The sequence below is a fragment of the Pseudomonas sp. NBRC 111140 genome (assembly GCF_001320885.1).
Classification (GTDB): Bacteria; Pseudomonadota; Gammaproteobacteria; order Pseudomonadales; family Pseudomonadaceae; genus Aquipseudomonas; species Aquipseudomonas putida_P.
Window position 1 is genome coordinate 1 of record NZ_BCBQ01000044.1, and the last position, 45,752, is coordinate 45,752.

Consider the following 45,752-nt stretch of genomic DNA (forward strand, 5'->3'; position numbering starts at 1 on the left):
CCGGTGGGGCGGTTTGAAGTCTTCGACCCAGGTTTGCAGGGCGCTGACCGGCAGCACATGGGGCTGGGTGGACGGCGCTTGGTTGCCGCTCACCAGTTCGGCCATGTCCAACTGGCGCATGTGCCGTTTGCGCAGGGCAGGCGAGCCGGTGATGCGGGCGGTCATGGCGTTGGTCCACAGGTGTGGGCTGTAGCCGATCCAGACTTCCTTGGCGGTATCGGGGCAGGTATCGGCCCACACCCAGCCCAGGGTGCGGCTGGAGAGGTAGCGTTCACGCAGATGGTAGTTCTCCAGCCCTTGGTAGCGCAGTTCCTTGTAAAGGCCTGCGCCGACGTACTCATGAATGACCAGCTTTTCGCCCAGCGGGCCTTTCATGAACACGTAGACATAGCCCTGACGCAGGGCGCGGAGGGTGTAGGCGGAGTGCTGCAGCGGGGCAAAGCCTTGTTCGAGGTTGAAGCCTGCGTCGGCATAGCGGTAGGCGGGGGAGTCGCCGGTGCGCGGCACGATGGCATAGCGCACTGGCAGGACGGGGATGCGTGCGCTACAGGCAGGGCCGGAGGTGGCGCTGCTGACACTGGCGTCATTCATAAGTGGGATCCTTGCTTTCGATCAGTGCGCGCAGTTCGCGGAGGCGGCCCTGGGGTGACTCCTCAAGGTTGGTGTAGATCCTCCCGGCCTGGTCATCTGTCATGAGCCACATGTGCCTGGCAATCAGCCTGATGAATTGCCCAGCGACTTCCTCATCGCGAAAATTGAGGGCTTTCAGTTGCGGCAGCAGGCGTTCGATCCATTGCCTGATGTCGGCCAGCGTGTGGGTGACATGCTGTGGCAGCGCCAACACTTCGTGTGCCAGCGTGAGCACGAAGTGTTCGTGCATGCCTGCTTGAAACCGCTCAAGTTCAAGTTTGCGAAGGGGAAGTGGGGCTTGGCTGAAGGGGCGCGCAAGCGTCGGGCTGCGCTGTAGCGTTTTCCACTCGTGAGCTGGCCCCCAGTTGACTCGCCAGGCCAGCGAAGTGACAGGCCCGAGCCACGTAGCTCGATGGTCGTCATCCAATGCATCCAGCCACGCCGCGAGGTGGTCCGGTTTGAACTGGAAAGTGGCCAGCCCCTGATCCGGTAGCGAGATCTGTACGAGGCTGGTGAAGTGGTCCGCCAGCTCGGCAAGGCCAACATCGGCATCCAGCGCGATGGCACCACCAATGGGCATCCAGGTCGAGATTGCATGGGTAAGCAGTTCTGGCGCGTCTGACACGTCTACCAGCAATGGCCCAAAGTCATAGCGCTCGTCCAGGGCACTGCGCCTCCACAGCCACGCATACTGGGTGTTTGGGCTGACTGCATGGACAAGATCAATTACCCAAGGGGCATAGGCCGGGATCAGCTCACCATTCGGGAGTATTTGGGATATTGGCCGGTAGGCCCAGTACTCGAGCACGTTAGTCATTAGCAGTAGGAAACGTGCGTTGTTGCCGAAGTACGTGCTTGGAAGCGTGTCCGAGGGTGCGGTGTTCATCGACCTGCCCCCCCGATGCAACGGCAGTCGGGCAAGGGACAGACGCCATCGGGGCGACGCCCACACTGACGTTCCAGAGGTTTGCCAGTGACTGGCGCGCTGCTGATTGAAAAGGGGTTGGTTGCCCCATCGGGCGATTTGAGGATTTGGCCGTTGATGCGTATTGTCGGGCTGTTCAGGGTGATGCCGGTCTCATCGATCTGGATAGAGCCCCCGGGGCCCTGGATGATCACTGCTTCTGCCGTACGAAGCTCATAGCGGCGGGTACGCCTGTGGATTGCTCCTCGGGCTTCCAGCTCGGCGAGCCCTTCGATCTGCTGCTTGAGGTTGCCTCCAATAGTGATGTGGTGATTGGCGGCGATGTGGTCGTGGCGGTGATTGCCGATGGTTTCAACACGGTCATTGGCTATCTTGATGGTTTGGTTGCGCCCTATATCGAGCGCGGCGTCTTGGCCAATGGTGACGTGTTCGTCATTGCCAACCGTTTCAGTACGGTCATGGCCAATCAAAATCGACTCGTCGTTATTGACCTGTTCCGTGCGGTCATTGCCGACCTGGGTACTTTCGTCATGCTTGACCACGATGTTGTGGTCTTTCTGGGCATGGATGAACACTTCCTCCTGGCCCAGTTCATCCTCGAAGCGCAGCTCATTGAAGCCATCGCCCTTGTGGGTCCGGCTCTTGATGGTCATACGGGTCTTGTGCTGAGGCAGGTCATACGGAGGCAGTTGGTTACCGCAGTAGGTGCGGCCGGTGATCATCGGCTGATCGGGGTCGCCGTTGACGTAGTGGATGATCACGTCCTGGCCTATGCGCGGGATGGCCATGGCGCCCCAACTCCCACCGGCCCAGCCCTGCGACACGCGCACCCAACAGGAGCTGAATTCATTGTTTTCACTTTCACGGTCCCAGGGGAAGCTGACTTTGACTCGGCCCCATTGGTCGCAGTAGATCTCCTCGCCCTGTGGTCCAACCACGGTTGCCATGTGCGGGCCGTCAACCCGTGGCTTGGACAAGGGCGCAGGGCGCCACTCGATTCGGCCCGGAACCAGCACAGCTTTTTGTTCGTAACGTGTGCTTTGCTCAGCGCCGAACGCCTCTTCCTGCAGGCTGGTGAACTGGCTGCCTTCGTGGCTGACCGCGCTTACCCGCCAATGCACATTCAGGTTTTCCCGTGGGTGACCGGTCAGGTTGAAGCTCAGACCCGGTTGCAGGCGTACATCGTCACCCTCGACCTCGGCAACGCGCGCATCGTGTCGTAAGGCAGTGATGCGATTTTCGGTGAACGGTTTACCAACGGCATCGCGTTTGTAACGGCCCGGGTAGTCGAAGCACTCGTAATCCTTGGACTGGTGCTCCAGGTAACGGCCGGACGCCCTGTGCTCCTGGCGATAGGCCGGGTGGGTGAAGGTGTAGTCGCGTTGGACTTGTCGTGCGGTACGCACCTGTTCGCTGTAGCGCAGGCGCCGCAGGCAGGATTTAGGCTGGTCACCGCCGCTGCTGGAAAGGTACAGCACGGTGTCGGGGGCCAAGGGCGCGTCGTCTTCGTCGAAGCCTTCGTCGTTGTCCTCGCGCTTGATGGCACCATGACTGATCAGGCCAAGTGATTGCAGCCTGTCGGTGATGATCAATCCATGGCGTTCATCGTTGTGCTCGAAGCGGTAGACGATGCCTTCCTCTGCTGCCAGGCGGGCGATGAAGTCGAGGTCGGTCTCGCCGGCCTGTACGCAGAACTCGCGTACCTGATGGTCCATGCTAGTGCGCATGTCGAACTGGACGATGCCTTGGCGCTTGAGCATGAGCTCGAGAATTTGCGGAACGGTCTTGTGCTGGAAGATGCGCCAGTTCGAGCGAAGCCTGGCACGGGCCAATTGGGGTTCGACCAAGGCATGGTAGTAAGTGCGGGAGAAACCACTCTCGCCCTGGCTGAAGCTGCTGATCAGGCCGTGTATGTAACGTACGGGGTGGGCACCGTCCCAGATGGTGAACAGCGCGGGTTTGTCGAGCAAGTGGCCAAAGTCGACATCGTGCTCGAAGCTGATCAGCTCCAGGGTTAATGTGAACGGTTGGCTGAGCTCCTCCTTGAGCTTGAACGACACCACTTCGAATTCAGCGTTTCCCACCTGGGGCTGGAAGCTGTATCGCAAACTAGATCGGCTGGGCATATGCAGTCCTTGTTCGCCGTTTAAGACTTCGAAGTGCCCAGGCAGATCATGGCTGCCCAGGCTTTTCGTTAGATCAGGCGATCGGTTTGCGCCAGTCGTCGGAGCCTTCCGTACCCGCCGTCACGTGGGCCCAGGAAATCTTGCGGTATGACATTGCCACTTCGATCAACTGCGTATAGTTAGCGTTTGTCTGGTCTTGGGCATGCGGCAAGGTGGTATTGATGTCCACGATGGTGGCGTCCTCCAGCTTGGTGGTGAAGAAATGCTCTTGCTTCCCCTCCACCGAGGTGCGGTACCAGTTCACTTCAACGACTGGCAGCATTTCGCCGCTGGCCAGCGCCTGGTACATCAATGGTGTGGCTTTGTTTAGTGAGCTGGTGAAAATGAAGGGCTTGTGCACCCTTTGGCCAGCAGGCTGGCCACTTTGCGGATCGGTGGGAACGGTCACCTGGTGCTTGATCTCCTGCACCAGAATCTCGTCTTCGTGGCCTTCGACGAATACATTGCCGACTGAGTCGGAGGTGAATGCGCCTGCGGTGATGTTGCCTTGGGTCTTGCCTTCGATCTTGATGTAAGCGGGGGTTGGCATGGCAGTTTCTCCTGCGTCCATGTGAATTGACACGCGCACCACAGGTGGCGTGGCCATCAGAAGCGATGGGCTTGTCAACAAGGCAGAAGCCTCGCTAAATCGTTAATTACGCGTGCGACCTACTGCTGCAAGATGCCGTTGAGCGACTCCACTACCTCGGTGGTAATCAGGTGCAGGCGATAGCTGTAGATGCCGTAGGCCACAGCCATTGCGATGGCCGAAATCACCAGGGGGCTCCACCAGGGCCACTGCCGGTCCATGCGGAAATTTCGTGGGGCCACGTTGGTGTAGGGGTCGCAGACTTCTTCTGGCGTGGGGCCGCGTAGTTCGCGAATGATCCCGTGCAGTTGGTGAATCAGTGCGTTGAGTGTTTCTTCGCCCTTGGGCGCAAGGGCGTACTTGCCCCTGAGCCCAAGGCACAGGGCGTAGTACATGAACTCCAGTACGTCCTGATAACGCTTGGGCTCCTGCATCAGACGGGAAATCACGGTGAAGATTTTTTCCCCACCCCAGGTTTCGTCGTGGAAGATGCTCAGCAGCGGCTCCTGGCTCCAGCAGCTGCTCTTACCCCAGGGCCGTTCCATGACGGCCTCGTCTATGAACAGGCACAGTCCATAGGAATACGCCAATAACTGAGCAGGCTCGTAACCGTGCTGGCGTATTTCTTCCTGAATGTTGTCGATCTGGTTGCGAACTTGTTGATGCACTTCTTTGATGTTTGGCAATTCATCAAGCGTACGCAGGCGGATAACCAGGCCGAACAACGGCGATGCGGCATCCAGCATCAGGTTGGCAAAACCACCTCGCAGTTGAAACTCCGGATCGGCGGGGTAGCCTTCAGTGATCGGTTCAGGCTCAGGTTTCTCCATGGGCGCTTGCGCATGGGGTGGTTTGACCTGGGCGTCTGCCATTGGCTGTTTGAGTGCTGAGGTGAGCTGGCTGCCTTCAGTGCTTTTTTCACCGGTTGGCGTGTTGTTCTGTCCTCCCATTTCACTCACTCCTGATCGCCCAGAACTGCAGCTCAAGTCCTGGGAACTCGCCCGCGATGTGGATACCGAAGCCATTTGCCTTGGCCATGCATGCCCAGGTCGGGTCACGCCGGTCCAACTCGAAGTAGCTGAAACCTGCATGGAAGGGCAGGTCACGCGGGGCCACCGGCAGTGGTCGCAAAGGGATGCCCGGCAGTTGTAGCGGCACCAGGTCGATCAATGACTCAAGTGAAGTAATCTTGGCTTTCTGGATGAACATCTGGCGCAAAGCCTGTGGCGGCAGGTCGGCGCGCACGGCGAGGATGAAGTCGGCTTCGTCGATTAGGCGACGGTCCTCTAGCGTGGTTGTCATCACGCCGAATGCTTCGCCCTCCAACGGTAGCGACACGGCGCGTGGCCGCAGGACCGTGCTCAGGGATCGGCGCAAGGTGTTTTCCAGCGGTTTGAAAGAGGTGTGCAGTGCAGTGTGGTGATACGCCGGGTACTCCTGCGGCAGTCTGTTTTCGTCGGTGAAAGTGACGAATTCGCCACAGGCCTGGCTCATGCTCAGGTACAGCTGCTCGGGGTGCGTTTGCGCTTGCCTGGCCAGGTGCTGAAAGCATGGCCACCAACGGTTCATGGCCTGCAGCAGGTTGAAGTCGCGGATATCGGCGATACCGGATTGGCCCGATGCGCCAATGCGTGTGGCAAGTCCCCGCGCGCGCTCGCGCAGTGTGTTGGTGATTTCGTCCAGGAACCGCTGCAGTGCCGGTATCGCCCGCACTGACACGCTGGTAGGGTAGAACGCTTCGTCCAGCTGTAGGCTGCCATCGGGGCGCCGTTCCAGGATGCGTGCCAGTGCCAGGCGAGTGTAGGCGCTACTGTCCTGGGCCTTGCGCTTGAGCTGCAGGTTGGGCACGGCAAGGTCTACGTTTACCAGGTCGCCATCGGCGGTGTGGGTATCCTTGATTTCCTGTGCCTGGGCGGTATAGCGGAAGTTAGCAGCATTGTCGGGCCAGCTCACTTCGCGCCCCCCATCGGTTCGCAGCGGCAGGCACAGATACACCTCGCTGTCCTTGCAAGCGTCGTCGCCGATTTCCAGTGGCGGTGGTGGTGGCAGGTCGGCGGGAATGTCGAATACCGTGCCGTCCGGCATGACGCCTCGCGCCCGAGTGATGGCTATCTTGCCAAGGCTCAGGTACTCGTCGTTCAACTGTATTTCGCTGAAGCCATAGAACGCTGCATTGAGGCTGGCGAGGCGCTGGTGCAGGGCTGCTTCACTGGCCCTGGCCGCCTGTTGGAAATGCTGTGGTTTTACGAACAGGCCTTCGGGCCAAAGGACGGGGTTGCGTGAACTCATGGGCGCTCCTTGTCAGCGAGAGTAGGCGGGAAGGGCAATGGGAGTGGAGGCGCCATCAGTCTTCTTCCTTGAGTACGATGTGCGTGTCGTTGACCAATACCGACAGCACGATCTGGTGGCCACGCGGCGGAATACGCAGCACTTGCCGCCAGCTGGCGTTCTCGTGGCCTCGGTAGTCGCCAATCACCGCCACGAAACGGGTTTCGGCGTGGATAGCTTCGAACGGGATGTATTTGAACTGGCCAGGGCTCAGCAAATAGTCATCAGCACGGATGTAGGTACTGCGCAGGGCTGCGGCCGGGTCCTGGTCCAGCAATTGGTAGACGGTGTTGCGCAGCAACGAATCGTCGCGCAGTTGCAGGATCTTGATGGCCATGGGCGTGGCGACCTGCTCCGAGGCCGCGGCTGCGCTGCGCGGTAAGGTCAGCACCACCGTTGGGTCGTCATAGCTGCCGGGGGCGCTTTCTTCCAGAGGGGAGCGAGCCTGGGGACTGTCGTTTTCCTCATCCATCTCGACGGGCGATATGGCCGGGAATTGTGCTTGCAGGTACTCGAACAAAGTCCCGATTTTTTCGGTCAACGCGTAGGGGTCATCAGCACTCAGGGTCACTGCGTAAGGGCTGGGCTCCAAGGCGCTATCCTGTTCGACCCCTACGTCAAGGCTGTTCGGGTTACCGTTGAGGGTAGGGCTGGCATTGATGCTGAACGCGAGCTGGGTTGGGTGGTCCTTGGGCGGCCCGATGGGTAGAGAAGGGTCCATGACCACTTGACTCACTCTGCTTAGAGACGTGCAGCCGGCCAACCCCACCAGCGCAATCAGCAGAGGCGCGAACAGCAATGGATGACTCGTCATGGACGTTCTCCTGCAATCAGGCGTTGCAGTGGGTTTTCTGGCGATGTTGCTACGCAGGCCACTGCCTCCAGCGCCGCCAGGGGATCATTTCCCATGTCAGTCCCAAAGACCGAGCAGATCTCGGCGACAGGTTGGCTGGGAGTAGGTTTGGCCTGCCATGGGCTGATAGGGGCTTCGGCTACCAAGCGGTCGAGTACCCTGCGATCTGGGTTGAACAGGTCCTCCAGGGCATGCGTGCATGCTGGATCCTGGGCGTACTGCACCTGTAGTCGATAAGCACCAATGCGAAGTTGGTCCCCTTCCATCAGGCGCCTGGGAGGGAGTGATCCCAGGCAGACGGAGCTGTCATTCATATAGGTGCGGTGGCAGTGATCGATCACGCAGAAGCTGCCTTCAATCCAGCGGATTTCGCAGTGGATAGGCGCCACGGTCTGATCACGGTCATTGAGCCGCCAGTTAGCCCGCCTGCTTCCGATGGTCCCGCCTTTGCAATCGAACCGATGCCGCGCTGTCATGTCATGCCGCAGTTGGCCGAGGTTGATGATGCTCAAGGTCAAAGTGCTCAAGAACGCCCCCTGAACTGCACGACAGGGCTGAGCTGGCCATGCTGGTCATCGAAGAAGCTGGTCCAGCCCAGGTAGGCGCCCTGGCTGCGGTGCAGGCAGAAAGGCGACAATGCGTTCTGCTTCAGGCGCAGTTCCAGGTCGTAGGCCAGCCCGTCACGCAGCAGAAAGCCGATCAGTGCACGCAAACGGCCGAAGTTGATGCCGCTGGGCAGCAAGTCCCGCATCTGCGCTTGGTCGAGTTCGCTGATCACGATGGTGAACTTGCTGCTGCGGGTGCGGGTGCGGCTGCCGACCATGAACGTGCTGCCCAGCTGGCCGTTAGAGCGGCCCAGGCTTACAAGCTGTCTGGCCGCTGTGGGTACCGAACGCGTCTCGAACTCGCGAATCTGTACGTGTTTGAGGTCGAAGCAGTGTCCTATGATGCCGGCCACGGTGCCCGGCGCACGGCTGCGGCTGGCGATAACGCCAGCAAAGCTGAGCAGCCGGCTCCACGGGAGTGCCGTGTCCCCTCGCAGCTGTTTGTCATTAAGCCCCAGCAGGGCAAACACGTATTGCGAAAACCCGTCACTGGCACCTGGCTGGAAACGGATGTAGTAGCGGTACTTGCGCCAGATCCGGTGTAACAGGCTGAGCAGGTAGTGGTTGAAAAAGTCGAAGAAGGCCGGTCGCACACCAATGCCCTGTGCATGTTCATAGGCCACTTGTTCCAGGTAATAGGTGGGCAGCGGTGAATCAGTACCGTGCAAACCCATGAACGTGGCAACGACTCGGTAGCGCTCCTCCTCAGTGTGCATCCGCTGGGCGTTGTACACGTCCGAAACGGGGAAGGTCAGCCGGGGGTCGCAGGCCAGGCGCACACGCAGCCGGGTTGCTTCATCCGGCCAACGGGGTTCCAGATCATCGCCATGCAAGCCATGCAGCCGTTCCAGCAACTGAAAGAAGTTGTACTGGTGCGCTTCCGAGAGCAGCTTGTCGGCTAGATCAGCGGTTGCTTGCCGGTCTGTATTGGCCATGTGTAGTGCTCATTATTGGTGGTGTTGATCACTTCCAACTGGTGGAAGGAGTTGATGCTGGCGTACAGGGCGAAGAAGTGGGCGAGCACACAACTGAACAAGTACAAGTCGCCTTCGCAAAGGAAGGCGGTCTGGTCCAGTTTCAGCCGGGTGTGCAGACCACGAATAGGTTGTCCCTTTATTAGCCAATCCATGGGTTGTGTATGAATATCGCGCATACCTTCCAGGCGTTTACGGGTGGTGCGGGCCTGCTGGATGTCGTGTAGGGCCATGAAGTCATAGGCTCGTATCACTGCTTTAAGCGGCTCTACCGAGAGCAGGGAGAGGTAGTTGAGCGACATGTTTGAAATCAATGCCCATTGCAACTGGCCGTCCAGCACCGGGCGGCAGGGACGGGTGGGTTTACAGAGGTTGGTGTAGGTGGCCAGCGGGGGCGTGAGTTCGGTCAGGACGTTGATGTCATCGATGCCCAGCGCCAGCGGTAGGTCCCGATTAGTGCAGGTCAGGTCGATGGACGCGGTTTCCAGCTCGCCTATGTAGCTATTGGCGTCGGCACGGACGAAGGCGATTCGATGCATGACGCCATCGCCGTGCAGGCACTCTTCCAGCTGGTAGCGGTAGTACAGCGCCGTGCGCCCCTGAATATGCTCGATTTCATGGGCAAACGACTCGAAGGGACGGAAGGTACGTAGGTGTTCACCGATTTTTCCGTCTGTTGTCGTTCGGGTGCTAATGACCTGGTCGACACTGAAGATTTCGTATCCGTGCGGCTCTGTGCCCTTGGGCTTCAGTGGAACCAAGGCGTCCTCGCCGGACAGATCGATAGGTTCGGCGCTGTGCTGGAACAGGTTCACCGCAGGTGCGCAGAACAGGTTGAAATCTGCTCTGCCGACACGCAACGAGTCGGGTAGCTGGCGCGTGAAGTGAAACTCTAGGCATATGCGCTCGCTGTCATGAGCTGGCCAGATTTTCTCCAGCCCAGTCACACTGAAGAAGTGGAAGCGCTGGGGGAAAGCGAAGTACTCCTGCAGGATCCGGTAACCATCAAAGACGTTTTGTGGGTAAGGCAGCATGGCGTCATCGGGGCTGAACCCTGGGAACGTAATGCTGTTTGCCGGCAGACGACGTGCCTCGCCATCGATGGCCACGCTGACATGCTTGAGGTATTGAGAAATCCACAGGTAAAGCGTGCGTGCCGTGCGGGTATCGCCGGAGAGGTAAAAGTCGATGCTGGTACAGCCCAAACTGTTCAACGGCCGCTCGACCAGTATTTGAAGGCCGATACTGACCACAGAACTGTCAAGTGTCTGGGTTGCGGCCACCGTGTCGATCTCGAATGGATGAACGTTGACCGCTGTGCAGGTGCGAAACTCACAGGCCACGCCGTCTACCGGTTTCGAGAACAGCCTCGACCCCTTTGGGATGCGTTGTGACTGGCTGAGGGATTGCTTGATCGGGCTGAACTGGATGATCGTTGCGCTGGGGAGGGGGCGCAGATAATTCGGCCACAGCAACTGCAGCATGGGATGGGTCAGCTCTGGCAGGTCGTCTTCCAGCTTGAGCCGAAGCTTGGCGGTCAGGAATGCGAAGGCTTCCATCAGGCGTTCGACATCGGGGTCGCTGGCACCGTTGCCAAGCAACCGGGCGAGTTGTGGGTTGTCTTTGGCGAAGTCGTTCCCGAGTTCGTGCAGGTAACGCAGTTCTTCGCTGAAACTGTCTTTCAGTGACATCGGTCACCTCACTCGGGTGTAGCGGTTGTGCCCGTTGACCAGCAGCTCAAGTTGCAGCTGCTCAGTGTGGTTGTTGACCCGTACCAGACAGTCCAGCTTGAAATGCAGCTCTAGCGGGGTATGGGCATCAGGCACTGCTTTTAGCGTGCGCACTTGTATGCGTGGCTCGAATCGCTGGAGCGTGCGGCGGATATCCGCGCTCACCTGTACGAGCAAGTCGCCGTTGTTTGCGTCATGCCCGTTGAAGTCGCGCAGGCCTAGCTCAGGGCTGCTCTGAGAGCACCCCTGGCGGGCATTGAGCAGCGTTTCGAGGTGGCGCTTGATGGCGGCGAATTTGTGGGAAGCGCTCTCCCGCCGGGAGGCCTTCCGGCTGATGCACTGATCCAGCTTCAAGCGATCAAAAAGCCCACTCATTGCGTATCGAGCCGTCCGACCAGGGAAATTTCGAAATTCGCGCCCATGTACTTGAAGTGTGGGCGAACAGCGAGCGAAACCTGGTACCAGCCTGGGTCACCGGCAACATCCGATACCTCGACCTTGGCGGCACGAAGCGGCCGGCGACTGCGAACATCGGCAGACGGGTTCTCCTGGTCCGCGACGTACTGCTTGATCCACTTGTTAAGCTCGGACTCAAGGTCGCGGCGCTCTTTCCAACTGCCAATCTGTTCGCGCTGTAGCACCTTGATGTAGTGAGCCAGCCGGTTGACGATGAACAGGTAGGGCAACTGGGTACCCAGTTTGTAATTGGTCTGTGCCTGTAGCCCCTCGGGGGTTTTCGGGAAGTTCTTGGGTTTCTGCACCGAGTTGGCCGAAAAGAACGCGGCGTTGTCGCTGTCTTTGCGCATGGTCAGGGCGATGAAACCCTCTTCCGCCAGTTCGAATTCTTTGCGGTCGGAGATCAGAACCTCGGTAGGAATCTTGGCCTGCAACTGGCCCAAGGACTCGTACAGATGGACTGGCAGGTCTTCGACGGCGCCGCCCGATTGCGGACCGATGATGTTCGGACACCAGCGGTAGCGGGCGAAGCTGTCATTGATGCAACTGGCCAGCAGGAAGGTGGAGTTGCCCCACAGGTAGTTGTCATGCTGCCCGGCGATGTTTTCGTGATAATTGAAGCTCTCGATCGGTTTTTCCTGCGGGTGGTAGGCGGAGCGGAGCATGAAACGCGGCCCGGTCAAAGCGACATGACGGGCGTCTTCGCTTTCACGGAATGCGCGCCATTTGGCGTGCCGAGGGCCGGCGAAGAGGTCTTTTATTTCCTTGAGATTGGGCAGTTCTTCGAAGCTGCTCAAGTTGAAGAACTCAGGAGAAGGCGCGGCCAGGAAAGGTGCGTGAGACATGGCGCCTACGGAGGCCATGTAACTCAGCAGTTTGATATCCGGCGAAGAGGGGCCGAAGCTGTAGTTACCAACCATGGCCGCAATCGGCTCGCCCCCGAATTGACCGTAACCTGCGGTATAAACATGTTTGTAAATGCCGCTGCAGGTAATGTCTGCAGCATTTTCGAAGTCATCGAGCAGGTCTTCTTTGTTCGCATGCAGCACTTCGAGCTTGATGTTCTCCCTGAAGTCGGTGCGGTCTACCAGGATTTTCAGGCCGCGCCATGAAGATTCAAGCTGCTGGAACTCTGGATGATGCAGAATGGCATCCATCTGTTTGCCGAGTACCCGGTCAACCTCTGCAATCATCTGGTCGACCCGGTGCTTGTTGATCAACTGATCCGGGTCATTGCTTTTGAGGATTTCGGCGATGAAGGCAGATACGCCATGCCGGGCAACCTGATAGCCCTCATGCGTGGGTATTAGTTTGGTTTCTGCCATAATCTGGTCGAGCAAGGTGGCATTGCTTATCGTGCCGGTCGTTGTGTCTTCGCTGATGTTGGTATTGCTAGGCTTAGGCATGAGGACGCTCCGTTGTCTCAGTCATTTTCTGGTGCTTCAAGTACCAGGTTCAGTTCTTGGGCAAGCTGTTTACGTGCCTGCTCGTTGTTCAGCAGATGCTGCAATTGCTTGCGAAAAACGGGGACGTTGCCCAATGGGCCCTTCAGGGCGACCAGCGCTTCACGCAGTTCCAGCAGCTTGTTCAGCTCGGGTACCTGGCGTGCGATTTGGTCCGGCCCGAAATCGTTGATGGACTTGAATTGCAGGTGAACCCCCAGGTCGGCGTCCGGGGTTGTGCCGAGCATGGACGGCACAGACACGTCCAGGCTCACGTTGGCGTCGCTCAACACGCTGTTGAATGTGTGTTTTTCGATGCGCATGGCCTGACGGTCCTCAAGCGCACGGTTGTCATTCAGGCCGAAGTCTCCCAGAACCAGCATTTTGTGAGGTAACTCCACCTCAGCCTGCATATCGCTCGTGGCGGGGACATACTTGATATTGACGCGCTCTTTTGGTGCGACAGATCCCGTGCTTCTAGACATCAATACCTAACTCCTTTTTGGTTTGTAGGATGTTTAAACAAAGGTGTGTTTAATTTGGGTTGAGTTCTGTAGGAAGTTTCTTGCGTCTGTTATTTGGGGTGGTTTAGTTTCTCGTTGCGTATAAAAACCATGCATGGGAAGTTGTTGTTTGGTCGAGTGCAAATGTGTAAGTAAATATTTGTTTGTATGCATTCTTCGCGATGTATTAGGCTTCTGCGGGTTTTGCTGGAGCTGGATGTGTGTATATGCGCATTTAAATGAGTTTGTAGGAAAGTTCGTGCGGTCATGTAGGGCGTTTATACTTTTGGAGAATGAACTCAGGATGATTAACCCTTGTGCATATGGCGCCGGTCTCTCGTTGTTGTTTTTTCTGCAGCCGGTACTGGCAGGCCCCACACGGGACTGTTCTCGGATTGTGTCCAATGTCGAGCGACTGGCCTGTTTCGATCAGGCTGCCGGCACCCCGGCGTACAAGACACATCGGCAGTGGTCTGCACCAGAGCAGCAGGCCCCTACAGTGCTGCGCGTGATGGCAAATGAAGCCGCACGGCCACGGGATGACCTGACGTTTCGCATCGAAAGGCGAGTCCAGGACGTTACAGGCGCACCAGAACTTGTGATCTCAGCACCCGCCATAGCCTCGGGTAACGAACCTGCCTACCTGGCGATCAGTTGCATTCAGGCCATCTCCAGATTGCAACTGATTGCCAGACGCCCCATCGAGCCGAGTTGGGTCAAGGTGCGGCTGGTGGGGGAGGGGTGGTCCACCACAGAAACGCAGTGGCAGGTGATGGAGAATGGTCAAGTGCTCGATGCGGGGCGCGGCCTGCCTGCGATCGAGCAGATCAGAAGGCTCATTGGAGCCCAGCGCATCGAGGTTGTCAGTGATCACGACGAGGTCGACGGGCTGACCTTCGATACACAAGGCCTCGACCCATTGATCAGCCAGGCGCGAAGCTTATGCCGGTGGTAGCGCAAGTATCGGAGCGCGAGATCACTCGCTTGCTAGCGCCGATTGATCCGGCCGTCCCGGCTGGTTTGTTCGATCTCGAGGACGAAACCTACCAGGCTATCGACCAGGAGATGGTCAAGCTGGGTGGGCTACAGGACGCCTCCATCGACTGGGCTTACATCGAAGAGGCGTCGCGTCAGTACCTAAGCCAGCAATGCAAGCACTTGCGAATCGTCGCACACCTGAGTGCTGCATGGCTGCGTGGCGGATGTTGGGAGCGCTGGGGTTTCACCTTGGCGTTGCTGGCCGGCATGATCGAGTGTTACTGGGAGCACGCTCACCCCAAGCCAGGGCCAAAGGGTTTTCTGGTCAAGCGCAAGCTGGTTGGTCTGATGATCAATCGCTTGGCCGAGGCGCTACCGCGTCTTGATCGCTTTACCTACACACCGACTCATGCGGCGGCAGCGCAGGCTGCGTTGAAACGCCTGCAACAACAGGATGCGGTTCAGCTGGAGGGAGCCGCTCTGGGCGAACTTGAGCGCCTGCTACGCAAGCACACGGAACTTGCCAATGGCGTCGGCGAGGCTGCCGCGCCCGAGGCGCCGGCTGCAAGCGTAAAGCCGGCGCCACTGACCGATGTCATCGCAGCGCCAATGCCGCGCGTGACGATGGGTAATGAGCGTGAGACACGACGGGCAGTGCTGGCTATGGCCGAGCTCATCAACCAGCAGGACCCTTACGACCCTACCGGGTACCAGCTACGGCGTTTCGGATTGTGGGGGCACATTCAGGCGGCCCCTCAAGCCACTCAGGGCAACCGCACGGAATTGATGTCGGTTCCGCTGGATATCACGCGGGTCTATGAAGAAGCGATTGCCAGCACAGCGATCGACCCCGCATTACTTCAGCGCATTGAAAAGAGCGTGACGGCGTGCCCGTTCTGGGTTCGTGGCAGCTTTCTAGCTGCGACGGTCGCCTTGCGGCTGGCGATGGGTGAAGTGGCCGAAGCCATCCGTAGCGCCACTGCTCGTTTTGTGCAGCGCATGCCCGCGCTGCAGCAACTGTGCTTCAGCGACGGCATGGTGTTTGTCGACGACCAAAGCCTGGCCTGGCTCAAGGGCACGCAAGGGCCTTCTGCCCAAGGATCAACCCCACAAGAGTTTGGCGGCCTGCGCGAGGAACTGATCAGTCAGCTGGAAACCGCTGGCGTAGAAGCGGTGCTGCTAAGGCTACAAGCGCTGCAAGCGGACTTCCGAGCTCCCCGTGAGCGCTGCCACACCACAGTGATCGCTGCCGATTTACTGGCCGCGCGGGGCGTGTCCTGGCTGGCCCAGGACTTGTGCGCCAGCGTTGCCAGAACGATGCAGAAAACCACTGCCAGTGCGTGGGAACCGGCGGTTTTCCAGCGCCTTCAGCAGTACGCGGGATCCCCTGCGCTGGCTGATCAAAACAAGGAACAGGAGCCTCGATGAATCAAATATGGAACCCATTCAAACGCTGGGGGCTGCAGTGGGTAACGCGCGCGGGCTTGGCGCTGCCGCTGTTGCTCGGGTTGGGCACCGCACTGATGCTGGTCGCCATCTGGTGGCTCGGACCGCAATGGTCGTGGTATGAACAAAAGCCACTGGCGAGTGTGCTGCATCGCAGCTTGGCAAGCCTTGTTTTCCTGCTGATGCTACTTCTAGGCTGTCTTGTAGTACTGCGCATACGCTATCGTCGCCTGCAAGCGGAACGTCGGGAGGTAGTGGCCGCCGAACAAGACCGGGCGCTACATTTTGTGCAGGCGCAAGAGATGGCGCTGAGCCAAGGGCTTGACCGGTACCTTGACAATGCGGGTGGGCGACGTGCGTTGTACCGGCTGCCCTGGTACCTGGTGTTGGGTGACGAACAGTCCGGTAAAACCAGCTTCGTCGACCGCAGCGATCAACGCTTTACCTTGACGCGCATCGACCAGGCTCAGGCACGAGGCCGACAGGCTGAAGCATTGGCCTATCCGGTGGGCTGGTGGGTCAGCGACGATGCTGTAATCATTGACCCGCCCGGTATTTTTATCAGCCAGAATCCACCAGCGGGCTCGGCGGCCACCGATCCCTCCGCGCCGCCTGGCACCCAGGCCAGGTTGTGGGAGCATCTATTGGGTTGGCTGCTGCGCAACAGAAGCCGGCGGGCGCTCAATGGTTTGCTGCTGGTTGTCGATCTACCGGCACTGCTGCATGGCAAGCCAGAGCAACGCGCCGCCCTGGCCCATGGCTTACGCACACGCCTTTACGAAGTGAGCAGTCAGCTGGGATCGCGCTTGCCACTATACGTGGTGCTGACCAAATTCGATCTGCTGGATGGCTTCGATCAGTTATACAGCAAACTTTCGGCCGCCAAGCGTGAAAGCCTGTTGGGGTTCACTTTCAAGTTGGATGCGGTCGATACGTTCGACGCCTGGCTGGAAGAGTACGACCAGCAATACGGTCGGCTGCTCGCCAAGTTGAATGAACAGGTCTTTGATCGGCTGGATGTGCTGGGCAAGACAGCACCGCGCGGGCAGCTGTTCTCACTGCATGCACAGCTGATCGGTTTGCGTCCGATACTGCTGACCTTTCTGCGTGAAACGTTGGCGAGTGACCGTTTCACCACGCCTGCGCTGGTACGAGGTGTGTACTGGTCGTCAGTGGTGCAGCAAGGCGACATCCGCAATGTGTTCGTTCGCGAAGCAGCACAGCCGTACAAGACTAAACTTCCGCTGCTTGAAGGCAAGGCTCAGGGCAAGGCGTTGGCTTATTTCATCCAGCAAGCCTTCAGGCGAGTTATCTATCAAGAGGCCGGTCTGGCAGGCGACAACATCCGGGTGACGCGCAGCAAGCGGCAGTTGCTGTGGGTTGGCTCGGGCGTAGGCATCCTGGCGTTCAGTGTCGCCATCGGCAGCTGGCAACGCTACTTCGATATCAATAGTTCCAAGGCTACCAGCGTGCTTGCCAAGAGCCAGGAATACAGCCAGCGCGAAGTGGATCAGCGTCTTGATCCGACCGGGCGCAACTTGTTGGAGCCTCTGGATCGGATCCGCGATGCGGTGGCGGTATTCGGTGACTATCGCACGGCGTGGCCGGGTGTTGCCGACTTTGGCCTGTATGAGGGGCGCAACATCGGTCCTCTGGTTGACGAGGCGTACCTGAGCTTGTTGTCCAAGCGCTTTTTGCCTGCATTGGCCGGCGGCGTGATTGACGTCATGAACGCAGCAACACCGGGTAGCGAACGACAAATGGCTGCGCTTAGGGTTTACCGTATGATCGAAGAGCGCCATAGCCGCAGGCCTGAATGGGTCGAAGACTGGATGGCACGTCAGTGGCAACAGGCTTTCCCTGGCCAAGGGCAGTTGCAGCGTGACCTCATGCAGCATCTGAAGTACGCCTTGGCTTATGCCGATGCCGATTTGCCGCAATACCGGCAGCGCGTCAACGAAGTACAGCAGGCGTTGCGTGAGCTACCTCTGCCACTGCGGGTTTACACGGGACTGAAGCAACAGGCGCACGAGCAACTGCACACCAGCCTGGACCTGCGTCACCAGGTGGGCCCCGCATTCGACGTTGTTTACCAGACATCTTCCGGTGCCCAGGGGGAGGATGTAACGCTGGCCCCTATGCTGACTGCCAAAGGTTTCAGAGAGTACTTTGCGCCGCGCAGCGAGCGATTCGCTGAGATGGCGATGGTCGATCAGTGGGCATTGGGGGAGCGCAGCCAACTCGACTATTCGGACATTGACAGGCATGCGCTTACCGAAAGGTTGCACAACCTCTACAGCGCCGATTACATCGACAGTTGGCGTCGCGCCTTGAATGCATTCACCGTGGCTGACTTCCGTGATCTGGATCATGGTGTCACGATTCTGGAGCAATTGACCGGCCCCGCAGCCCCTTTGCAGCGGCTGCTGGAAACAGTCAGAGATAACACTTCGCTTGCTTCACCTGCGGTGGTTGAAACACCGAGTGAAGTGACCAAGCTGCGACCACCAACAGCCAAGCCTGATCAACAGCAAACCTTGGCCATCCCGCGGGCGTTTGCAGGGTTGGGCGCCATGTTGCAGGCAACAGGAGAAAAACCGACCTACTACGATGAAACCCTTGGTGCGATAGCGGCCGTGCTGAACTACGCCAAGGCCGTTCAGGACAGCCCGGATCGTGGCAAGGCCGCACTGCAAGCCGTGCATCAACGCTTTTCGATGACAGGGCAGGACCCGATCGGTACCCTGCAACGTATTGCCACAGGCTTGCCGGAGCCAATCAACCACCAGGTTAGAAAGCTTGCCGATCAGACTGCCCAAGTGCTGAATGTTGAAGCATTGCGCGAACTGGAGCGACGCTGGGATGCTGAAGTGTACAGTTTCTTCCAGCAACGCCTGGCAAACCGCTACCCCTTTGTGGTGAGGGCGCCCGATGCTGCGCTGGATGACTTCGAGGCGTTCTTCGGGCCGAAGGGGCGCCTGCAGCAGTTTAATGAACGCTATCTCAAGGTCTTCCTGAAGGAAAACCTCGAGGCCTTGTATTCTAGCCAGTACGGGCAATCCTTGATCCGTGAGGATGTGATCGAGCAGCTCGAGTTGGCGGATCGCATTCGTGAAACGTTCTTCGATCAGCGTGGAAAGCTGAGTGTGCAATTCAGCATCGAGCCGTTGGGTCTCAGCGCGAACCAACGTACCAGCCTGCTGGACCTGGATGGCCAGTTGATCTCCTATACCCATGGGCCACGCCAGATCACCGGTATCGTCTGGCCAAATACCTTGGGGCAGCAGGTGCGCAGCAACCTGACCCTGCTCAGGCAGAGCGGCAATAGCAGCAGCCTTGAGTACCGTGGCCCATGGTCGATGTTCCGTTTGCTCAGCCGCGGTTCGCTGAATGGGCGCACGGCAACCAGCGTGGACCTGAGCTTCAGGACGGGTGACGGTGTGATGCGCTATCGGTTGAATGCTGAAAAGGCCTTCAATCCCATTACCCAGCAGCCGTTCAAGGGCTTCCGTTTACCGCGAGGGTTGTTGCAACAGCCACTCAAGGTTGCTCAGATGGAGTAACCCTATGAGTAGCCGTTTCGAAAATCAGGCCTCGCTGTGGTCATATTGAGCTCAAGCCACTCAATGCTCTCCCGGCCAGATACCCAAAGGTCATCCCCGGCCCAAGGGTAATACCGCCGCTCGGGTAGTGCCCACCCATCACGCTGTGCATGTCGTTACCCACTGCAAACAGCCCGGGTATCGGCTGCCCCGCGTGGTCCAGCACGCGGGCCGAGGCGTCTGTGCCCAGGCCGGCGAAGGTGCCAAGGCTGCCTGGCAGCAGTTTTACCGCGTAAAACGGCCCCTTCAGCAGCGGGCGCAACGATGGGTTGGGCACTTGCAGCGGTTCGCCCTGGGCCTGGTTGTATGCCGATACTCCTCGCTGGAAAGCAGGGTCTCTACCTTGGGCTGCATATTGGTTGAAGCCTTCTACCGTGCGCTGCAACTGCGCAGCGTCGATCCCACAGCGCTGCGCCAATTGCGCCAGGGTAGCGCCGTTGTGCAAATAGCCACTGCGCTGATAGAAGCGGGTAGGGAAGGGAAACGGTTTGGCCCACCCAATGCCATAGCGCCGTTGCGCAGTGTGGTCACAGATCAGCCAGGCCTCTGGCCGCTCGCCTTGCGGCGTGGCGGCGAACAGCGCGTTCATGAAATCGTGGTAGCAATCGGCTTCGTTGACGAAGCGCCGGCCATCGCGGCGTACGGCAATGAACCCGGGCTTGGCGCGGTCGATCAAGTGCGGGAAATGACCGAAACCGCCATCACGTCGCGGTACCCGCGATACAGGTGCCCACGCGCCACTATGGACCGCAGTGGTGGGTACCAGGCCACCGGCCTGTTCGCCAAGGCGCAAACCGTCTCCGCTGTTTTCCCTGGGCGCTGCAGAGTAATGCTGGTCACCGCCAGGCGCGTGCGGCATCAGCTGCGCGATGCGCTGGCGGTCATGCGGGAAGCCGCCACAGGCCAACACCACACCACGGCGGGCATGGATGACCTGGCCATCGGCGAACAGTGCGCCGCTGACCCGCCCTTCGCCCAGCAAGCGGCTGGCGGGTTTGTCGGTCAGCAAGGTCACGCCGAGGTCGAGGGCGCTGCGCAGCAGGCGCGCCACCAGCGCGTTGCCGTTGACCAATTGCAGCCCGCGACGGTGCAGCAGCAGGTCGCGCCCATGACGCAACAGGCGTTTGCCCACATGCAGCGCCGCCTTGGGCGAGCGGGTGGCGTTGAAGAAGGCGGCCATGTCGGCGCCCCCGGCAACGCCCATGCCGGCCAGGCTGACGATATCCAGCGGCGGGCGCAGCTTGTGCAGCCAAGGCCCGAGCAGGCGACCGTCATAGGGCAGCGCACACAGCGAGCGCCCGCCGCGTGCACTGCCATCGCCTTCACGCATGTCGGGCATACGGCTACCGCACTGGAACTGCACGGCAGTGTGTTGCTGGAAGAACGCCACCATCTCCGGGCCATGGCGCAGGAACGCGCGTTGGCGTGGGTCCAGCGCGCGGGTGTGGGTTTGCGCTCGTAAGTAACGCTCCGGGGCATCGTCGTTTTCAAGGATGCCCTCGGCGATGGCCAGCGGGTTGCGTGGTATCCACAACCAGCCCCCCGACCAGGCGCTGGTGCCGCCCAGCTGGCTGGCTTTTTCCGCCACGATCACTTGCAGGCCGTGATGTGCGGCGGTTACGGCGGCAGCCAGGCCAGAGGCGCCGGCGCCGATGACGAGTACGTCACAGTCGAGGGGTTGCATGGAAGGGGTCCACTCAGGCATGGGAAGAGGTGGCGTGCGGTTTATTGCAGCGGTGAGAAGCCGGTCGGCCGCAGCAGCCGCGATTGCAGGCGCTGTACCGCACCCAGCTCGCGGTTGCGCCGCGAGAACTCCGCCCAGCGCGGGTCTGCCGCCATGGCTGCGCGGCGAGCCATGCGCTCGTCGAGGCTGGCGTAGCCCCAGATGTGCACCACCTGGTTGACGTCGCCGAACTCACTGGTGAAAAAACCGACCAGGTTGCCCAGGTGTTCGCTTTGCACTTCCAGCGCATGGCTTTGGTACAGGGCCAGCCAGTCGGCCATTTTCAGTGGGTCGAGGGTGTAGGTTCTCAGTTCGTAGTACATGCTGGGGTCTCCGTGTGGGCAGTCGGCGCCTGCAGGCGCGCGGTGATGTGGTTGGCAGCGAGCCAGCCGAAGGTTAGGGCAGGGCCCAAGGTGATGCCGGGGCCGGGGTAGGTACCCTTCATCAATGAGTTCATGTCGTTGCCGACCGCATACAGCCCGGTGATGGGCTGGCCGCTACGGTTCAACACGTTGGCATCGGCGTTGGTCACCAGGCCGCGGGCAGAGCCGAGGTCGCCGGTGTGGATGCGGATGGCGTAGAACGGCCCACTGCTCAATGGCGCCAGGCAGGGGTTGGGCGTGTGTTGCGGGTCGCCCATGTAGCGGTTGTAGCGGTTGCTGCCTTTGCCGAACGCGCGGTCGATGCCATTGCGGGCATCGGCATTGAACTGCTCGAGGGTTTGCGCAAACACCTGTGGGTCGACGCCGATGGCCTGGGCCAGGGCTTGTGGTGTTGAGGCCCGGTACAAGTAGCCGGCGTCGATCAACGCCTGGTTGTTCACCGGCTTTGGCCGCGCCAGACCCAGCCCGTAGCGATTCATCGCTTCGGCATCGCAGACCAGCCAGCAACTGGCAATGCTGTTGGCGAACATGGTCTGCACAAAATGGTGGTAGGAGTCGGATTCGTTGACGAAGCGCCGCCCGACCGGGTCGACCGCAATCACGCCAGGTTTGGCGCGGTCGGTGACCAGGTGGGGGAAGCATTCACGCTCACCCCCGGCGTGGCGCAGTTCGGAAACCGGCGCCCAGAAGAAGTTGGCCGCCAGGCCCTCGCCCTCGGCTGCTGCCACGGCCTGGCAAAGGCGCAGGGCGGCACCGTCGTTGGCCGGCGGTGACATGGTCAGGTGCGGCGCCTCTTGGGGCGGTCTGTAGTTGGCGGCCAGTGCGCCAGCAGCGAACCCGCCCATTGCGCTCACCACGCCCCCACGAGCAGATACCCGCACACGACGGCCCTCGCGCTGTACAACTACGCCAGTGACTACGCCGCGCTCGACGATCAACTCCACGGCTTCGCTGCGCAACCAAAGCTGCGTGCCGTTGGCAAAAGCGCTGGTGGCGAGGCGGGCGATCAATGCATTGCCGGTGGTAAGCCGCGTGCCACGCGGGTGCTGCAGGCGGTCCCGCGCGTAACGCGCCATCAGTTTCAGGCAGTGCCACAGCGACCTGGGCGAGCGGCGAATGCTCAGGAAATGCTGGATATCCACGCGGTTGACCATCATGCCGCCGAACAGCAGCATCCCGGGCGGGGGCATCTGCAGGTCCTTGAAGCGTGCGCCGAGGTGCTTGCCATCGTACTCGACCATTTCCAGCGCGCGACCGAACTGAGTGGCACCGGGGGCATCGGGGTAGTAGTCGGGCGAGTGTGGGCGCAGGGCATAGCGCAACTCGGTGTTCTGCTCCAGCCAGCGCAGCGCCTGGTGGCCATGCTCGATGAAGGCATCGCCCAAGGTGGCGTCATAGCCATCGCCAATGACCTGCTTGAGGTAAGTGCGCATGGCCTCGGGGGAGTCCTTGGCTCCGGCGGCGCGGGCTTGATCGGTGCCGTATAGCCACACCGCACCGCCAGATATCGCCGAGGTACCGCCAAAGTGCTCGGCCTTTTCCACCACCAGTACCTTCAGCCCACGGCGGGCCGCCGTGGCGGCAGCGGCAAAGCCACCGGCGCCGCTGCCCAGTACCACCAGGTCGAAGCGGTGTTGCGTGTCGTCAGTGGTCGCCATGGTTTCAGATCTCCAGCGGCGTTACGCCCATGAAGGCGCCAAGGTGGCCGAGTTGGGCGAAGGCCATTTCCGGGCCGGTCTGGATCGCGCAGCCTACTTGGCGTGCGCGGTTCAGCAACGGGGTGATCTCGGGCGAAGTGACCACGTCGGCGACCAGGGTGTCGGGCTGTAGAGTGGCCACTAGGGCGGCGGACAGTGGCAGTTCCGCACTGTTGCCCATGCCGACAGGCGAGGCGTTGGCCACCAGGTCGAAATCTTCCAGCCCACTGAACTGCGTGCTGATCGTAAGCCCGGGGAAGGCGCTGCCGAGCAATTCGCACACCGCACCCATGCGCGCTGTGCTGGGGTCGCTGAGGGTGATGCTGGCAATACCTGCCTCGCCCAGTGCATAGGCGATGGCACTGCCAACACCGCCGCAACCGATCACCAAGGCCCGCTTGCCCGCTGGCTCGAAACCATGCTTGCGCGCAGCGCCCAGGAAGCCTGCGCCGTCCACGTTGTCGCCCAGCAGGCGCCCGTCGCGCTCGCGACGTATCACATTGACCGAGCCCAGGGCCGCTGCGCGTTCGCTCAGGCCGTCCAGGCGGTTGGCCAGGGCCTGCTTGTACGGCACGGTGACCACACAGCCGCGCAGGTTCTGCCAGCCGCGCAGGGTGCCGGCAAAGCTGTCCAACGCTGCCTCATGCAGGTCGATGGGCAGCATGGCGAGGTTGCAATTGTTGTGGGTGAACCAAGTGTTGAAGTTTTCCGGGGACTTCACCTGGGCGATGGGCGAACCGACGATGGCGACCAGTTCAGTGGAACCACGAATCATGCTGACCTCCTTATTGGCGTTGTTATGGCGGCAAGGGTGGGCCAGAGGGGCGTGGGTAACAATGCGCTCATCGGGTATTTAGTGCGATAATCGCAACCATGAGCCGGTTATCGCAGTAATCGGCTGTTTTTGTCCCCTGCTTGCGAGCCGAATGCATGAGCACACCCGCTATTCACCCCCGTGACCTGATCGCGGGCTTGCAGAAAGGCCTGGCGCTGATGCAACTGTTCAGTGCCGAGCAGCCACGCCTGAGCGTGCCCCAGGCGGCCAGGCTGTCCGGCCTTACGCCCAGCGCTGCACGGCGCTTTCTGCTGACCTTGGTACATGAAGGCTTTGCCGAAACGGACAGCCGTGAGTACTGGTTGACGCCCAAGGCCTTGCGCCTTGGCCAGGCGTATGTCGACTCGGCGCAACTGCCGCGCATGCTGCGGCCGATTGTGGAGCAGGTAGCGCGGCAGACGCAGGAGCATGTATCGGTGGGTACCCGCGATGGTGACGAGATCATCCACCTGGTGCGCAGCCGCTACAGCCATGTGGCGTCGTTGTCGATCAGGCCGGGCTCTCGGGTGCCGATGCATTGCACGGCCGGTGGGCGGGTTTGGCTGGCCTGGCTGGATGAGGCGGACCGGGATGAGTACTTGGTGCGTAACCCGCTGCGTGCGTTGACGCCTTACACGCAGACTGACCGGGCACAGCTGGAGGCTGCGTTGCAGCGGGTGAAGGCGCAGGGTTTCTGCATCGTTGATCAGGAATATGAAATCGGCATGCGGGTACTGGGTGTGCCGTTGCTGGACCGGGCCGGTCAGTTGAAAGCAACGCTGACCATCACGACCCATGCATCACGGCTTAGCGTGGATGAGGTACGGCTGCGCTACTTACCGGCACTGTACGAGGCGCAGGCGCTGCTTCGACCCGTGCTGGATTGAAATGGCCCGGCGGGGGCGTTTCATCGGCTTTTTACAGGGCTAACCCACCCATCAGGCGTTCCCCTGCACCCACTGCACCAGCCGTTCGCCATCGTAGGCATTGTGCTGCCAGGCCAGTTCGCCGGCAGTCTCGCTCTCGCCCTTGAGGATCGCCTGTACAAAGGCCTGATGCTGCTCCAGGATGGTCTCGGGGCTGGTATGCATCAGCAGGTTGGTGGTGTTGATGACCCAGCGCACTTGCTGCTGTACCAGTGCGTACTGGCGGATCAGACGCTGGTGGCCGGTACCTTCGATAATGGCCTGGTGCAGGGTGAAGTCGCATTGGTTGATGGCCTTGCGTGTCCCTTTGGCACAGGCCTTCTGCAGCGCCAGAAACGCCGCTTCGATCGCCTGCAGCACCTGCGCATCGCCTTGCTTGGCCACCAGTGTGGCGGCCAGCCGTTCCAGGCTGCCACGCAGCGTCCAGATTTCCCAGATGTCGTCGGCTGTCAGCTCAGCCACTTGCCAGCCCACATACGGCGTCTGCACCACGATCCCCTCTGTCGCCAACCGGTTCAGGCCGGTGCGCAAGGTGCCGCGGGCGATGCCCAACTGATCGGCAAGTGCCGTTTCGGTAATGCGCTCACCGGGCTTCAGATGCCCCGACAAGATCGATTCACGAAGGCTTTCGGTGGCTTGTTGTTCTGCAGAAAGCTTCGAAACCGGCCGAAGCTGGATGGATTTCATAGACACAGGTCCTGGTGGCGATACGCCCACATATAGCATTCGCCGCCGTTGGCTGTACACCCGGCCGCTCGCACGCGCGCACGGGTTGAGCAGAAACCTTTGGCACGCAGCAGCCAACCTGCTGAAATTACTACCGTTAATTGTTGATTGTTGACAATCAGCAATGTTCGGCCTAGCGTTTCACCAAGCCAGGCCTGGCCAGCGAGACATAACAACAACGACAGCAGTACCTATTCATCAATGCCTACAACTAGAACAAACGTGCATACAAGGTGAAAACATGAAAGAGGCGATCCTTGATGGGGCAGAGCGTGCGCCGGCCCATCAACTCGATGCGATTTACCGCAAGATGTCACTGCGGCTGATTCCGTTTCTGTTCGTTTGCTATGTGCTGGCCTACTTCGCCAGGATCAACGTCAGCTTCGCCAAGCTGGACATGCTGGCTGACCTGCATATCTCCGAAACCGCCTACGGTCTGGGTGCGGGTATTTTCTTCCTGGGCTACCTGGTGTTCGCCGTGCCCAGCAACATGATGCTGGAGCGTGTCGGTGCGCGGCGCTGGATCGGTTTCATCATGGTGGCGTGGGGGTGTCTGACTTCGCTGATGATGTTCATCGAGCAGGCCAGCACCTTCTATGCCCTGCGTTTTCTGATTGGTGTGGCTGAAGCCGGGTTCTTTCCGGGCATCATCTTCTACTTCACGCGCTGGTTCCCCAGCGAGCGGCGCGGGCGGGTCATTGCCTTGTTCATGGCTGCTATTCCGCTATCGGGGATCATTGGAGGGCCGCTGTCGGGCTGGATCATGTCAGCCATGCGGCATGCACCCATGGGCGTGGCGAGCTGGCAATGGCTGTTTCTGTTGTATGGCCTGCCCACTGTCGTGGTCGGTCTGTTGGTCAAACGCTGCCTGCCAGACAGTTACCAGGACGCGAACTTCCTTAGCGCGGCAGAAAAGCGCTTGGTGGGGGACGAACTGACCAGGGATGCCATGCGTCGACCGTCGAGCGCGCAGCGCAGGTCGCTGAGCAGCTTTCTGTTCTCACCGGTGATCTGGTATTTCAGCCTGGTGTACTTCCTGATCGAAATGGGCGAGTACGCCCTGGGTTTCTGGATGCCGACCATCATCCGCAACGCCGGCTTCGACGATTTGCAGTCGGTCGGCCTGCTGACGGCCATTCCTTACCTGGTCGCCAGCGGCGTGATGATCTACATCGGGCGTTCGGCCGACCTGCGCAACGAGCGCAAATGGCACCTGGCGATTCCACTGTTCATTGGCATGGTTGGCCTGATCATCGCTGCGCACTTCGCCCACAGTGGCGTGCTGGCCATGCTCGGGCTGACCTTGGCCACCTGCGGGGTGATGGCCTCCTTCCCAATCTTCTGGACCGTACCCACTGCGCTGTTGGGGGCCAATGCCGCCGCCGGCGTGGCGCTGATCAACTCGATCGGCAACCTGGCCGGCTTTTTCAGCCCGTTCCTGGTGGGCTGGACCGTGGACTTGACCCATAGCACCGACCTTTCGCTGTACGTGGTGGCGGGTTGTGCGTTCCTTGGCGCGGTGCTGTTCGTGCTCGTGCCTAACCGTTTCGGCAGCAGCCAATAAGGAGATACGACCTATGCAAGCCGTTCAAAGCCTGGAGCAAGACCTGTACAACCAGCCTGAAGTCGCGCGGTTGCGCGAGCAACTGGCGCTGGCCCTGCGCGCCGCCGCCCACCATGGCCTTGCAGAAGGCGTGTGCAACCACTTCAGCGTGACCTTGCCGGGCCGGCCCGACCTGTTTCTGCTCAACCCGCGCGGCCTGATGTGGGAAGAAGTGCAGGCTGACGACATCGTCATGGTCGATGACTTCGGCAAGCGCCTTGCGGGGCGTCATGAAATCGAACCGACGGCGATGTTCATCCATGCCGCGATCCACCGTGTGGCGCGCAAAACCTGCGTACTGCACACGCACATGCCGCACGCCACTGCGCTAAGCCTGACCGAGGCGCGGGCCCTGGACACCACGCTGTCGCAGAATGCCATGCGTTTTCACGACCGCCTGGTAATCGACGACCAATACAACGGCTTTGCCCTGGACCATCGCGAGGGGGAGCGTATTGCCCAGGCCATGAATGGGGCAGACATCGTGTTCCTTGGCAACCACGGAGTGGTGGTGTGTGCCGAGCGCATCGATCATGCCTATGACGACCTGTATTACCTGGAGCGGGCGTGTGAGGCGGAAGTGCTGGCGCGCTCGACCGGCCTGAAGCTGAAACCGGCCGACCCGGGCATGGCGCGGAAGGTGGCGGAGCAGGTCGAAGGCGAGCGCTTGCAGTCCGAACTGTTCTTCCTGGCGCTGGGGCGCAAGCTCAAGTAACCCCGGTGCCCCTGTAGGTGCGAGTGAACCTGCGCCTACAGGGCCCTGTCAGGTGGTCAGAACAGGTTGAGCGGATACTCGGTGATTACCCGTACTTCATCGATCTGCCCGCCGCGGTCCGAGCTGCGGTAGCTGGCCTGGCGCACGCGAAACGACAGATCCTTGGCCACGCCAGCCTGTACCACGTAACGCAACTCGACATCGCGTTCCCAGGCCTTGCCATCCAGGTCGCCGCCACTGCCGTTCTTGAAGTCGGTGCCTTTCACGTAGCGGGTCATGAAGCTCAGCCCCGGTGCCCCGTAAGCGGCCAGGTTAAGGTCATAGCGGGCCTGCCAGGATTTCTCGTTCTCGTAGTCGAAGTCCGAGTACTGCACCGAGTTGGCGAAGTTGTACACCGCGTTGCCATCCGGCCCGTACACGTAGTCGCCGGTGCCGGACACCTTCTGGTAGGCGAGGGTGAAGGCATGCGCGCCCAGCGTCCAGGTGCCGCCCAGGCTCCAGATGCGGTTGTCCAGGTCGCCACTGCGGGCCTGACCGATGCTTTGCGTGTCGTAGGCGTTGAAATCCAGCTTCAGTGACTGGCTGGCGCCCAGCGGCAACAGGTAGCGGGTGTTCACGTAGTACTTACGAAAGTGCTCGGCAGTCTTGGCGTAGTACAGGCTGCTGGAAAGCCGCTCATTGAAGCTGTAGACCCCACCAATGTAGTCGACTGCGGTCATGCGCCCGCTGTCGCGGGACGACTGGTTGCGGTTGGTCAGGCCGGTGAAGTGGCCCGCATCCAACTGCAGGTTGCGGATTTCCTTGCTGGTGAGCGAGAAACCGTCGACGGTCTCTGGCAGCAGGCGGCTGTCGGAGGTGGCCAGCACCGGCACCGCCATCACTTGTGTGCCGTATTTGAGTACGGTGTTGGACGCACGCACTTTCAGCGCCGCACCGGCCTTGCCGATGTCCTGCTTGGCGCCGTGGCTGTCTTGCTCTAGCAGACCAGTGCCGCCACCGGTGCGGCCATCGCCGGTGTCGAGCTTGAAGGCGTACTGGCCGATCAGGTCGATACCGAAACCCAGCGTGCCTTGAGTGAAGCCGGACTGAAAGGTGCCGATGAAACCCTGGGCCCATTCCTCGCCGTAGTTCTGCCGGGCGCCGCTGGCGCGGTTATCACGCTGCATGTACATGTTGCGTGCCTTGATCGACAGCTTGCTGCCTTCGATGAAGCCTGCCGATTCGGATTGCTCGCTGGCCTGCAACAAGGGGCTGGCGGATGCCAGCAAAAGGGCGGTGACACCGAGTGGGTTGATGCTCATTTCATGCTCCGATTGCTTGTTCTAGTTAAGTGGCAGCGTGATGCAAGGGGTGCCTGAGCCGTTTTTCGGGCGTGCAGAAGCCCTATCCGCGCCTTTGCAGGGCAGAGCGACTTTGCGGTTATTGGTGGCTCAAGCGGGTGGTGCGCCCGCTGGCCGGCACCTGGGGGGCCGGCAGCGGGTCAGGGGGCCTCGGCCTATCGCTCGATCTGGCGATTCCAGCGGGCGTTCCATTCCGGGCGTTGGGTGTTGACCTGGTCCCAGTCGATGGTCACCGCCGTTTGCAGGTAGGTTTGCATGGCTTCGACCTGGCCACGGGTCTTGTCGCTGGTCGGGGTGTTGGGGTTGGACGGGATCTGGTCACCCAGCTCCAGCGCCGGTGCTTGCGCCTCGGGGCTGAGCAGGAACTCGGCAAGCTTTTGTGCAAGCTCGGGCTGGTCGTTGTTGGCGGTGACGCACTCGGCCTGGTTGAGCACCACGGCGCCTTCTTTCGGTGCGGCATACTCCACCGGGATGCCCTTGAGCTTCAGCGCGGTCACCTGGGTAGGGGTGAGCGGGAACAACGCGGCTTCGTCGGTTTGCACCATTTCCGACAGCTTGGCCGAGTTGGGGATGTACTCCAGCACGTTCGGGCCAACGTTCTTCTTCCACGCAGTGAAGCCTGGGTTGACGTCGGTATCGCTGCCGCCGTGCAAGCGGTTGTACATCAGGAAACCGTGCAGGCCAAAGGTGGACGAGGCCATCGACTGGAACACCACCTTGTCCTTGAAGCGCGGGTCGGCCAGGTCGTTCCACGAAGTGGGCGCTGCCCAGCCCTTGGCCTTGAACAGGCGGCTGTTGTAGGCAAGCCCGGTCACGCCCAGGCTGACGGCGGCGGCCTTGTCCTTGATCAGGGCCTTTTCCGGCAGTTGGGCCAGCGTCGGGTTGGGCTTGAGCGTGCTGCACAGGCCCATGCCGATGGCGCGGTACATGATGCCGTCATCCAGCACCATCACATGGATCGACGGCTTGTTCGGGGTGGCCTGGACCTTGGCCAGGATGTCGGCCGAAGTACCGGGGACGATCACCACTTTCACCCCGTTGGCCTTCTCGAACGGGGGCAGGATATTGTCGCTGAACAGCCGCTCCATGGTGCCGCCGTTCATGCCCAGGTACAGCGTGGGTTGAGCCATGGCGGGCAGGCAGGCGAACAGGCCGGGCACGGTGCAGAACAGGGCGAGCAAACGTTGCTTGTGCGTCATGACAGGTTTTCCTTGTAGTGGTGGTTGGGCTGAAAACGGTCGATGGAAAAGGCTGCCAGGCTGATTGCCGGCGCGCCATGGAGTACGCATTGCGCCAGGGCCTCGCCAGCTGCCGGGCCAATCTGGAAGCCGGCGCCGGCAAAGCCGAAGCCATGCAGCAGGCCAGGTTGCAGCAGGCTCGGGCCAAGCACCGGTTCGTCATCGGGCAGGTAGCCCTCGGTGCCGCTCCAGGTGCGAATGGCCTGGGCGCCGGCCAATGCCGGGTACAGCTCGGTGGCGTTGCGCAGGATATCGAGTACGGCGGCTTGCCCAGGGCGCGCGGTGGTCGCGGTCAGGGCGAAGCCACGGCCACCGCCCAGCACGCAGTTGCCGCGTGCCACCTGACGGGCGTAGATGCCACCGCCTTCGACCCCGGTGCTGGCGGTCATGAACAGGGGGAGCGGCTCGGTGACCAGCATGGCCGGGTGGGCTGCGCTCAGCGGCACCGGCTCGCCGTATTGCTCGGCCAACTGCGCCGACCAGGCGCCAGCGCAGTTCAGCAGCCAGGGCGCCTTGAAGCACTGGCCTGAGCTGGTGCGCACAGTGAAGCGCTGGCCGTCGTGGTCCACTTCCAGCACCTTGCACTGCTCATGTACCTGGGCGCCGCTGTGCCGGGCGGCCTGGGCGAACGCGGGTGACACCAGGCGAGGGTTGGCGTGGCCATCCTCGGGGCAGTACGAGGCGCCAACGGCGATATCGCCCACCCAGGGGAAGCGCTGGCGCAGTTCGCGGCGCTCCAGCAGTTGCAGGCGTAGGTCAAAGGCCTGGGTCCGCCGGGCATAGGCTTTCAAGGCGTCGAAGTCGGTTTCGCTGCGTGCCAGCTTCAGGTGGCCGCTGCGGGCGTATTCGCCATCGATGCCGATCCACTCGCGCAGTTGCCCCCAAATGGCGTGGGCACGCATCGACAACGGCAGTTGCGCCAAAGAACGGCCCTGGCGGCGTACACCGCCGTAGTTCACGCCGCTGGAATGCGAGCCACAGAAGTCGCGCTCCAGCAGCGCCACCTGCTGGCCACTGCGGGCCAGGGTCAAGGCGGCGCTGCTGCCGACGATGCCGCCGCCGACGATGATGGCATCCACTTCGATCAGCGTCATGGCTTGATCTCCAGGCCGAAGGGCAGGGGCTTGATCGGGGCCTGGCCGCGCAGGCGGCCGACCTGGTCAATGGGGCGACCGCTTTCGCAGGCGATCAGTTCGGCGGCGGCTGCACCGCACACGCGGCCCTGGCAACGGCCCATGCCGACCCGGCACATGGCCTTCACCCGGTTTATTTCCCAGTGCCCGGCGCGCACGGCGGTGCGGATTTCGCCAGCGCTGATCTGCTCGCAGCGGCAAACCGTGAGCAGGTCCGGCGCTTGCCGGGCCCACTGCTGCGGGAATGGGAAGGCTTGTTCCAGGCCTTGGCGAAAGCGTTGCAGGGTGGCCAGGCGCTTTTCCAGCTGCTGCTGGCGTTGCGGGTTGCCAGGCTTGCCCAGGTCGGCCAGCAGTGTCAGGGCGGCCAGTTCCCCGGTCATTTCCGCGCCGTCGGCACCGAGGATGCCGGCGCCGTCGCCGGCCAGGTACACGCCTGGGCTGCTGGCGCGGCCTTGGGCATCACGTACCGGTAGCCAGGCGCGGTTGAGGGTATTCCAGGCAAACTGGCAGCCGAGCAGGTCGGCCAACTGGGTTTCACTGCGCAGGGCGTGGGCGAACGCCACGGCGTCGCAGGGCAGGCTGTGCTGCTGGCCATTTCGTGCCCAGCGCACACCGCTGGCACGGTGCTCGCCGTCGATACCCAGCAGCGTCACACCCTGATGCACCGGCACGCCCTTGGCGGCCAGCCAGGCGCGGTAGTACAGGCCCTTGGCGAAGGTGCCTGGCTGCAGCAGCAGGCGTGGCAGGGCGCGTACCTGGGCACTGAACGGCGATGTATCGAGCACGGCGCTGACCGTGGCGCCGGCCTTGGCGTACTGGTAGGCCACCAGGTACAGCAGCGGCCCGCTGCCCGCCAGCACCACCCGCTCACCGATGGCGCAGCCCTGGAACTTCAGGGCAATCTGTGCGGCGCCCAGGGTGTACACCCCGGGCAAGGTCCAGCCGGGGATCGGCAACACGCGGTCGGTGGCGCCAGTGGCGACGATCACTCGGTCGAAGGCCAGTCGGTCGGCCAGTTGGCCCTGCTGCAAGGTGTCCAGCACCTGCTGCTCGGCGTTCCACACCAGGGTTTCCGGACGGTAGTCGATCTGCCCGTGCAACTGCTCAAGTGTGTTGTGCAGGGCCTGCGCCTTGCCGGCCTCGAAGCCATACAAGGCTTTGGCCGGGCGGCGAAAGTTGGCCGGCTGCTGGCGATAGATCTGCCCACCGCCACGGCTGGCTTCGTCCAGCAGCACTGGGTGTACGCCGTGGGCCACCAAGGTTTGCGCGGCGCGGATACCGGCAGGGCCGGCACCGATGATGACGATTGCACTCATGGTCGGCGCCCCGGATCACGGCTCACGCAGTGGCCTGGCTCAAGGAACGTCGAGCAGGCGCGCACCCGGCGGCCGTCCTGCAGGCGTACCCAGCAGTCCTGGCAGGCGCCCATCAGGCAGAACCCGGCGCGTGGCTCGGCGCTGAAGTCACTACCGCGCAGGTGCTCCGAATGGGTCAGGATGGCCGTCAGCAGGGTGTCGCCGTGCATGCCCTGGGCCGGCTGGCCGTCGAGCAGGAAGGGCACAGGCTCGCGGTCGTGTTCGGCCACGCGCTTGAACAGGGGCATAAGGGCATTCCTTGTCATTGCTTGCCCACCAGCACGCGGTCCAGGCCGTATACCCGGTCCAGGGCGATCATGGTCAGGGCGGTGACGGCGATCACCAGGGCCGAAACGGCGGCCATCATCGGGTCGATCGACTCGGTGGCGTATACGTACATGCGTACAGGCAGCGTTTGGGTGGCGGGCGAGGTGACGAAGATCGACAGGGTCACTTCGTCGAAACTGTTGATGAACGCCAGCAGCCAGCCACCGGCCACGCCCGGCAGGATCATCGGCAGGGTCACTTTGCAGAACAGCGTGATGCGGCCGGCGCCCAGGCTTTGTGCGGCCTGCTCGGCGCTGCGGTCGATGCCGATGGCCGCAGCCAGTACCAGGCGCAGCACGTAGGGCGTGATCACCACCACGTGGGCGAACACCAGCCAGGCAAAGCTGCCATTGACCCCCAGCAGGGCGAACAGCCGCAGCAGCGCTACGCCCAGCACCAGGTGCGGGATGATGATCGGCGACAGCAGCAGGCCGTTGACAAAACCTTGGCCAGGGAAGCTGTAGCGGGTCAGCGCCAGGCCCGCCGGCACGGCGATCAGGGTGGCCAACGAGGCCGCCAGGGCGGCGAGTTTCAGGCTGTTGTAGAACGCGTCAAGGAAGTCGGCGCGCTCGAACACGGCGCTGAACCAGCGCAGCGAGAAGCCAGCGGTGGGCAGGCTCAGGGTGTTTTCCGGGGTAAATGCCACCAGGCACACCACCACCAGCGGGGCGAGCATGAACAGCATCACCAGGGCGTGAAAAGACAGGGCCAACGGGCCGTTACGGGTCATCGGTTCAAACTCCAAGTGCGCGTTTGTAGCGGCGTTCGACCAGCCGGTTCCAGCTGAGCATCACCAGCAGGTTGATCAGCAACAGGGCGACCGCGATGGTGGCCCCCATCGGCCAGTTCAGTTCGGCCAGGTACTGGTCGTAGATCATGGTGGCGACCATCTTCAGTCGGCGCCCGCCCAGCAGGCCGGGGATGGCGAACGAACTGGCAGCCAGGCCGAACACGATCAGCGTGCCCGACAGCACACCGGGCATGATCTGTGGCAGCACGATGCGGCGGAACACCGTCCACTGGCTGGCGCCCAGCGACAGCGCGGCCTGCTCGGCGGCCGGGTCGAGCTTTTGCAGCGAGGTCCACACCGGGATGATCATGAATGGCAGCATCACGTGGACCAGGCCGATGATCACCGCAAACGGTGTGTACAGCAGCTTCACCGGCTGCCCGCCGAGGGCCGTGATGCCTTGGTTGACCAGGCCATCGGCACCCAGCAGCAGGCTCCAGCCGAATGCCCGCACCACCACCGAAATCAGCAGCGGGGTCAGCACCAGGATCAGGAAGATCGAGCGCCACGGCGCACCCATGCGGCTGAGTACCATGGCCTCGGGGATACCGATCAGCACACACAGCAAGGTGACCAGGGCACTGATCCAGAAGGTGCGGAAGAAGATCTCGTAGTAATAGGTGTCGGTCACCAGGCTCAAGTAATGGCTGAGCGTGTACTGGCCGGCCTGGATACCCGTGGTGTAGTCGAACGCGTTGAACGACAGCAGCACGGTCAGCCCCAGCGGCATCACCAGCAGCGCCAGAAACAACAGCAGGGCGGGGCTGCTCAGGCCGTAGCCCCAGGCGTTGCTGCGCAGTTTTGCGGTACTCATGCCGCCACCTCAGCCGCGTTCAGTACCCGCAGCAGGGCATCGTTCCAGTCCAGGCCAACGTGCGTGCCTTCCTCCAGCGGTGCGTTGCCATCGTTGGCACGAACCACGGCCAGGTTGCCCAAGGCCGTGTCGACGCGGTACAGCCACTGGCTGCCGAGGAAGTAGCGGCAGTTGATGCGGCCCGCCAGCTTGCCGCTGCCGGCGGCGCCAAGGTTGATCTTTTCCGGGCGCAGGCTGAGGGTCAGCGGGCCTTGGGCTGCAGCCTGCGGTTGCCCGCCGGGGCCGGTTACGCCTCGCAGGCGGTTGGCCTTGCCGACGAAGTCGGAAATGAACGGCGTGCCTGGGTGTTCGTAAAGCCGGTAAGGGTCATCGACCTGGGTGATACGCCCGGCTTCCATCACCACCACCCGATCACTGATCGACAAGGCTTCGGCCTGGTCGTGGGTGACCATCAAGGTGGTGATGCCCACCTCGTGCTGAATGCGACAAATCTCGAACTGCATTTCTTCACGCAGGTGCGCGTCCAGGTTGGACAGCGGCTCGTCCAGCAGCAGCACCGGCGGTTCGATCACCAGCGCGCGGGCCAGGGCTACACGCTGACGCTGGCCGCCGGACAGTTCCCGTGGGTAGCGTTCGGCATGTTTGTCCAGGCGTACCAGCGCCAGGGCCTGGTCGACGCGGCGGGCGATGTCGGCATTGGCCACCTTGCGCATGCGCAGGCCAAAGGCGACGTTGTCGCGCACGGTCATGTGCGGGAACAGCGCGTAGCTCTGAAACACCACCCCCAGGCCGCGGCTGGCCGGTTTGGCATGGGTGATGTCACGGCCATCGAGCACGATGCGCCCGCTGGTGACTTCGACGAAGCCGGCGATCATCTGCAGGGTGGTGGTCTTGCCACAGCCGGAAGGGCCGAGCAGGGAGACGAACTCGCCTTTTTCGATGGACAGTGACGAGCTGGCCACTGCCTCCGTGGCGCCATAGCGCTTGCAGAGTTTGTCGATCAACAGAAAGGTCATGGCTGTGCTCCATCGCAAACGGAACCGGGGTCAACCGGCAGTTTCAGGGTGGGCAGAGCGCCAGCGGCGAAAAGCAAAGCTTTTACGGACGTTGGCGCTCGCTTCTGTGGCGGCGGCCGATGTTGTGATATCGCCCTATGGACCGGAGAGTAGGGCAATGATTAGGATGGCGACAAAGGGTAATTTCACTGAGTGACAGCTATTTTGAAATTATTCCACTCATTGGAATTTCTTAGGGTTAAGTGAAAAATGGATTCCGATAAACGAAATGAACAAGGCAAGGAAGTCGGCGTCACTGCGGTGTCCCGTTTGTTCGCCGTGTTGCGTGCGCTGGGTGATTGCGCTGGCGAGGGTGAGAAGGTTAGCCAGCTAGCACAGCGGGTTGGCCTGGCGCAGCCGACCACCCACCGTTTGCTGCGCAGCCTGATCGAAGAGGGCATGGTGGACCAGTGTGCGACCAGCAAGCGCTACCGCCTGAGCCTGGATTTCTTCGCCCTCGCGGCCAAGGCCGGGCAGGCTGGCAACCTACGCGATGTGGTACGCCCGAGCCTGCTGAGGCTTTCGGCTTCATTGGGTGATTCGCTGTTTTTGCTGGCACGTTCAGGGTTCGACGCGGTGTGCCTGGACCGCAGCGAAGGGCCGTACCCGATCCGTACCTTCACCGGTGATATCGGTGGCCGCGTGGCCTTGGGCGTGGGGCAGGGCAGCCTGGCGATCCTGGCCTTCCTGCCCGAGGAGGAGCGTGACGAGGTGATCCGCTACAACTTGCCGCGCTTGAAGGACTTTCATCATTACGACGAAGTGCTGCTGCGTGCCGAGATCGACAACGTGCGCAGCCTGGGCTATGCCGGGCGCAATACCGGCGTGCTCGACGGCATGGCCGGTTTGGCGGTGCCGATCCTTGACCGTAATGGCCATGCGGTCGCGGCCCTGAGCGTGGCGACCATCAGCGACCGCCTGGGGCCCAACCGCATGCCGACCGTGGTGGCATTGCTCAAGCGCGAGGCAGCGGCGATTGGCGAGCGTATCAACCCGTTTGATCCGGTGTTGCGCCGGCCTTCTCATGTGTTTGGTTAGTGCCAAGGCATTGCCGCATCGCCAGAACAACAGTTGGGGCCGCCCTGCGGCCCCAACCAATAGCAGGCCTACTCCACAGCCTCTGCAACACCCTGGTCTTCCCCCAGGAAGCCACCGCTCTGGTGCTGCCACAACCGCGCATAGGTGCCATTCTTCGCCAGCAGTTCGGTGTGGGTGCCTTGCTCGATGATGTGCCCTTCATCCATCACGATCAGCCGGTCCATGGCGGCAATCGTCGATAAACGGTGGGCAATGGCGATCACGGTCTTGCCTTGCATCATTTCATCCAGGCTCTCCTGAATGGCCACTTCCACTTCGGAGTCCAGCGCGCTGGTGGCTTCGTCCAGCAGCAGGATCGGTGCGTTCTTCAGCATGACCCGGGCAATGGCGATGCGCTGGCGCTGGCCACCTGACAGTTTGATGCCGCGCTCCCCCACCAGTGTGTCGTAACCGCTGTTGCCCTGGCGGTCGCTGAGCTGGCCGATGAATCCATCGGCTTGGGCGTTGGCTGCAGCGGCGCGGATCTGCGCCTCGGTTGCATCGGGGCGGCCATAGGCGATGTTGTCGCGAATCGTTCGGTGCAACAGCGAGGTGTCCTGGGTCACCATGCCGATAGCATTGCGCAGGCTGTCTTGCGTGACCTTGGCCACGTTCTGCCCGTCGATGCGGATTTCCCCCTTGTCCACGTCGTAGAAGCGCAGCAACAGGTTGATCAAGGTGGACTTGCCCGCACCGGAGCGACCCACCAGCCCGACTTTTTCGCCTGGGCGAATGTTAAGGCTGAGGTCGTTGAGCACCTGGCGCTCGCCGTTGTAGTTGAAGCTGACCTTGTCGAAACTCACCGCGCCACCGGTGGTGACCAGCTCGGTAGCATCTGGCGCATCCTGCACCTTGGGGCCGCGGGTGAGGGTGGCCATTCCGTCCTGCACGGTGCCGATGTTTTCGAACAGCGAGGTGATCTCCCACATGATCCAGTGCGACATGCCGTTGATACGCAAGGCCATGGCGGTAATTGCCGCCACCGCCCCGGTGCCGACCTGGCCCTGGTGCCACAGCCACAGTGCATAGCCCCCGGCGCCCATGATCAAACCCACCACCAGCGCCTGGTTGACGATTTCGAACTGGCTGACCAGGCGCATCTGACGAAAGCCGGTCTGTTTGAAGTCTTCCATGGCCGCACGGGCAAAGTGCGCTTCGCGGTTGGAGTGGGAGAACAGCTTCACCGTGGTGATGTTGGTATAGGCGTCGGACACCCGCCCGGTCATCGACGACCTGGCGTTGGCCTGCTCCTGCCCGACTTTGCCCAGGCGCGGTACGAAATACAGCATCGCCAAACCGAACAGCACGACCCAGGCGATGAATGGCAACATGAGTTTCAGGGCGAAACCGCCGGCCAGGGCAATGATCGCGATGAAGTACACGCCAATCCCAGGGAGGATTTCGATGAGTGTGAACAGCACATCGCGCACTGCCAGTGCTGTCTGCATCACCTTGGTGGTGACCCGGCCGGAAAATTCGTCAGAGAAGAACGACAAGCTTTGGCGCAGCATCAAGCGGTGGAAGTCCCAACGCAGCCGCAGCGGCAAGTTGATTGCCAGCACCTGGTGTTGAACCATGGTGCGCAGCGCCACCAGCCCGACGCTAACCAGTAGGACGATGCCGATGCCCCAGAGTACGCGGCTTTCGTCGGGGCCGACGGTGCCGCCGGCCTGCCACGCCGAAAGCAGGTCGACCACCTGGCCGAGGAAGGCGAACAGCCAGGCTTCATAGATCGATACCCCGGCACTGAGCAGTGCCAGCGCCAGGATGTAGCCACGGGCGCCGCGGGTGCAGGCCCACATGAAGCGCACCAGCCCCATTGGCGGCGGTGGCACCTCGTCGGGCGGGAAGGGGTCGAGCCTGCGCTCAAAGATACCAAGCATGCTTGTCTCCGGAATATCGATTTTTACTTAACCGGTAACCATACAGCACAGCGCGGGATTCGCCTTCAGCAGCCAGCACCGATGCAGGCAAAGTGCATCACATCAAGCGCTGTGCAGGGCCGCCTGCGGGGCGTCTGTTAACAAAACTTTGCAATTGATTACATTTTCGTCTGATTGCAAATTGCCTTGGTGCTGTAGGATTGACGCGCTTTTATCTTTCGTGATGTTTTTGTCGTTTTATTGACGTAGCTCATGAGGCTTCCTCAGCGGGCATGTCACATTCTCCTTTCAAGCCCTTTCGATTTACTTAGCAGAGCCAGTGTTTTGACGTATGCAATGCCGTTGTTGGCTATTTCCGGCCTGAGCGCCGAGAGTAGCCAGCTTCATCAGCAAGGATTGTATTGGTTAGCCTGTGACGCCACCGAAGACGCCACTTTGCTATGCCGCCAGGTGGTCGAAGGCATGCCCGCTCATACCAGGGCAGCCCTGATTGCCGAAACGCAAGCCATGGATGACGTGCTGGGTGCGCTCGACGCCGCATGCGGCCCGGCCGAGCTGGCGCTGTATGAAGCCAACCCGCGTGCCACCCGCTACCTGTTGCATGATCTTCCCCGTCTCGATGCCCCTGGGCGTGTGCTGGTGCTGCTGGCACCGGCCGATGCCTGGGCGGGCACCGAAGTCGAGCACTGGTGCAATGCCCTGCGCCCCGCTTTGGTGGCCGAGGCAGCGCTGCTGCTGGTCATCAGTGGCGGGCAGGGTACCGCCCTGGTCGAGCGCCTGCGTGCAGTCAATCAAAGCGTGGACGGGTTGGCCCAGGTGTACCGTGGCAAAGGTGGGGTGCGCTACCTGCAGCATTTCTGGAGCAACCCGCTCGGCAAGGCTGGTGCGTGTGAACTGCAACTGGAGCGCCGTAATGCGGGTTTTGCCGTTACCGGAGCGCCGCAGGTGCCAGCCGACACCGGTGGCGATGAGCTGCTGTGCCTGGCCCAGCGCCCAGTACTGGAAGGCGCACCCGCGTTCTCCGAGCACTGGCAGGTCTGCGAAAGCCTTGATGAACTGAGCGCCAAGGCCAGCCGTGCGGTCTCTGCCACGGTAATCTTCGCCATCGATGGTGGGCAGCGCCTGGACCACCTGGCGCGCCAGCTGCACCGCCTGCGCCAGCGGCGTGGCAATGCCTTGAAGTTGGTGGTGCGCGAAATGGCACCCACCCTGCGTTACCAGGACGAACAACTGCTGCTGGCCTGCGGCGCCACCCAGATCGTGCCGTTCGGCGCCAGCTTGTCGCGCTTTTTGACCATGGTCGAAAGCATTCAGGGCTATGTCTGGCGCCGGCACCTGCCAAGTGACTTCGATGCCTTGCTGGCCCGCCTGCGGCCGCAGGCCATCTGCGGGCTGGTGGCACCCCGGGCATTCGCCGAAGCGGTGCAAACCATGTGGCAGGGTGTGCGTCACGGTGAAATCGTCCACCAGTTACTGGTGCTGCACCCGGCGCCTGGGCTGACCCCACTGCAGGCTTGCTCGCGCACGGTGTTCCGCCGTGATGGCGACATTGCGTGCGTGGTTGGCGAGGTGTTGTTCCTGTTCCTGTTCGCCTGCCGCTGCGAAGGTGTCGAACAAGCACTGGATCACATCTTCCAACTGTCGTGGAAAGAGCTGTTCATTAGCCAGGAGGTGCTTGCCGACCTCGACAGCCTGGCCGCCCCGGCGTTTCTCGACAGCAGCTTGCCACAGCCACCCCGGGCCGATCCGGTGGTGCAGCGGCAGGCACAGGCGTGGCCGGCACTGGCCCCGCGCAAGGTCGCTCTGGCCAAGCGGGGGCGCGCATGAACTTCGTGCAACTGCTGCAGGTGGTCGGCATTACAGCCCTGGTCACATTGGGCCTGGCCTTGTTGATGTTGCGCCTGTGTGCGGCCCTGCGCACTTGGTTGCGCCGTCGCCTTTCCCCCCGTTACCTGAAACCGCTGGGCGTACGCCACCGCGCTGTACGCCAGGACCCCCAGAATGACTAATACCACCGTCACCCTCCCGGTACTGGCCCGCTGGCCTGGACTGGGAGGGTGGAACCTCTATTTTTTTGCCAAATTTTTGTTGGTCGCCCTTGGCATGCTCGACTTCCAGGCATTGCCAAACCTGCTGTTCGCTGCGTTTCTGCTGATCCCGTTGCCGGGCAAGTGGCTGCGTATTGCCCGGCAACTGCTGGCGGTACCCATCGCAATCGCGCTGTTCTACCAGGACACTTGGCTACCACCCTTCAGCCGCCTGTTGGCGCAGCCGGGGGTGCTGGATTTTTCGTGGGACTACCTGCTTGAACTGCTGGGCCGCTTCGTCAACTGGAACCTGTTGGGCGCGCTGACGCTGTTGCTGGTGGGTTACCTGTACCTGCGCCATTGGCTGCGCCTGAGCACCTTGAGCCTGCTGGGGCTGGCCTGGTTGGCAGCTGGCGGCTTGCCATCGCTGGGGGCGGGCCAGGCGCCCGGCGTGGTGGCGAGCACCCCGGCCGAACCGCTGCCCACCACCGCAGCCGCTGACAATGCCACGCTCGACAGCTGGCTTGAGCGCTTCTTCGCCAGCGAGCGCGAGCGGGTAACGGCGTTTCCTGCCGTGAATGCCGATGAACAGCCGTTCGACCTGCTGGTGATCAACATCTGTTCGCTGGCCTGGGATGACCTGTCCGCCGTGGGGCTGCGCGACAACCCGTTGCTGTCGCGCATGGACGTGGTCTTCGACCAGTTCAACTCGGCAACTTCCTATAGCGGCCCAGCCGCCATTCGCGTGCTGCGTGCCAGCTGTGGGCAGTCGTCGCATGCTGGCCTGTACCAGCCTGTCCCGGAGCAGTGCCTGTTGTTCCAGAACCTGGCCCGGCTGGGTTTCCAGAGCAACACTTTGCTCAACCACAGTGGCCGGTTCGACAACTTCATCGGTGACATTACCCAGCAGCGCATGCCACAACCGGGCATGCGCAATACCGACTTCCCAAGGGCACTGGTGGGCTTCGACGGCTCGCCGATCGCCAGCGACCTGGAGGTATTGCGCCGTTGGTGGGGGCAACGCAAAAGCACTGCGAATGAGCATGTGTCGCTGTTTTACAACAGCATCAGCCTGCATGACGGCAACCGTATCGTCACCGCCGACGGCGGTACCCGCGTGGCCGACTACGCCACCCGCGCCAATCGCCTGTTCGGCGAGCTTGGCACCTTCCTCGACGAATTGGAGCGCAGTGGCCGCCGGGTAGTGGTGGCCATTGTTCCAGAGCATGGCGCTGCGTTGCATGGCGACCGCATGCAGCTGTCGGGCATGCGCGAAATCCCCACGCCGTCGATTACCCATGTGCCAGTCGGGCTGAAGTTCATCGGCATGGGCCAACCTGCCCGCAGCGAGCCGCTGCGGGTCACGGCAGCCACCAGTTACCTGGCGTTGTCCGAGCTGATCTCCCGTGTGTACGCGGGCCTGGGCCAGCAGCACGTGCTGGATGTGCCCGGCCTGCTGACCGACCTGCCAACCACCGAACAGGTTGCCGAAACCGCCGGCGCGCAGGTGCTGAATTACCAGGGGCGCGCCTACATGCGCCTGCAAGGCCAGCCTGACTGGCAGCCCATCCCCAAGGAGCGCCCATGATCACTGGCAAGGCAGACCCGTCCGACCGCAGCGACGACATCGCCCAACTGCGCCAGCACCTGGACATGCCCGAGCTGAACTACCAGGACATCTCGATGCTGGTGGGCGTTCAGCAAGCCCTGCAGCGCTGGCCGTTGCTGGGTGAAAGCTGTCGGGCCAGCAGCCAGGACGGGTTGTACGCGGCTGTCAGGCAGCGCGAGGGCGTTTCGTCATGACCAGCCTGGCCCTGCACGGGGTGCGCGGAGGCCTGGGGCGCAGCGCCTTGTTGGCTGCGCTGGGCTATGCGCTGCAGGGTATGGGCGAGCGGGTGCTGCTGATTGACCTGTGCCCAAGCAATTTGCTCGGCCTGCACTTCAACCTGCCGCTGGATACGTCCGAGGGCTGGGCGCTGGCCGAGCGGGAAGGGCGGCCGGCCAGCGATGCTGTGTATGAGGTGCTCGATGGCCTGTGCCTGCTGCCGTTCGGCAACCTGCCTGGCAGTTCGCGGTACCTTGTGCCTGACGCGCTGGCATGGCGTGCTCGCCAGGCCGAGCTGACTGAGCAGTTCGACTGGGTGTTGTTCGACCTGCCGCAACCGTTGGCCGACAGCGCTGGCAACGGCATCGAGACCGATGTGCGGGTACTGGTGGCTGAGGCCGAAATGGCCAGCCACCTGCTGCTCGGGCGCCGACCGGTTGAGCACTACGACATGCTGCTGGTCAATCGCTACGACCCGGCCAGCCGTTTGCAGAGCGACCTGTTGATGGTGTGGCGCGACCTGTTCGGTGAGCGCTTGCCGATCCAGGTGGTCCACCGCGACGAAGCCTTCCTCGAAGCCCTGGCGTGCAAGGCGCCGCTTGGCCATTACGCCCCGCAGAGCCTGGCCTGCCGGGACGTACAAAGCCTGGCGGTACGCTGCCTGACGAGGCGCGGGCCGTGACCTTGACTCCTGTGTCGGCCTATACGTGGTTCACCGCCCGTGGTGCGCGGCTACCGGTTGCCTGGCTGTTTACCTTGGGCGTGTGGCTGGCCTTTCTGTTCCTGCGCCTGGAGTCACCCGCCTGGCAGGCATTGCTGGCCGAACGCCAACGCCTGTACCCGCAGCTTTCAGGCAAGCGCCCGAGCCTGGGTGACCCGCTACGGCTGCTGATCCAGAGCCTGTGGTTGCTGGTGCGCCGTCAACCGGTGGCACGCACAACAGGGCCTGGCCGCCGAGCATGGGGCGCAGTGCGCTTGCGACTGCGGGGTGTTGGCCAGGTTGGGCGCCATTACCGAGGGCTGCTGATCGATGCACTGCATCGGGTGCCCGCGCGCTACCGCGCCAGTGCTTTCAGGCACGAAGCCTCGGCACGCCTGCGCGGCCTTAGCGTGCTCGCCCGGCGGGTGTTCTACAGCGTGTTGACGGTGTGCGCCGCAAGCCTGGCCCTGCTGTGCGTGACTGAACCGTTCGGCTACCTGGCGCAACTGATGTTCATCTGCCTGTTGCTGGGCATTGCCATGCTGGTGCGACACATGCCGGGGCGCTTCCCGACCCTGATGCTGATCGTGCTGTCGACCATTATCTCGTGCCGCTACCTGTGGTGGCGCTACACCTCGACCCTGAACTGGAACGACACCACCGACCTGGTGTTCGGGGTGATTCTGTTGGCGGCCGAAACCTATTCGTGGTTCGTATTGATCCTGGGTTACATCCAGACCAGCTGGCCGTTGCAGCGCAAACCGGCCAACCTGCCGGCCAACCCGCAGCACTGGCCGACTGTCGATTTGTTGATTCCTACCTACAACGAAGACCTGTCGGTGGTGCGCACCACGGTACTGGCCGCGCTGGGCCTGGACTGGCCGCGCGAGTGCCTGCGCATCTACATCCTCGATGACGGCCGCCGTGATGCGTTTCGTGCTTTTGCCGACGAAGCCGGGGTGGGCTACATCGTGCGGCCCGACAGCAAGCACGCCAAGGCCGGCAACCTCAACCATGCGCTGGGTGTGACCGACAGCGAGCTGATCGCCATCTTCGACTGCGACCACGTGCCGGTGCGCTCCTTCCTGCAAATGACCGTGGGCTGGTTCCTCAAAGACCCGAAGTTGGCGCTGGTGCAGACACCGCACCATTTCTTCTCGCCCGACCCGTTCGAGCGCAACCTCGGCTCGTTCCGCCGTCGCCCCAATGAAGGCGAACTGTTCTACGGCTTGATTCAGGATGGCAACGACATGTGGAACGCGGCGTTTTTCTGCGGCTCGTGTGCCGTGCTGCGCCGCACCGCATTGGAAAGCATCGGCGGTTTTGCCGTCGAGACCGTGACCGAAGACGCCCACACCGCCCTGCGCATGCACCGCCAGGGGTGGTCGTCGGCTTACCTGAGCATTCCGCAGGCCGCGGGCCTGGCCACCGAAAGCCTGTCGGCGCACATTGGCCAACGCATTCGCTGGGCCCGTGGCATGGTGCAGATCTTCCGCACCGACAACCCGTTGTTCGGGCGTGGGCTCAGCCTGTTCCAGCGGGTGTGCTATGCCAACGCCATGCTGCACTTCCTGGCCGGCTTGCCACGGCTGATATTCCTGACCGCGCCGCTGGCGTTCCTGTTGCTGCATGCCTACATCATCTACGCACCGGCGTTGATGATTCTGCTGTACGTGCTGCCGCACATGATCCACGCCAGCCTGACCAACTCGCGCATGCAGGGCAAGTACCGGCAAACCTTCTGGGGCGAGGTGTACGAGACCGTGCTGGCCTGGTACATCGCCCGCCCGACCACGGTGGCGCTGTTCGCGCCGAAAAAGGGCAAGTTCAACGTCACCGCCAAAGGCGGCCTGATGGAGCAGGCGCAGTTCGACTGGCGTATCGCCCAGCCTTACCTGTGGTTGGCGGCGCTCAACGTGGTTGGCCTGGGCTTTGCCGTGTGGCGCCTGTTCACCGGCCCCACGGCAGAAATCGGCACGGTGATCGTCAGCTCGCTGTGGGTGATCTACAACCTGCTGATCATTGGCGCCGCCGTTGCCGTGGCCGCCGAAGTGCGCCAGGTGCGCCGTGCCCACCGCGTGCAGATGCGCTTGCCGGCGGGGCTGGTACTGGCCAGCGGTCATGCCTACCCCTGCACCCTGGTCGATTACTCCGATGGCGGTGTCGGCCTGCAGGTGCAGCAAGGCCTAGAGCTGAAACCGGGGGAACAGGTACGTCTGCTGCTCAATCGCGGCCAGCGTGAGTTCGCCTTCCAGGCGTGTGTCACCCGTACCGTCGGGCAACACGTGGGCCTGGTGTTCCACGCACTTGACCAGCAACAGCGCATCGATCTGGTCCACTGCACCTTTGCCCGTGCCGATGCCTGGCTTGGCTGG

General features: G+C 61.8%; 40 protein-coding genes. 13 read left to right on the plus strand and 27 right to left on the minus strand.

Features of this window, described 5'->3' with window-relative positions:
* The 13 genes from APH42_RS15460 to tssB form a co-directional block, all read right to left on the minus strand.
* Nucleotides 1-591 (minus strand): toxin VasX (locus APH42_RS15460; RefSeq protein ID WP_374701056.1); only part of this gene is annotated, 591 nt, incomplete at its 3' end.
* On the minus strand, nucleotides 584-1,516 hold the full coding sequence (locus APH42_RS15465; protein ID WP_012272856.1) for a DUF4123 domain-containing protein: 933 nt from the start codon (nucleotides 1,514-1,516) through the stop codon (nucleotides 584-586). The genes APH42_RS15460 and APH42_RS15465, both read right to left, overlap by 8 nt.
* Complete coding sequence (locus APH42_RS15470; RefSeq protein ID WP_060493681.1) at nucleotides 1,513-3,681, minus strand: type VI secretion system Vgr family protein; 2,169 nt, start codon at nucleotides 3,679-3,681, stop codon at nucleotides 1,513-1,515. Before APH42_RS15470 ends, APH42_RS15465 begins: the two co-directional genes overlap by 4 nt.
* Nucleotides 3,682-3,754: 73 nt before the next feature.
* Nucleotides 3,755-4,270 carry an Hcp family type VI secretion system effector gene (locus APH42_RS15475; protein ID WP_012272854.1) on the minus strand — a complete coding sequence of 172 codons (516 nt, stop codon included), beginning with the start codon at nucleotides 4,268-4,270 and terminating at the stop codon, nucleotides 3,755-3,757.
* A gap of 119 nt (nucleotides 4,271-4,389) precedes the next feature.
* The gene (gene icmH, locus APH42_RS15480) at nucleotides 4,390-5,259 is read right to left on the minus strand and encodes a type IVB secretion system protein IcmH/DotU (RefSeq protein WP_012272853.1); all 870 of its coding nucleotides are present in this window, start codon (nucleotides 5,257-5,259) and stop codon (nucleotides 4,390-4,392) included.
* A gap of 1 nt (nucleotide 5,260) precedes the next feature.
* Entirely contained in the window at nucleotides 5,261-6,598 is a 1,338-nt protein-coding gene (tssK, locus tag APH42_RS15485; RefSeq protein WP_012272852.1) for a type VI secretion system baseplate subunit TssK, read from the minus strand.
* 55 nt (nucleotides 6,599-6,653) lie between these two features.
* Entirely contained in the window at nucleotides 6,654-7,451 is a 798-nt protein-coding gene (tssJ, locus tag APH42_RS15490) for a type VI secretion system lipoprotein TssJ (RefSeq protein WP_060493682.1), read from the minus strand.
* Complete coding sequence (locus APH42_RS15495; protein ID WP_060493683.1) at nucleotides 7,448-8,017, minus strand: FHA domain-containing protein; 570 nt, start codon at nucleotides 8,015-8,017, stop codon at nucleotides 7,448-7,450. Before APH42_RS15495 ends, tssJ begins: the two co-directional genes overlap by 4 nt.
* Nucleotides 8,014-9,030 (minus strand): type VI secretion system baseplate subunit TssG, encoded by a 1,017-nt coding sequence (gene tssG, locus APH42_RS15500; RefSeq protein ID WP_012272849.1) that lies wholly within the window; start codon nucleotides 9,028-9,030, stop codon nucleotides 8,014-8,016. Before tssG ends, APH42_RS15495 begins: the two co-directional genes overlap by 4 nt.
* The gene (gene tssF, locus APH42_RS15505; RefSeq protein WP_060493684.1) at nucleotides 8,994-10,760 is read right to left on the minus strand and encodes a type VI secretion system baseplate subunit TssF; all 1,767 of its coding nucleotides are present in this window, start codon (nucleotides 10,758-10,760) and stop codon (nucleotides 8,994-8,996) included. The genes tssG and tssF overlap by 37 nt, the downstream gene beginning before the upstream one ends.
* 3 nt (nucleotides 10,761-10,763) lie before the next feature.
* Nucleotides 10,764-11,174 carry a type VI secretion system baseplate subunit TssE gene (gene tssE / locus APH42_RS15510; protein ID WP_060493685.1) on the minus strand — a complete coding sequence of 137 codons (411 nt, stop codon included), beginning with the start codon at nucleotides 11,172-11,174 and terminating at the stop codon, nucleotides 10,764-10,766.
* On the minus strand, nucleotides 11,171-12,661 hold the full coding sequence (gene tssC / locus APH42_RS15515; RefSeq protein WP_012272846.1) for a type VI secretion system contractile sheath large subunit: 1,491 nt from the start codon (nucleotides 12,659-12,661) through the stop codon (nucleotides 11,171-11,173). Before tssC ends, tssE begins: the two co-directional genes overlap by 4 nt.
* 17 nt (nucleotides 12,662-12,678) lie before the next feature.
* Nucleotides 12,679-13,182 (minus strand): type VI secretion system contractile sheath small subunit, encoded by a 504-nt coding sequence (gene tssB, locus APH42_RS15520; RefSeq protein ID WP_060493686.1) that lies wholly within the window; start codon nucleotides 13,180-13,182, stop codon nucleotides 12,679-12,681.
* Between the two features lie 322 nt (nucleotides 13,183-13,504).
* Here tssB and vasI point away from each other — a divergent pair, with 322 nt between their 5' ends.
* Genes vasI through tssM form a run of 3 tightly spaced genes read left to right on the plus strand, consistent with a single transcriptional unit; the run spans nucleotide 13,505 to nucleotide 19,187 of the window.
* A complete protein-coding gene (vasI, locus tag APH42_RS15525; protein WP_177336856.1) occupies nucleotides 13,505-14,155 on the plus strand; it encodes a type VI secretion system-associated protein VasI in 651 nt (216 codons plus the stop codon).
* Nucleotides 14,143-15,606: a type VI secretion system protein TssA gene (gene tssA / locus APH42_RS15530; protein ID WP_060493687.1), complete on the plus strand. Its 1,464-nt coding sequence runs from the start codon at nucleotides 14,143-14,145 to the stop codon at nucleotides 15,604-15,606. The genes vasI and tssA overlap by 13 nt, the downstream gene beginning before the upstream one ends.
* A complete protein-coding gene (gene tssM / locus APH42_RS15535) occupies nucleotides 15,603-19,187 on the plus strand; it encodes a type VI secretion system membrane subunit TssM (RefSeq protein WP_012272842.1) in 3,585 nt (1,194 codons plus the stop codon). The genes tssA and tssM overlap by 4 nt, the downstream gene beginning before the upstream one ends.
* A gap of 40 nt (nucleotides 19,188-19,227) precedes the next feature.
* Here tssM and APH42_RS15540 read toward each other — a convergent pair whose 3' ends face one another.
* From APH42_RS15540 to APH42_RS15555, 4 genes are read right to left on the minus strand one after another with little or no spacing between them, the layout of a single operon-like run.
* Nucleotides 19,228-20,910, minus strand: coding sequence for an FAD-dependent oxidoreductase (locus tag APH42_RS15540; RefSeq protein ID WP_060493688.1), 1,683 nt, complete (start codon nucleotides 20,908-20,910; stop codon nucleotides 19,228-19,230).
* 41 nt (nucleotides 20,911-20,951) lie between these two features.
* Complete coding sequence (locus APH42_RS15545; RefSeq protein WP_012272840.1) at nucleotides 20,952-21,272, minus strand: NIPSNAP family protein; 321 nt, start codon at nucleotides 21,270-21,272, stop codon at nucleotides 20,952-20,954.
* A complete protein-coding gene (locus APH42_RS15550; protein ID WP_060493689.1) occupies nucleotides 21,257-22,990 on the minus strand; it encodes an FAD-dependent oxidoreductase in 1,734 nt (577 codons plus the stop codon). The genes APH42_RS15545 and APH42_RS15550 overlap by 16 nt, the downstream gene beginning before the upstream one ends.
* Before the next feature lie 4 nt (nucleotides 22,991-22,994).
* Nucleotides 22,995-23,804, minus strand: a complete 810-nt coding sequence (locus APH42_RS15555; protein WP_012272838.1) for a shikimate dehydrogenase — start codon at nucleotides 23,802-23,804, stop codon at nucleotides 22,995-22,997.
* 155 nt (nucleotides 23,805-23,959) lie between these two features.
* On the opposite strand from APH42_RS15555, the gene APH42_RS15560 reads away from it, so the two are divergent.
* Nucleotides 23,960-24,730 carry an IclR family transcriptional regulator gene (locus APH42_RS15560; RefSeq protein WP_060493690.1) on the plus strand — a complete coding sequence of 257 codons (771 nt, stop codon included), beginning with the start codon at nucleotides 23,960-23,962 and terminating at the stop codon, nucleotides 24,728-24,730.
* 51 nt (nucleotides 24,731-24,781) lie between these two features.
* Here the strand turns inward: APH42_RS15560 and APH42_RS15565 are convergent, their stop codons facing one another.
* Nucleotides 24,782-25,456, minus strand: coding sequence for a GntR family transcriptional regulator (locus tag APH42_RS15565; RefSeq protein ID WP_012272836.1), 675 nt, complete (start codon nucleotides 25,454-25,456; stop codon nucleotides 24,782-24,784).
* A 280-nt stretch (nucleotides 25,457-25,736) separates the two neighbouring features.
* Between APH42_RS15565 and APH42_RS15570 the strand changes: the two genes are divergently transcribed.
* Nucleotides 25,737-27,059 carry an MFS transporter gene (locus APH42_RS15570; protein WP_012272835.1) on the plus strand — a complete coding sequence of 441 codons (1,323 nt, stop codon included), beginning with the start codon at nucleotides 25,737-25,739 and terminating at the stop codon, nucleotides 27,057-27,059.
* Between the two features lie 13 nt (nucleotides 27,060-27,072).
* On the plus strand, nucleotides 27,073-27,813 hold the full coding sequence (locus tag APH42_RS15575; protein ID WP_060493691.1) for an aldolase: 741 nt from the start codon (nucleotides 27,073-27,075) through the stop codon (nucleotides 27,811-27,813).
* A gap of 56 nt (nucleotides 27,814-27,869) precedes the next feature.
* On the opposite strand, the gene APH42_RS15580 is transcribed toward APH42_RS15575, so the two are convergent.
* The 8 genes from APH42_RS15580 to APH42_RS15615 all read right to left on the minus strand — a co-directional run bounded on the left by APH42_RS15580 (nucleotide 27,870) and on the right by APH42_RS15615 (nucleotide 35,826).
* Nucleotides 27,870-29,114, minus strand: coding sequence for an OprD family porin (locus APH42_RS15580; protein WP_012272833.1), 1,245 nt, complete (start codon nucleotides 29,112-29,114; stop codon nucleotides 27,870-27,872).
* Nucleotides 29,115-29,308: 194 nt separating this feature from the next.
* Nucleotides 29,309-30,352 carry a polyamine ABC transporter substrate-binding protein gene (locus tag APH42_RS15585; protein ID WP_060493692.1) on the minus strand — a complete coding sequence of 348 codons (1,044 nt, stop codon included), beginning with the start codon at nucleotides 30,350-30,352 and terminating at the stop codon, nucleotides 29,309-29,311.
* Nucleotides 30,349-31,485 (minus strand): FAD-binding oxidoreductase, encoded by a 1,137-nt coding sequence (locus tag APH42_RS15590; RefSeq protein ID WP_012272831.1) that lies wholly within the window; start codon nucleotides 31,483-31,485, stop codon nucleotides 30,349-30,351. The genes APH42_RS15585 and APH42_RS15590 overlap by 4 nt, the downstream gene beginning before the upstream one ends.
* A complete protein-coding gene (locus tag APH42_RS15595; protein WP_060493693.1) occupies nucleotides 31,482-32,840 on the minus strand; it encodes an NAD(P)/FAD-dependent oxidoreductase in 1,359 nt (452 codons plus the stop codon). The genes APH42_RS15590 and APH42_RS15595 overlap by 4 nt, the downstream gene beginning before the upstream one ends.
* On the minus strand, nucleotides 32,837-33,127 hold the full coding sequence (locus tag APH42_RS15600) for a (2Fe-2S)-binding protein (protein WP_012272829.1): 291 nt from the start codon (nucleotides 33,125-33,127) through the stop codon (nucleotides 32,837-32,839). Before APH42_RS15600 ends, APH42_RS15595 begins: the two co-directional genes overlap by 4 nt.
* A 14-nt stretch (nucleotides 33,128-33,141) precedes the next feature.
* The gene (locus APH42_RS15605) at nucleotides 33,142-33,936 is read right to left on the minus strand and encodes an ABC transporter permease (RefSeq protein WP_019471212.1); all 795 of its coding nucleotides are present in this window, start codon (nucleotides 33,934-33,936) and stop codon (nucleotides 33,142-33,144) included.
* A 4-nt stretch (nucleotides 33,937-33,940) separates the two neighbouring features.
* Entirely contained in the window at nucleotides 33,941-34,810 is an 870-nt protein-coding gene (locus APH42_RS15610; RefSeq protein ID WP_060493694.1) for an ABC transporter permease, read from the minus strand.
* A complete protein-coding gene (locus APH42_RS15615; protein WP_012272826.1) occupies nucleotides 34,807-35,826 on the minus strand; it encodes an ABC transporter ATP-binding protein in 1,020 nt (339 codons plus the stop codon). Before APH42_RS15615 ends, APH42_RS15610 begins: the two co-directional genes overlap by 4 nt.
* 249 nt (nucleotides 35,827-36,075) lie before the next feature.
* Here APH42_RS15615 and APH42_RS15620 point away from each other — a divergent pair, with 249 nt between their 5' ends.
* Nucleotides 36,076-36,903, plus strand: a complete 828-nt coding sequence (locus APH42_RS15620; protein WP_012272825.1) for an IclR family transcriptional regulator — start codon at nucleotides 36,076-36,078, stop codon at nucleotides 36,901-36,903.
* Between the two features lie 68 nt (nucleotides 36,904-36,971).
* Here APH42_RS15620 and APH42_RS15625 read toward each other — a convergent pair whose 3' ends face one another.
* Complete coding sequence (locus APH42_RS15625) at nucleotides 36,972-38,825, minus strand: ABC transporter ATP-binding protein (RefSeq protein WP_012272824.1); 1,854 nt, start codon at nucleotides 38,823-38,825, stop codon at nucleotides 36,972-36,974.
* Between the two features lie 336 nt (nucleotides 38,826-39,161).
* Between APH42_RS15625 and bcsE the strand changes: the two genes are divergently transcribed.
* The 6 genes from bcsE to bcsA form a co-directional block, all read left to right on the plus strand.
* A complete protein-coding gene (gene bcsE, locus APH42_RS15630) occupies nucleotides 39,162-40,652 on the plus strand; it encodes a cellulose biosynthesis protein BcsE (RefSeq protein ID WP_060493695.1) in 1,491 nt (496 codons plus the stop codon).
* The gene (gene bcsF, locus APH42_RS15635; protein WP_060493696.1) at nucleotides 40,649-40,834 is read left to right on the plus strand and encodes a cellulose biosynthesis protein BcsF; all 186 of its coding nucleotides are present in this window, start codon (nucleotides 40,649-40,651) and stop codon (nucleotides 40,832-40,834) included. Before bcsE ends, bcsF begins: the two co-directional genes overlap by 4 nt.
* Nucleotides 40,827-42,440, plus strand: coding sequence for a cellulose biosynthesis protein BcsG (bcsG, locus tag APH42_RS15640; RefSeq protein ID WP_060493697.1), 1,614 nt, complete (start codon nucleotides 40,827-40,829; stop codon nucleotides 42,438-42,440). The genes bcsF and bcsG overlap by 8 nt, the downstream gene beginning before the upstream one ends.
* Nucleotides 42,437-42,655 (plus strand): cellulose biosynthesis protein BcsR, encoded by a 219-nt coding sequence (gene bcsR / locus APH42_RS15645; protein ID WP_012272820.1) that lies wholly within the window; start codon nucleotides 42,437-42,439, stop codon nucleotides 42,653-42,655. The genes bcsG and bcsR overlap by 4 nt, the downstream gene beginning before the upstream one ends.
* A complete protein-coding gene (bcsQ, locus tag APH42_RS15650; protein ID WP_012272819.1) occupies nucleotides 42,652-43,359 on the plus strand; it encodes a cellulose biosynthesis protein BcsQ in 708 nt (235 codons plus the stop codon). The genes bcsR and bcsQ overlap by 4 nt, the downstream gene beginning before the upstream one ends.
* On the plus strand, nucleotides 43,356-45,752 hold a 2,397-nt coding region (gene bcsA, locus APH42_RS15655; RefSeq protein WP_060493698.1), incomplete at its 3' end, for a UDP-forming cellulose synthase catalytic subunit. The genes bcsQ and bcsA, both read left to right, overlap by 4 nt.

Coding starts and splice junctions, on each gene's coding strand:
- APH42_RS15465 (WP_012272856.1), bottom strand. CDS start 1,516: ATGAACACCGCACCCTCGGACACGCTTCCAAGCACGTACTTCGGCAAC.
- APH42_RS15470 (WP_060493681.1), bottom strand. CDS start 3,681: ATGCCCAGCCGATCTAGTTTGCGATACAGCTTCCAGCCCCAGGTGGGA.
- APH42_RS15475 (WP_012272854.1), bottom strand. CDS start 4,270: ATGCCAACCCCCGCTTACATCAAGATCGAAGGCAAGACCCAAGGCAAC.
- icmH (WP_012272853.1), bottom strand. CDS start 5,259: ATGGGAGGACAGAACAACACGCCAACCGGTGAAAAAAGCACTGAAGGC.
- tssK (WP_012272852.1), bottom strand. CDS start 6,598: ATGAGTTCACGCAACCCCGTCCTTTGGCCCGAAGGCCTGTTCGTAAAA.
- tssJ (WP_060493682.1), bottom strand. CDS start 7,451: ATGACGAGTCATCCATTGCTGTTCGCGCCTCTGCTGATTGCGCTGGTG.
- tssG (WP_012272849.1), bottom strand. CDS start 9,030: ATGGCCAATACAGACCGGCAAGCAACCGCTGATCTAGCCGACAAGCTG.
- tssF (WP_060493684.1), bottom strand. CDS start 10,760: ATGTCACTGAAAGACAGTTTCAGCGAAGAACTGCGTTACCTGCACGAA.
- tssE (WP_060493685.1), bottom strand. CDS start 11,174: ATGAGTGGGCTTTTTGATCGCTTGAAGCTGGATCAGTGCATCAGCCGG.
- tssC (WP_012272846.1), bottom strand. CDS start 12,661: ATGCCTAAGCCTAGCAATACCAACATCAGCGAAGACACAACGACCGGC.
- tssB (WP_060493686.1), bottom strand. CDS start 13,182: ATGTCTAGAAGCACGGGATCTGTCGCACCAAAAGAGCGCGTCAATATC.
- vasI (WP_177336856.1), top strand. CDS start 13,505: ATGATTAACCCTTGTGCATATGGCGCCGGTCTCTCGTTGTTGTTTTTT.
- tssA (WP_060493687.1), top strand. CDS start 14,143: ATGCCGGTGGTAGCGCAAGTATCGGAGCGCGAGATCACTCGCTTGCTA.
- tssM (WP_012272842.1), top strand. CDS start 15,603: ATGAATCAAATATGGAACCCATTCAAACGCTGGGGGCTGCAGTGGGTA.
- APH42_RS15540 (WP_060493688.1), bottom strand. CDS start 20,910: ATGCAACCCCTCGACTGTGACGTACTCGTCATCGGCGCCGGCGCCTCT.
- APH42_RS15545 (WP_012272840.1), bottom strand. CDS start 21,272: ATGTACTACGAACTGAGAACCTACACCCTCGACCCACTGAAAATGGCC.
- APH42_RS15550 (WP_060493689.1), bottom strand. CDS start 22,990: ATGGCGACCACTGACGACACGCAACACCGCTTCGACCTGGTGGTACTG.
- APH42_RS15555 (WP_012272838.1), bottom strand. CDS start 23,804: ATGATTCGTGGTTCCACTGAACTGGTCGCCATCGTCGGTTCGCCCATC.
- APH42_RS15560 (WP_060493690.1), top strand. CDS start 23,960: ATGAGCACACCCGCTATTCACCCCCGTGACCTGATCGCGGGCTTGCAG.
- APH42_RS15565 (WP_012272836.1), bottom strand. CDS start 25,456: ATGAAATCCATCCAGCTTCGGCCGGTTTCGAAGCTTTCTGCAGAACAA.
- APH42_RS15570 (WP_012272835.1), top strand. CDS start 25,737: ATGAAAGAGGCGATCCTTGATGGGGCAGAGCGTGCGCCGGCCCATCAA.
- APH42_RS15575 (WP_060493691.1), top strand. CDS start 27,073: ATGCAAGCCGTTCAAAGCCTGGAGCAAGACCTGTACAACCAGCCTGAA.
- APH42_RS15580 (WP_012272833.1), bottom strand. CDS start 29,114: ATGAGCATCAACCCACTCGGTGTCACCGCCCTTTTGCTGGCATCCGCC.
- APH42_RS15585 (WP_060493692.1), bottom strand. CDS start 30,352: ATGACGCACAAGCAACGTTTGCTCGCCCTGTTCTGCACCGTGCCCGGC.
- APH42_RS15590 (WP_012272831.1), bottom strand. CDS start 31,485: ATGACGCTGATCGAAGTGGATGCCATCATCGTCGGCGGCGGCATCGTC.
- APH42_RS15595 (WP_060493693.1), bottom strand. CDS start 32,840: ATGAGTGCAATCGTCATCATCGGTGCCGGCCCTGCCGGTATCCGCGCC.
- APH42_RS15600 (WP_012272829.1), bottom strand. CDS start 33,127: ATGCCCCTGTTCAAGCGCGTGGCCGAACACGACCGCGAGCCTGTGCCC.
- APH42_RS15605 (WP_019471212.1), bottom strand. CDS start 33,936: ATGACCCGTAACGGCCCGTTGGCCCTGTCTTTTCACGCCCTGGTGATG.
- APH42_RS15610 (WP_060493694.1), bottom strand. CDS start 34,810: ATGAGTACCGCAAAACTGCGCAGCAACGCCTGGGGCTACGGCCTGAGC.
- APH42_RS15615 (WP_012272826.1), bottom strand. CDS start 35,826: ATGACCTTTCTGTTGATCGACAAACTCTGCAAGCGCTATGGCGCCACG.
- APH42_RS15620 (WP_012272825.1), top strand. CDS start 36,076: ATGGATTCCGATAAACGAAATGAACAAGGCAAGGAAGTCGGCGTCACT.
- APH42_RS15625 (WP_012272824.1), bottom strand. CDS start 38,825: ATGCTTGGTATCTTTGAGCGCAGGCTCGACCCCTTCCCGCCCGACGAG.
- bcsE (WP_060493695.1), top strand. CDS start 39,162: ATGCCGTTGTTGGCTATTTCCGGCCTGAGCGCCGAGAGTAGCCAGCTT.
- bcsF (WP_060493696.1), top strand. CDS start 40,649: ATGAACTTCGTGCAACTGCTGCAGGTGGTCGGCATTACAGCCCTGGTC.
- bcsG (WP_060493697.1), top strand. CDS start 40,827: ATGACTAATACCACCGTCACCCTCCCGGTACTGGCCCGCTGGCCTGGA.
- bcsR (WP_012272820.1), top strand. CDS start 42,437: ATGATCACTGGCAAGGCAGACCCGTCCGACCGCAGCGACGACATCGCC.
- bcsQ (WP_012272819.1), top strand. CDS start 42,652: ATGACCAGCCTGGCCCTGCACGGGGTGCGCGGAGGCCTGGGGCGCAGC.